The 55,067-nt window shown below is 66.9% G+C and carries 55 protein-coding genes, 1 tRNA gene and 1 pseudogene (2 of these 57 cut by a window edge); 30 read left to right on the forward strand and 27 right to left on the reverse strand.

Features of this window, described 5'->3' with window-relative positions; all coding sequences use genetic code 11:
• On the forward strand, positions 1-18 hold the end of the coding sequence (locus ACFQRC_RS07555; RefSeq protein WP_379959604.1) for a DUF2721 domain-containing protein. The gene continues 453 nt to the left of window position 1, outside the view; only the last 18 of its 471 coding nucleotides appear in the window; its start codon lies beyond the left edge, outside the window; the stop codon is at positions 16-18.
• The gene (locus tag ACFQRC_RS07560) at positions 8-424 is read left to right on the forward strand and encodes a DUF4345 domain-containing protein (protein WP_379959606.1); all 417 of its coding nucleotides are present in this window, start codon (positions 8-10) and stop codon (positions 422-424) included. Before ACFQRC_RS07555 ends, ACFQRC_RS07560 begins: the two co-directional genes overlap by 11 nt.
• A gap of 270 nt (positions 425-694) precedes the next feature.
• Here ACFQRC_RS07560 and ACFQRC_RS07565 read toward each other — a convergent pair whose 3' ends face one another.
• The 4 genes from ACFQRC_RS07565 to ACFQRC_RS07580 all read right to left on the reverse strand — a co-directional run bounded on the left by ACFQRC_RS07565 (position 695) and on the right by ACFQRC_RS07580 (position 3,012).
• Entirely contained in the window at positions 695-1,225 is a 531-nt protein-coding gene (locus ACFQRC_RS07565) for a hypothetical protein (RefSeq protein ID WP_379959609.1), read from the reverse strand.
• 80 nt (positions 1,226-1,305) lie between these two features.
• Positions 1,306-1,905, reverse strand: a complete 600-nt coding sequence (locus tag ACFQRC_RS07570) for a hypothetical protein (RefSeq protein WP_379959611.1) — start codon at positions 1,903-1,905, stop codon at positions 1,306-1,308.
• Positions 1,906-2,116: 211 nt separating this feature from the next.
• Entirely contained in the window at positions 2,117-2,323 is a 207-nt protein-coding gene (locus ACFQRC_RS07575; RefSeq protein ID WP_379959613.1) for a cold-shock protein, read from the reverse strand.
• Positions 2,324-2,553: 230 nt separating this feature from the next.
• Positions 2,554-3,012, reverse strand: coding sequence for a PA2169 family four-helix-bundle protein (locus tag ACFQRC_RS07580; protein WP_379959616.1), 459 nt, complete (start codon positions 3,010-3,012; stop codon positions 2,554-2,556).
• Positions 3,013-3,172: 160 nt separating this feature from the next.
• Between ACFQRC_RS07580 and ACFQRC_RS07585 the strand changes: the two genes are divergently transcribed.
• Complete coding sequence (locus ACFQRC_RS07585) at positions 3,173-3,331, forward strand: hypothetical protein (protein ID WP_379959619.1); 159 nt, start codon at positions 3,173-3,175, stop codon at positions 3,329-3,331.
• A 53-nt stretch (positions 3,332-3,384) separates the two neighbouring features.
• Here ACFQRC_RS07585 and ACFQRC_RS07590 read toward each other — a convergent pair whose 3' ends face one another.
• Together ACFQRC_RS07590 and ACFQRC_RS07595 are read right to left on the reverse strand one after the other, a co-directional pair.
• A complete protein-coding gene (locus ACFQRC_RS07590; RefSeq protein WP_379959622.1) occupies positions 3,385-3,714 on the reverse strand; it encodes a UrcA family protein in 330 nt (109 codons plus the stop codon).
• Between the two features lie 234 nt (positions 3,715-3,948).
• Positions 3,949-5,484, reverse strand: coding sequence for a murein L,D-transpeptidase (locus ACFQRC_RS07595; protein ID WP_379959624.1), 1,536 nt, complete (start codon positions 5,482-5,484; stop codon positions 3,949-3,951).
• A gap of 519 nt (positions 5,485-6,003) precedes the next feature.
• Between ACFQRC_RS07595 and ACFQRC_RS07600 the strand changes: the two are divergent.
• The 3 genes and pseudogenes from ACFQRC_RS07600 to ACFQRC_RS07610 all read left to right on the forward strand — a co-directional run.
• Positions 6,004-6,396 (forward strand): annotated as a pseudogene (locus ACFQRC_RS07600) (cell wall hydrolase); the annotation flags it as partial.
• A gap of 326 nt (positions 6,397-6,722) precedes the next feature.
• The gene (locus ACFQRC_RS07605) at positions 6,723-7,430 is read left to right on the forward strand and encodes a sterol desaturase family protein (RefSeq protein ID WP_379959626.1); all 708 of its coding nucleotides are present in this window, start codon (positions 6,723-6,725) and stop codon (positions 7,428-7,430) included.
• Between the two features lie 47 nt (positions 7,431-7,477).
• A complete protein-coding gene (locus ACFQRC_RS07610) occupies positions 7,478-8,014 on the forward strand; it encodes an O-acetyl-ADP-ribose deacetylase (protein WP_379959629.1) in 537 nt (178 codons plus the stop codon).
• Positions 8,015-8,032: 18 nt separating this feature from the next.
• Here the strand turns inward: ACFQRC_RS07610 and ACFQRC_RS07615 are convergent, their stop codons facing one another.
• From ACFQRC_RS07615 to ACFQRC_RS07630, 4 genes are all read right to left on the reverse strand, one after another.
• Positions 8,033-8,413, reverse strand: a complete 381-nt coding sequence (locus tag ACFQRC_RS07615) for a PRC-barrel domain-containing protein (protein ID WP_379959631.1) — start codon at positions 8,411-8,413, stop codon at positions 8,033-8,035.
• 80 nt (positions 8,414-8,493) lie between these two features.
• Complete coding sequence (locus tag ACFQRC_RS07620; RefSeq protein WP_379959634.1) at positions 8,494-8,892, reverse strand: hypothetical protein; 399 nt, start codon at positions 8,890-8,892, stop codon at positions 8,494-8,496.
• A gap of 77 nt (positions 8,893-8,969) precedes the next feature.
• On the reverse strand, positions 8,970-9,173 hold the full coding sequence (locus ACFQRC_RS07625) for a hypothetical protein (RefSeq protein ID WP_379959637.1): 204 nt from the start codon (positions 9,171-9,173) through the stop codon (positions 8,970-8,972).
• A gap of 102 nt (positions 9,174-9,275) precedes the next feature.
• Positions 9,276-9,482 (reverse strand): cold-shock protein, encoded by a 207-nt coding sequence (locus tag ACFQRC_RS07630; RefSeq protein ID WP_379959640.1) that lies wholly within the window; start codon positions 9,480-9,482, stop codon positions 9,276-9,278.
• Between the two features lie 286 nt (positions 9,483-9,768).
• Here ACFQRC_RS07630 and ACFQRC_RS07635 point away from each other — a divergent pair, with 286 nt between their 5' ends.
• Positions 9,769-10,107: a hypothetical protein gene (locus ACFQRC_RS07635; RefSeq protein WP_379959643.1), complete on the forward strand. Its 339-nt coding sequence runs from the start codon at positions 9,769-9,771 to the stop codon at positions 10,105-10,107.
• A gap of 22 nt (positions 10,108-10,129) precedes the next feature.
• On the opposite strand, the gene ACFQRC_RS07640 is transcribed toward ACFQRC_RS07635, so the two are convergent.
• A complete protein-coding gene (locus ACFQRC_RS07640) occupies positions 10,130-10,678 on the reverse strand; it encodes a hypothetical protein (protein ID WP_379959645.1) in 549 nt (182 codons plus the stop codon).
• A 514-nt stretch (positions 10,679-11,192) separates the two neighbouring features.
• Here ACFQRC_RS07640 and ACFQRC_RS07645 point away from each other — a divergent pair.
• From ACFQRC_RS07645 to ACFQRC_RS07670, 6 genes are all read left to right on the forward strand, one after another.
• The gene (locus ACFQRC_RS07645; RefSeq protein ID WP_379959647.1) at positions 11,193-12,314 is read left to right on the forward strand and encodes a sensor histidine kinase; all 1,122 of its coding nucleotides are present in this window, start codon (positions 11,193-11,195) and stop codon (positions 12,312-12,314) included.
• Positions 12,307-13,053, forward strand: a complete 747-nt coding sequence (locus tag ACFQRC_RS07650) for a LytR/AlgR family response regulator transcription factor (protein WP_379959649.1) — start codon at positions 12,307-12,309, stop codon at positions 13,051-13,053. The genes ACFQRC_RS07645 and ACFQRC_RS07650 overlap by 8 nt, the downstream gene beginning before the upstream one ends.
• 224 nt (positions 13,054-13,277) lie before the next feature.
• Positions 13,278-15,701 carry a TonB-dependent receptor gene (locus ACFQRC_RS07655; protein WP_379959651.1) on the forward strand — a complete coding sequence of 808 codons (2,424 nt, stop codon included), beginning with the start codon at positions 13,278-13,280 and terminating at the stop codon, positions 15,699-15,701.
• A 137-nt stretch (positions 15,702-15,838) separates the two neighbouring features.
• On the forward strand, positions 15,839-16,222 hold the full coding sequence (locus tag ACFQRC_RS07660) for a DUF1622 domain-containing protein (RefSeq protein ID WP_379959653.1): 384 nt from the start codon (positions 15,839-15,841) through the stop codon (positions 16,220-16,222).
• Positions 16,223-16,822 carry a hypothetical protein gene (locus ACFQRC_RS07665; RefSeq protein WP_379959655.1) on the forward strand — a complete coding sequence of 200 codons (600 nt, stop codon included), beginning with the start codon at positions 16,223-16,225 and terminating at the stop codon, positions 16,820-16,822.
• Between the two features lie 307 nt (positions 16,823-17,129).
• The gene (locus tag ACFQRC_RS07670; protein ID WP_379959657.1) at positions 17,130-17,453 is read left to right on the forward strand and encodes a hypothetical protein; all 324 of its coding nucleotides are present in this window, start codon (positions 17,130-17,132) and stop codon (positions 17,451-17,453) included.
• 136 nt (positions 17,454-17,589) lie between these two features.
• On the opposite strand, the gene ACFQRC_RS07675 is transcribed toward ACFQRC_RS07670, so the two are convergent.
• Together ACFQRC_RS07675 and ACFQRC_RS07680 are read right to left on the reverse strand one after the other, a co-directional pair.
• Positions 17,590-18,192, reverse strand: a complete 603-nt coding sequence (locus ACFQRC_RS07675) for an SOS response-associated peptidase family protein (protein ID WP_379959660.1) — start codon at positions 18,190-18,192, stop codon at positions 17,590-17,592.
• Between the two features lie 48 nt (positions 18,193-18,240).
• Complete coding sequence (locus ACFQRC_RS07680; protein WP_379959663.1) at positions 18,241-18,579, reverse strand: VOC family protein; 339 nt, start codon at positions 18,577-18,579, stop codon at positions 18,241-18,243.
• Between the two features lie 239 nt (positions 18,580-18,818).
• Between ACFQRC_RS07680 and ACFQRC_RS07685 the strand changes: the two genes are divergently transcribed.
• The gene (locus ACFQRC_RS07685; RefSeq protein ID WP_379959666.1) at positions 18,819-20,498 is read left to right on the forward strand and encodes an AAA family ATPase; all 1,680 of its coding nucleotides are present in this window, start codon (positions 18,819-18,821) and stop codon (positions 20,496-20,498) included.
• A 287-nt stretch (positions 20,499-20,785) separates the two neighbouring features.
• On the opposite strand, the gene uvrA is transcribed toward ACFQRC_RS07685, so the two are convergent.
• Entirely contained in the window at positions 20,786-23,776 is a 2,991-nt protein-coding gene (gene uvrA / locus ACFQRC_RS07690) for an excinuclease ABC subunit UvrA (RefSeq protein WP_379959668.1), read from the reverse strand.
• A gap of 153 nt (positions 23,777-23,929) precedes the next feature.
• On the opposite strand from uvrA, the gene ACFQRC_RS07695 reads away from it, so the two are divergent.
• The 4 genes from ACFQRC_RS07695 (at position 23,930) to ACFQRC_RS07710 (ending at position 28,077) form a co-directional block, all read left to right on the forward strand.
• On the forward strand, positions 23,930-25,735 hold the full coding sequence (locus ACFQRC_RS07695) for a hypothetical protein (RefSeq protein ID WP_379959671.1): 1,806 nt from the start codon (positions 23,930-23,932) through the stop codon (positions 25,733-25,735).
• Between the two features lie 65 nt (positions 25,736-25,800).
• Positions 25,801-26,433, forward strand: a complete 633-nt coding sequence (locus ACFQRC_RS07700) for a DUF1326 domain-containing protein (RefSeq protein ID WP_379959674.1) — start codon at positions 25,801-25,803, stop codon at positions 26,431-26,433.
• Positions 26,393-27,220: a DUF2182 domain-containing protein gene (locus ACFQRC_RS07705; protein ID WP_379959677.1), complete on the forward strand. Its 828-nt coding sequence runs from the start codon at positions 26,393-26,395 to the stop codon at positions 27,218-27,220. The genes ACFQRC_RS07700 and ACFQRC_RS07705 overlap by 41 nt, the downstream gene beginning before the upstream one ends.
• Positions 27,221-27,318: 98 nt before the next feature.
• Entirely contained in the window at positions 27,319-28,077 is a 759-nt protein-coding gene (locus ACFQRC_RS07710) for a class I SAM-dependent methyltransferase (RefSeq protein WP_379959680.1), read from the forward strand.
• 7 nt (positions 28,078-28,084) lie between these two features.
• Here the strand turns inward: ACFQRC_RS07710 and ACFQRC_RS07715 are convergent, their stop codons facing one another.
• From ACFQRC_RS07715 to ACFQRC_RS07730, 4 genes are all read right to left on the reverse strand, one after another.
• Positions 28,085-28,882 (reverse strand): DODA-type extradiol aromatic ring-opening family dioxygenase, encoded by a 798-nt coding sequence (locus ACFQRC_RS07715; RefSeq protein WP_379959683.1) that lies wholly within the window; start codon positions 28,880-28,882, stop codon positions 28,085-28,087.
• 94 nt (positions 28,883-28,976) lie between these two features.
• Entirely contained in the window at positions 28,977-31,511 is a 2,535-nt protein-coding gene (locus ACFQRC_RS07720) for a hypothetical protein (RefSeq protein ID WP_379959685.1), read from the reverse strand.
• Positions 31,512-31,791: 280 nt separating this feature from the next.
• Positions 31,792-34,650, reverse strand: a complete 2,859-nt coding sequence (locus ACFQRC_RS07725; RefSeq protein ID WP_379959687.1) for a hypothetical protein — start codon at positions 34,648-34,650, stop codon at positions 31,792-31,794.
• 168 nt (positions 34,651-34,818) lie between these two features.
• Positions 34,819-34,895 (reverse strand) — tRNA-Pro (locus ACFQRC_RS07730).
• A 144-nt stretch (positions 34,896-35,039) separates the two neighbouring features.
• Between ACFQRC_RS07730 and ACFQRC_RS07735 the strand changes: the two genes are divergently transcribed.
• The 5 genes from ACFQRC_RS07735 (at position 35,040) to ACFQRC_RS07755 (ending at position 38,929) form a co-directional block, all read left to right on the forward strand.
• Positions 35,040-35,513 (forward strand): PaaI family thioesterase, encoded by a 474-nt coding sequence (locus tag ACFQRC_RS07735; RefSeq protein WP_379959689.1) that lies wholly within the window; start codon positions 35,040-35,042, stop codon positions 35,511-35,513.
• A 117-nt stretch (positions 35,514-35,630) separates the two neighbouring features.
• Positions 35,631-35,966 carry a preprotein translocase subunit YajC gene (yajC, locus tag ACFQRC_RS07740; RefSeq protein WP_379959691.1) on the forward strand — a complete coding sequence of 112 codons (336 nt, stop codon included), beginning with the start codon at positions 35,631-35,633 and terminating at the stop codon, positions 35,964-35,966.
• Positions 35,966-37,570, forward strand: a complete 1,605-nt coding sequence (gene secD / locus ACFQRC_RS07745) for a protein translocase subunit SecD (RefSeq protein WP_379959693.1) — start codon at positions 35,966-35,968, stop codon at positions 37,568-37,570. Before yajC ends, secD begins: the two co-directional genes overlap by 1 nt.
• A 10-nt stretch (positions 37,571-37,580) precedes the next feature.
• Complete coding sequence (gene secF / locus ACFQRC_RS07750; RefSeq protein WP_379959695.1) at positions 37,581-38,549, forward strand: protein translocase subunit SecF; 969 nt, start codon at positions 37,581-37,583, stop codon at positions 38,547-38,549.
• Positions 38,549-38,929: an Mth938-like domain-containing protein gene (locus ACFQRC_RS07755; protein WP_379959697.1), complete on the forward strand. Its 381-nt coding sequence runs from the start codon at positions 38,549-38,551 to the stop codon at positions 38,927-38,929. Before secF ends, ACFQRC_RS07755 begins: the two co-directional genes overlap by 1 nt.
• Before the next feature lie 2 nt (positions 38,930-38,931).
• Here the strand turns inward: ACFQRC_RS07755 and ACFQRC_RS07760 are convergent, their stop codons facing one another.
• On the reverse strand, positions 38,932-40,143 hold the full coding sequence (locus ACFQRC_RS07760) for a glycosyltransferase (protein ID WP_379959699.1): 1,212 nt from the start codon (positions 40,141-40,143) through the stop codon (positions 38,932-38,934).
• 66 nt (positions 40,144-40,209) lie between these two features.
• Here ACFQRC_RS07760 and ACFQRC_RS07765 point away from each other — a divergent pair, with 66 nt between their 5' ends.
• The 5 genes from ACFQRC_RS07765 to ligA all read left to right on the forward strand — a co-directional run bounded on the left by ACFQRC_RS07765 (position 40,210) and on the right by ligA (position 45,557).
• The gene (locus tag ACFQRC_RS07765; RefSeq protein ID WP_379959701.1) at positions 40,210-41,025 is read left to right on the forward strand and encodes an outer membrane protein assembly factor BamD; all 816 of its coding nucleotides are present in this window, start codon (positions 40,210-40,212) and stop codon (positions 41,023-41,025) included.
• 109 nt (positions 41,026-41,134) lie between these two features.
• Positions 41,135-42,796 carry a DNA repair protein RecN gene (gene recN / locus ACFQRC_RS07770; protein WP_379960413.1) on the forward strand — a complete coding sequence of 554 codons (1,662 nt, stop codon included), beginning with the start codon at positions 41,135-41,137 and terminating at the stop codon, positions 42,794-42,796.
• Positions 42,797-42,833: 37 nt separating this feature from the next.
• Entirely contained in the window at positions 42,834-43,118 is a 285-nt protein-coding gene (locus tag ACFQRC_RS07775) for a type II toxin-antitoxin system Phd/YefM family antitoxin (RefSeq protein ID WP_379959704.1), read from the forward strand.
• Positions 43,115-43,423, forward strand: coding sequence for a type II toxin-antitoxin system RelE/ParE family toxin (locus ACFQRC_RS07780; protein ID WP_379959707.1), 309 nt, complete (start codon positions 43,115-43,117; stop codon positions 43,421-43,423). The genes ACFQRC_RS07775 and ACFQRC_RS07780 overlap by 4 nt, the downstream gene beginning before the upstream one ends.
• Positions 43,410-45,557 (forward strand): NAD-dependent DNA ligase LigA, encoded by a 2,148-nt coding sequence (gene ligA / locus ACFQRC_RS07785; protein WP_379959710.1) that lies wholly within the window; start codon positions 43,410-43,412, stop codon positions 45,555-45,557. Before ACFQRC_RS07780 ends, ligA begins: the two co-directional genes overlap by 14 nt.
• A gap of 73 nt (positions 45,558-45,630) precedes the next feature.
• Here the strand turns inward: ligA and ACFQRC_RS07790 are convergent, their stop codons facing one another.
• The 4 genes from ACFQRC_RS07790 to ACFQRC_RS07805 all read right to left on the reverse strand — a co-directional run bounded on the left by ACFQRC_RS07790 (position 45,631) and on the right by ACFQRC_RS07805 (position 50,008).
• Positions 45,631-46,554 carry a 50S ribosomal protein L11 methyltransferase gene (locus ACFQRC_RS07790; protein WP_379959712.1) on the reverse strand — a complete coding sequence of 308 codons (924 nt, stop codon included), beginning with the start codon at positions 46,552-46,554 and terminating at the stop codon, positions 45,631-45,633.
• A complete protein-coding gene (locus ACFQRC_RS07795; protein WP_379959714.1) occupies positions 46,544-47,251 on the reverse strand; it encodes an SDR family NAD(P)-dependent oxidoreductase in 708 nt (235 codons plus the stop codon). The genes ACFQRC_RS07790 and ACFQRC_RS07795 overlap by 11 nt, the downstream gene beginning before the upstream one ends.
• 40 nt (positions 47,252-47,291) lie before the next feature.
• Positions 47,292-48,596, reverse strand: coding sequence for a methyl-accepting chemotaxis protein (locus ACFQRC_RS07800; protein WP_379959716.1), 1,305 nt, complete (start codon positions 48,594-48,596; stop codon positions 47,292-47,294).
• Between the two features lie 68 nt (positions 48,597-48,664).
• Complete coding sequence (locus ACFQRC_RS07805; protein ID WP_379959718.1) at positions 48,665-50,008, reverse strand: methyl-accepting chemotaxis protein; 1,344 nt, start codon at positions 50,006-50,008, stop codon at positions 48,665-48,667.
• Between the two features lie 259 nt (positions 50,009-50,267).
• Between ACFQRC_RS07805 and ssb the strand changes: the two genes are divergently transcribed.
• On the forward strand, positions 50,268-50,762 hold the full coding sequence (gene ssb, locus ACFQRC_RS07810; protein WP_379959720.1) for a single-stranded DNA-binding protein: 495 nt from the start codon (positions 50,268-50,270) through the stop codon (positions 50,760-50,762).
• A gap of 60 nt (positions 50,763-50,822) precedes the next feature.
• Here the strand turns inward: ssb and ACFQRC_RS07815 are convergent, their stop codons facing one another.
• Together ACFQRC_RS07815 and ACFQRC_RS07820 are read right to left on the reverse strand one after the other, a co-directional pair.
• Positions 50,823-51,359, reverse strand: coding sequence for a YceD family protein (locus ACFQRC_RS07815; RefSeq protein WP_379959722.1), 537 nt, complete (start codon positions 51,357-51,359; stop codon positions 50,823-50,825).
• Positions 51,356-51,874 carry a ubiquinol-cytochrome C chaperone family protein gene (locus ACFQRC_RS07820; protein WP_379959724.1) on the reverse strand — a complete coding sequence of 173 codons (519 nt, stop codon included), beginning with the start codon at positions 51,872-51,874 and terminating at the stop codon, positions 51,356-51,358. The genes ACFQRC_RS07815 and ACFQRC_RS07820 overlap by 4 nt, the downstream gene beginning before the upstream one ends.
• Positions 51,875-52,009: 135 nt before the next feature.
• On the opposite strand from ACFQRC_RS07820, the gene ACFQRC_RS07825 reads away from it, so the two are divergent.
• Complete coding sequence (locus ACFQRC_RS07825; RefSeq protein WP_379959726.1) at positions 52,010-52,489, forward strand: outer membrane protein assembly factor BamE; 480 nt, start codon at positions 52,010-52,012, stop codon at positions 52,487-52,489.
• Between the two features lie 7 nt (positions 52,490-52,496).
• Here the strand turns inward: ACFQRC_RS07825 and ACFQRC_RS07830 are convergent, their stop codons facing one another.
• Together ACFQRC_RS07830 and ACFQRC_RS07835 are read right to left on the reverse strand one after the other, a co-directional pair.
• Positions 52,497-54,761, reverse strand: coding sequence for an NADP-dependent malic enzyme (locus tag ACFQRC_RS07830; RefSeq protein WP_379959728.1), 2,265 nt, complete (start codon positions 54,759-54,761; stop codon positions 52,497-52,499).
• 60 nt (positions 54,762-54,821) lie between these two features.
• Positions 54,822-55,067: the 3' end of a PD-(D/E)XK nuclease family protein gene (locus ACFQRC_RS07835; RefSeq protein WP_379959730.1), read on the reverse strand. The gene runs 906 nt beyond the window's last position; only the last 246 of its 1,152 coding nucleotides appear in the window; its start codon lies off the right edge, out of view; it ends in the stop codon at positions 54,822-54,824.

The following is a 55,067-nucleotide window of genomic DNA, read 5'->3' on the forward strand; positions in this document are numbered from 1 at the left end:
GCGGCCCGTGACCGCTGAGGCCGAGCGCCGCCTGCTCCAGACCGCGGTCGCCTTTGCCGCCCTGGTGCCGCTGTCGATGGGGCTGCTCAGCGTCGTTCAGGGGCCGGCGGTCCTGCACGGCGTCGCGGCGCCGGCGCCGGACGATCTCGACAGCCACTTCCGCTATCTTTCGGGGCTGCTGCTCGGCATCGGCATCGTCTTCGCCGCCTGCATTCCCGCCATCGAACGGAAGGGTCCGCTTTTCCGGGCGCTCGGCGCGATCGTCATTATCGGGGGCCTGTCGCGGTTGGTGTCGCTGGCGGACGTCGGCGCTCCCGGGTCCGGTCATCTCTTCGGCCTGGCGATGGAGCTCGGAATCGTGCCCCTCATCCTCTTGTGGCAGGCGCGGGTGGCGCGGCGGTTCGATCGGCCCCAAAACAGTTGAAGGGCCGCCGCGCCCAGCGCGACGACCCTCCGAACATGGTCAGCGGCCGGAAGCTCCAGCCCGGGAAGACCTTGGAAAGGCTTAGCCTTTCATCCCCCGAACGAACAGAACCGACCCCTCTGCTGAACCATGAGACATCGGATCACCTCCTTTCGCTGTTGAACACAAGGCGACTATGAGTCGCGCCGACTCGCCAATCAAGACTTGTATTCAACTATTTTGACGATAAGATTCCATGCTTCGCGCCGGGCTCCGGCGATCCTCCCCGCATCAGCTCCTGCAATCCTCGATCACCCGCGCCGGTTCCGGCCAGGCGGGAATGACAAGCATCGGCGCGCCGACCAGTTCGACGGTGAAGCGGCCGCGGCTGAAAACCATTGAATCGAGGAAGCGGTCGCTCGCCGGAACCGGCGTCGAGACGTGGGGCAGAGGCGCCGTCTCGGCCGTGACCGGGAAGGCGCGCGCGCCGAAGGACGTGCGGATCGTCATTGCCCGGGCATCGCTTCGGCCGGGGCGCGACAGCAGGATCTGCCGGCGGGCGCGGTCGCAGCGGACGGTGAAATGGGCCTCGCCGCTGGCCGGTCCGAACAGAGCCCGCGAGCCGCCGCTGTCGCCGCGATAGACCCAGTCGCCGGGCGTGAGCGGGACATCGCGCCAGTCGGCGGCGGGCGGCGGCGGCGCGGGCGGCGGGGGCGCCGGCGCGGGCGCTGGCGGCGGCGGCGGTGGGGTTTCCGCCCTCGGGACGCAGGCGGCGACCGCGGCCAGTCCGCCGATCAGCAAATACAGACGCACTGACTTCATTCGATCCGCTCCGCTCTTATTCCCTCGCTCAACCGCGCTGGGCGGCATTTCGATCCATCCCCCGGCGGCCGGCCGATGCTTCAGGGCGTTTCGGGCTCCGCGGCGTTCCCGGCATCGGCCGCGCTGCTATTGCTCTCAGCGGCGCCCGCGGGCTCTTCCCCGCCGGCGCAGGTCGCGATGAACGCGTCGATCATCGGGCTGGGCGGAAGCACCAGCGGCGGACCGTCGCCGACGATCAATTGGATCGGTCCGTCATGTCCGCGCAGACCCGCCAGCAGGGGATCGTTCGCCGGCACGGCCGCGCGCAGCATCGGCAGCGGTCCCTGCACCGGGTTCACCGCGAGCCGGCGCGAGGCCGTGCCCAGTGTAACGGTCATCATCTCGGCCGCGCCGGTCGGGACGGTCCCGTGCCGGTGCAGCAGGATGCCCTCGCGGTCGTCGCAGCGGATGCTGAACAACGGCTCGGTATTGGCGGGGCCGAACTGCAATACCGGCCGCTCGTCCTGCAAAGAGCGCACCCAATCGCCGATCGCCGGCGTCGCCTCCTCCCCCACGACCGCCGTCACCGGATCGATGAGGTTGTATTCGCCCTCGTCCTCGGCCGGCTGGATGTCCGGCGGCTCGCTGTCGGCGCAGGCGGCGAGGCCCAGCAAGGCGGCGGTGAGGAGCAGGCGGTGCATGAATACCCTCCTTGGGAATCTGGCCGGGGCATCCCGGCGATGTGGACCGCCCCGCCTCTGATCTTCGGGCCGGCGGCGCTCCGACCCGCCTTCGCCGCTGGAAAAGGCCGCGTCAATGGTGGCACGTGGGACAGCCGGCAGAGACCGTTCGCCGGCCGAACGAAAAAGGGCGCCGCGTTGCCGGGGCGCCCTTTCTCGTGAATGTGCGTTTTTACGCGGACTGCAGGTTGCAGGCGCTGGTCTTGCCGCGATTGTCGGTTTCGAGCTCGTAGCTGACGCGCTGGTCCTTATCGAGCGTGCGCATGCCGGCCTTTTCGACCGCGCTGATGTGCACGAAGGCATCGCCCCCGCCGCCTTCCGGCTCGATGAAGCCATAGCCCTTGTCGATATTGAAGAATTTCACGGTGCCGATCGGCATAGTCTTTTCCTTTAGTTCAGTATCGGCGAGGCCGGAGCGGCCGCGCCTTGCGTGAGAAAAGTGTAGAGAGGGAAAAGGAGCCTTTAGGCATCAAAGTCCGTCGCTTGCGACTTTTGCATGTTTACCCTGCACTATTTCACGACGCATGGCAAATTCGGCGGCTCCGCGCGCGATCCGGACGCGGCTTCTTCGTCCTGTCGTAGGGGAGGCCGAAGCCTCCCCTCTCCGCCTCAGCTCGCGGCTTCCATCGAATGCTTGAGAGCGCTCATCTGGTCGTGGCCCTGCTTCACCGAGGTGAAGCATTGCTGCACCACGGCCTTGACCTGCGGCGACAGTTCGTCGTCGGCGAGGGCGGATTCGAACTTAGACTTGATATGATCCTCGCCGCGCTCGACCTCGTTGATGACAGCCTGGTCATCCTTGCCGGTGACGGCCGATTTCAGGTTGACGAAGCCGCGATGGGCGGCGGCGGCGGTGGTGCCGTCATCCTCGGGATTCCCGCCCAGCCTGCCGACCTCGGCCTGCAAGGTGGTCAGCACCTGGCGGCGCTCGGCGGCGCGATCGTTGAACATCGAGGCGAAGCGGCTGCTGTCCGCATCCTTGGCGGATTCGGAATAGCCGTCGATGCTGTCGATGACGGTGGCGATCAGGGAATTGAGGGTGCGGATATCGTGGCTGGTATCGGCCATGTCGATGGTTCCTCCTTTGCGTTGGGGTGAACCGGGATAACGCGCCGGATGCCCGCGCGGGTCCATGCGATCACCCCCATGCAACGGGAACAGCAAGCGGGTCGGCGCATTTTCAGCTTACGAACGGGAACATCGCCGGCGGGCCAATGGGAGACATGACATGCGCGACAATAGCGGCAAGGGCGACGCCACCAACAACCTCCACGATCCGACGTTGAAGGAAAAGGAGCGCGACAGGGGTGTCAGCGGAGAGGCGATCCAGGGTGAGAAGAAGGTGAAGGCCAAGCCCAGCCGGAAATCGACCACCGGCATATCATGAAAAAGGCGGCGGAGCCTGGCTCCGCCGCCTTCGGCGATAAATTCCGCGCGGCCTCAGCGGCTGGCGGCAAGCGAAACGCTGCCCGTGCCGCGCATCGCCAGCGCCTGGCTGATCTGCGACTGAGCCGAGCCAAGCACATCCTCGCGGCAGCCATGGACCCGGGTCATTTCGACGAGACCGGGAGCCTGCTCGACGCCGCAGAGACGATTGGCGACGGCCTTGAGGCGGTTGTCCAGAGTGCGGGCACCGGCCGCGCTGGCGAGGTTGAGGTCGCCATAGGGCACGGAGACGACATAGGTGTCGGCATCGGCTTCGGGTTGGGCCAAAGCGGGCATGGCCGGCAGCAAAGCGGCGGCGACGGCGAGGGTGATGAGCTTCTTCATGGGTAGGTCCTTCCTGTGTCTTTTGCGATGGTACGACAGGAAGCCACTCCGGCTGGGGGGCATCGGCCGGAACGATTCCCTGTCGTTGCAGCCCCTCTAGGAAAGCCGCTGCCGCCACGCTTTCGCGCTTCGACCGTCGCCGGATATTCTTCTGCGAAACCGCCCCGGCCTCGACGAACGACCCGCGTCGTTCGACAAGCCGCGTCATTCCGCTAACACACCAGCCGCGTGGGGTCAGGGCCCGGGCAGGCTGACATGGGTCGGCGCGCCGCGCCGCTCGCGCACCTCGAGCCCGAGTATGCGGGCGAGATCCTCGTCCCAGCCATAAGGGTCGGCGCGGAAGGCGATCGAGCCGCCCTCATCGACGAAGGCGGTGTGATAGAGGAGTCGCACCGGTATCTGCCGCGGCAATGGGACGAAGCTCTCCTCGCCGCTCGCCATCGCCTGGTCGAACTCGGCGCCCACGCCGTTCTGCCCCGCCAGCATCCGCGCGAAGGCGACCGCGTCATCGACCCGGACACAGCCATGGCTGGCGTGGCGCTCATTCTGATCGAACAGGGATTTCGCCGGCGTGTCGTGCAGGTAGATGGCGTGCGGATTCTCCATGTCGAACTTGACGAGGCCGAGCGAGGATTCAGGCCCGGGCCGCTGGACGATCCAGCCGTCCTTCCACACCATGTTGTTCGCCCGCATATAGGCCGCGCCCTTGGGGATGATCTCCTCCTCGGCGATCGATTTGGGCACCGTCCAGTTGGGATTGGCGACGAGGCGGACGATGGGAGAGCCGAGCTGCGGCGTTTCCCAGCCCGGCTGGCCGACCACGACCCGCGCCCGGTGCGCATGCGCGCCGTCATGCCAGTAATCGAGCATCGCGGCGGCGGTATTGACGTCGATACGCGTCGCCGACGGCTTGCGCTCCAGCCAGCGATGGCGCTCGAGGTTGATGGCGAGGCTCCGCGCCCGGTCGTCGGCGCCGGTGTTGAGCGCCGCCAGCGTATCCGCGCCGACGACCCCATCGACCTTCAGCCCACTCTCCTGCTGCAACCGGGACACCGCTTCCGCCAGCGCGGGCGTGAAGAGATCGGGGCTGGCGCCGGCGGGCTGGCCGGTCAGATAGCCGTTGGCCCGGAGCGAGGCGGCGATGGCGGGGATGCGAGGGTCGCTGTCGCCCGGATGGATCGTCTCCCCTGCCGGAATCGGTTGCGCGCCCTCCTGCGCGGCCTGCCGGGAATAGCGAAGAAATGCCTCGGAGAGCGCTTTATATTCCGCATCCTGCGGAGCGAGGCCGGCGAGCCAGGGCCCGAGCTGTCCCGCCTCCAGCGCCGAAGCCAGTCCGGCGACCACATCCACCTTCGGCCGGGGCACCGAATAGATTTCGCGGATCTCGCCCGGATCGGCGAGACCGTCGGCGAGCGCGTCGGCATAAGTAAGGGCGGCGAAGGTCAAAGCCGCCTCGCGTTCGACCGGAGTCGCGGCGGCGGCCGCATCCTTGCGGAACGCCGCATCGCTGAGACCATGGCGCGGCGCATCCTGCAGCGCGGCAATCAGCGCCGCCGCCTGCTCCTCGGTCCATGCGGGGCTCCAGGCCCTCGCCTCGTAGAAGCGCTTGACCCGCTCGTCGGAGACGGCGGCCCGCAGCGCCTCCGCCGACACCTCGTCCGGCGCCACGGCCAGCTCGGAAGCCTGGGCCTCGGCCGATCCGGCCCCGTCGCCGCAGCCCGTGGCGGCGGCCAGCGCCGCCAGCGATACGCAGAACAATTTGAAACGCATGAATACTCCTGAACCGATAAGCGACCATGTTTGTAAGGGAACGTCCCCGGCCGCCGATCCGATCCGCCGGCGCCGCCGTTAATCGCCTCCGGACGCGCCGTGCCACTTCGGGACAGGCCGAAAACAGCCAAGGATTCCAGCCACAAATGGCGATATGTCGCGCTTGTCCGGCCTGATCGGACGCTAGCGGATCGCGACGCGACCATGCGGAAACACCAGGGACAAACGACGCCGCAGCCGGCCGGTAAAAGGCACAAGCGGGAGCTGCTCGCTCTGGCCTTGCTGGTACCGGCGGCGTCCTGCGTTCCCGAGGGCCGAGCGATCCAGTCGCCTGGTTCGATGGCGGTCCTCACGGTGGATCTGCCGCCGCCGATCGCCGCCCCGACCGACGCCCGGGCGTTGCCCGCGGCCAATGCGGAAGCGGCGACCGCCGCCAACGCCGCCCTTCCCTTCTCGGGCGCGCTCAATCCGGCCGCCGCCCCCACGATCTTCCACACGCGCAGCGCGGTCGATCGGATGCGCGCGCTCGATTGCCTGGCCGAGGCCATATATTATGAGGCGCGATCGGAGAGCGAAGGCGGCCAGCGCGCGGTCGCGCAGGTCGTGCTCAACCGGGTCCGCCATCCGGCTTATCCGGGGAGCGTGTGCGGCGTCGTCTATCAGGGACCGATGAAGGCCGGCGGCGGCTGCCAATTCTCCTTCACCTGCGACGGCGCGCTTGCCCGCCGGCCGGTCGAGCCCGGCTGGAGCCGCGCCCGCGGCATCGCCGCCGAAGCACTGGGCGGCGCGGTCTATCGCCCCGTCGGCCTTTCGACCCATTATCATGCCTCCAGCGTGCTGCCGCACTGGGCACCTTCGCTCGCCAAGACCGCAATGATCGGCTCGCACATTTTCTATCGCTGGTCCGGCGGGGCCGGCGCTCCCGCCGCCTTCGCTCAATCCTATGCCGGCCGCGAGCCGGGACGCGTCTTCCAGGCGGCCGCCGCGCCGGCGCCGGCGCCCAGCCAGGCCTCTGCGCCGGCGCGGCTCGCTTATGCGGCGCTGGACCCGCTGCCGTCCGCCCGGCCGGTCGACAATCTCCCCGAATCGACCATCCGGCCCGAATATCGCAACACCGGCGCCCCGATCGGCGAGACGCGCTGACGCCGCCCCGACGCCAATTTCAACGCTGATTCAAACGTACCCGCCAACGCCCCTCGCCTAGAGCCCCGCCGACATTCACATGCGGGGAGGCAATCATGCTCGGCACCTATCATTATATCGCGCTCGGCCTGTTCGGGGCGTTCTGCGCCATCGACCTGGCCGCCCGCGCGAGGGCGTTTCCTTATATCCGATTCTGGCGGTTGAAAGGGATCGATTTCGCGGTCGCCACCTTCGCGCCCTTGCTGTGGGACGGATTGCTCGGCGAGAACCGGCTGTTCGATGCGAGCGGGCTGCCACTGGCGGCGCAGGTCGCCGGCGGGGTGCTGGCGATCGAGCTTGGCGTCTATGCCTGGCACCGGACGATGCACGCGACGCCGTTCCTGTGGCGCTGGTTCCACCAGATGCACCACAGCGCCGAGCGGGTCGATATCTGGGGCGCCTTTTACTTCAGCCCGCTCGACATGGTCGGCTGGTCCCTGCTCGGCAGCCTCTGCCTGGTCGGCGGCTTCGGCATCGGCGCCGAGGCGGCGATCGCGGTCGGCGTGTTCATCACCTTCCTGTCGATGTTCCAGCATTCCAACATCCGGACGCCGCACTGGCTCGGCTATCTGGTGGTCCGGCCGGAAAGCCACACGCTCCATCATCAGCGCGGAGTCCACCGCTACAATTATTGCGACCTGCCGTTATGGGACATGGTCTTCGGCACCTTTCGCAACCCGCGCGCGTGGATGGGACAAGCGGGCTTTTACGACGGCGCGTCGGGCCGGATGGGCGACATGCTGCTGGGCAGGGACATCGCCTGACGCGGCTTGGCGTCGCCGCCTTTCCCGACTCATGCTATGGCGTCCGCATGACCCGCTGGCGCGCGCTCCAGGCCGATATCACCACGCTCGCCGTCGACGCGATCGTCAACGCCGCCAATTCGTCCTTGCTCGGCGGCGGCGGCGTGGACGGGGCGATCCACCGCGCGGCCGGGCCGGGCCTGCTCGAGGAATGCCGTGCGCTCGGTGGTTGCCCGACAGGCGAGGCGCGGCTCACGCGCGGGTATGCCCTCCCCGCGCGATTCGTCATTCACACCGTCGGGCCGGTCTGGCGGGGAGGATCCAAAAGCGAGGCCGAAAAGCTCGCCGCCTGCTATAGAAGCAGCCTCGGCGTAGCGGAGGCGCATGGGCTGCGCAGCATCGCCTTTCCCGCCATCTCGACCGGAGTCTATGGCTATCCGGTGGACGAAGCGGCCGCTGTCGCCTCTCGCGCGGTTGCCGGCGTGATCCGCGACAATCCCGAAGTCTTCGCGGAAATCCTGTTCGTCTGCTTCAACCCCGCCGACCGCGCCACCTACGCCGCCGCGATCGAGGCGTGCGCTTCCGCCTCGGCGGGCCGGAGGTGAGCCGGAGCGGACGACCCGCTACAGGCCCCACCACGGCATCGTGCCGTAATAGCCCGAGACTTCCTCGTCATAGTCGCGGTCGCGGGGTCGGTCGGCCTCGTCGAGCCGCATGGTCGGCGCATTCTCAAGCTGTTCGCGGGTGAGGTCGATGACATAGGCGTCCATATCGACATCGTAGGTGAGCTTCTCCCACGGCACCGGATGGACATGCTCCTTCATGCCGAGGAAGCCGCCGAACGACAGCACCGCGTAAGCGACCTTGCCGCTCCTCTTCTCGATCATCACCGCATGGATGGACCCGAGCCTTTCGTCCTTGCGGTTGTAGACCGGCGTTCCCTCGACCCGCCGCGACGAGATCAGCTCGTGCGCATAGTCGACGACCATATTCTGGTCGGTCATGGTCTGTCTCCTTTCCGAGACTCCAGAGGACCGACCATAGCATTTTTCGGGCGCGAACGCACGTCGCGCCGTTCGCTGGCCTATCGGCAGCGCGCCTCGCCGCGATCGACGGCGGTGCCGATCGCCGCGCCGGCGCCGGCGCCGAGGATCGTGCCGAGCACTTCCGACCCGCCGGGCGCGATGATGTTGCCGAGCACGCCGCCGGCGAGGCCGCCGACGATCAGGCCGGTGGTGCCGTCGTCGCGGCGGCAATAATAACGGCCGTCGCGGCCGCGATAGATGCGGTCGTTGCGCGACAGGCGGCGCTCTTGATAGCGGCGGTCATCGCGATAATATTGGTCGGCATAATAGCCGCCGTAGCGCGGATCGGGCCGGTTATAATCATAACCGCCATAATCGTCGTAATAGCCGTCGCGGCCGTAGGTGGAGCAGCCGGCGACCATCGCCGCGCATGAAAGTGCCAGTATCGCGCTACGCATGACTTGTTCCTTCCGGAAAGAAGTGATGGGAGCGTAATGGTCGGCGGCGGGATTGGTTGCAGAGGGTCGCGGTCAGGCTATTCCGCGGCGAGCACGGCCGCCTGTTTCTCGGCCTCGGCCTGAGCGCGCATCTTCTCGCCGCGCTGGGCGCGGGCGGCCATCGCCGACCAGGCCGCTTCGGCGCGGCGGCACCGGTCGCGGACATTGTCCAGCGTCGCGGCATCGGCGTCGCGCTGCGCCTCGGCGGCGCGGGCAAGGTAGAAATCGAGCTGCTGGGACATGTGTGTCTCTGATCTGGAGGCCTGGGGGAAGCAACGGCCGGCCGCGGCTTCGACAGAAAAATCCCTCCCCGCGGCCGATGCCGGCGGGGAGGGAGAAAGCGCTTACGCGCTCTGGAGATTGACCGCGCTGGTCTTGCCGCGCTGGTCGGTCTCGAGCTCGTAGCTGACGCGCTGGTCCTTATCGAGAGTGCGCATGCCGGCCTTTTCGACGGCGGTGATGTGGACGAAGGCGTCCTGACCGCTGCCCTCGGGCTGGATGAAACCATAGCCCTTGTCGGCGTTGAAGAATTTCACGGTGCCAATCGGCATAGTCTTTTCCTTATAGTCACGGAGTCGGCGAGGCCACAGCGGCGATCACCATGCAGGAGTAGCTTAGAGAGAGGGAAAAGGAGCCTAGTGACGCCAAAACTCCGTCGCATGCGACTTCAGCCCGGATATTATGGGCTTGTTGGCCGGACAAAGCAAATATGAGGCTTTTCCAGCAGATAAGCGACGCATTTCCCGAAGAGGGCGTCGCGCGACTATGCGGGCGCAAAAGACGAGTCGCGCAACGGAACGCCGGTACGCTCCGCCGGTTGAACGGAAAGGAGCTTCGATGACCGGTCCATCCCACTCGGCCTCCGTCGGGCGCGCCCCAGTGGCCTTTCTGTGCTTCGCGCTCGCGGCCTGCGCCGAGCCGTTCGAAGGGGAAGTCGCGTCGCGGCTCGCGGAGGCAGGGCTTTCCAGGCCCATGGCCGATTGCATGGCGGGCCGCTGGGTCGATCGGCTGAGCGTGCTTCAGCTCCGCAAGATCTCAAGCCTCGCCGACGATCTGAAGCGCGACGGCGACACGCTCACCCCCGTCGGCTTCGTGTCCCGCATAAGAGAGCTGGACGATCCGGAAATCGTCGAGGTGGTGACCCGATCGAGCCTGGCCTGCGCGTTGTCGGCCTGAGCCGTGCTTCGTTCGCCGGTCGTCAGCCGGCGACGGTCAGGTCGACCTTCTCGACCCATTCGGGATAGAAAGCGGGCTCGCGGTTCGACCAGCCGGGCGCGGTCGCCGCCGCCTCGCTGATCGACTGGAGCAGCAGGCGCCTTTTCTCCGGATGCAGGTGAGGCAGCGCCGCCGCGGCACAGAAGGCGCCGGGCAGCCACGGCCGCACCGCCGCCCCGATCAGCCGCTCGTAGAGGAAGCGATAGGAAGCGAAGTCGCCGAGCCGGTCCTGGCCCAGGTCGAAGGCGGTCATGGTGACGAGCGGCGCCATCAGGGGCTCCATCACGTCGAGGCCGCTATCGTCCGGCACGTAATTGCGGATGTGGTCGAGCCGCTGGTAGATGCGGGCCTGGGCGCGGATGCTCGCCGCCTCGCCGACGTCGCGCGACCAGCGCTTCATCGCGTCGCGGCGGCCGAGGCCCACATCAAGCGAGCGCCGGATATAACGCTGCGTGCCCTTCGAGAAGCCCGCGAATTCCTTCATTTCGGCCAGAGTCAGCGCGCCGTCGGCGGGCCTGGTCTGCGTACCCATGATCCCACTCCTTTTGCCCCTGGGGGGATCATGCGCCCAAACGGGTTACGCGACGCTTAATCAATTCCCCGGCTCCCGTTAAGGATTGAATCAGAGACGGTTGCGCGCCGCAATGTTTAAATTCCATCGGCGGTGTCGCGGCCTCCTTACTGTCACATCGCCGCAACATGTGCCGGGACGAAGGGCGGGAAATCCGCGCCCGCCCGCCAGGCGGACCAGTTTTCCACATTTTTCTGACGGCGCCGGCGCGGCGCCGATATTTCGGCAGCGCCGGATCGTTCACGCCGCCGCTGTACCGGCGACCAAAGCTGCTATAAGCATCGTCGGACCGTGGGGATGGGCAATGGCGGACCGAATCGACGACACCGCGAACATCGGATTTTCGCCTTCGGACGGGGAGCCGTCCGGCGCAGTGGACGCGCTTTCGCCCTATTTTTCGACCAAGGACGGTTCGCCTTCTGCGAACGACGCGATCGGAAACGGCTTTTCCCTGAATAGTGCGTTAACAGACGACATGGATTTGCAGCCACGGAATTTCATCGCGCGCCGGCTTCCGGACCTGGGGATCGCCCTCAAGTCCATCGCCGGATTCTGGGCGCTCTATCTCGGGCTGATCACGCTGCGCGCCGTCGTGCTCGATTTCCCCGATTTCTGGGCGATGCTCGCGCGCCGCGGCTCGGTCGTCCTCGTCGGCACCTTCCTGACATTTCTCGTCTATCTGGCGCTGCGCCCGCTGGCGTCGGCGAGCCTCGCCAAGAAGGCCACCGTCGCCAGTATATTATGCCTCCCCGCATCGACCTGCTTCGCCGCCTTCAATTATTACATCTTCTACATCTTCGCGCCGCTCGACGCGGCCAAGATGGACGAATCCATGAAGGACATGACGCCCTTCCAGATGGCGCTCCAGTCCATCGTCGAAGGCGCGCTCAGCTGGTATTTCATCTTCGCCGCATGGGCCGCGCTCTACGTCGCGATGAGCGTCGCCAAGCAGCTGCGCGCCGCCGACCGCCGCACCGCCGTCTTCGCGCGCGAAGCGCAGGAGGCCCAGCTCCGGGCGCTTCGATACCAGATCAACCCGCATTTCCTGTTCAACACGCTCAATTCGCTGTCCTCGCTGATCCTCTCGCAGCGGATCGACGTCGCCGAGCGGATGATCATGAACCTGTCGCATTTCTTCCGCACGACCCTGTCGGCCGATCCCACCGCCGACATCGCGCTGGAGGAGGAGATCAAGCTCCAGCGGCTCTATCTCGACATCGAGCAGATCCGCTTTCCCGAACGCCTGAGGGTGGAGATCGACGTGCCCGAGCATCTCGCGTCGGCCCGCGTGCCGGTGCTGATCCTCCAGCCGATCGTCGAGAATGCCATCAAATATGGCGTGGCGCGCTCGCGCGGGGCGGTCACGGTGCGCATCTCGGCCTATGAGGAAGCGGGGAGGCTGCATCTCAAGGTCAAGGACAATGGCGAGGTGCCGCCTCCGCAGGATTGCGAGGATTGCGGCACCGGAGTCGGTCTCAAGAATGTCTGCGAGAGATTGATCGCCCGTTACGGCGTCCAGGCCGGATGCTTCCACGGGCCCGATCCTGAAGGGGGATTCACCGTCCATGTCATCCTGCCCGTCATCCGTCATGGCTGAAGCGACGTCCCTGCGCGTCCTCGTCGTCGACGACGAGCCGCTCGCCGTCGAGCGGCTGCAATTGCTCCTCGCCCGCTGCGAAGGTGTCACCCTGGTCGGCACCGCGTCCGACGGCGAGGCGGCGCTTCGCATCGCCGAGGCGGTGAAACCGGATCTGCTGCTGCTCGACATCGCCATGCCGGGCATGGACGGAATCGAGGTCGCCCGCGCGCTCGCCGGCTCGGCGCTCGATCCGGCCGTGATCTTCGTCACCGCCTTCGACAATTTCGCGGTCGCCGCCTTCGACGTGGCGGCCGTCGACTATCTGATGAAACCGGTCGATCCGGAACGCCTTGCCCGCGCCCTCGACCGCGCCCGCGAGGCCATCGCCAAGGGCGGCAGCCCGCGCCCGCAGCAGACCTCGCGCTATGTCGAGGAGTTCTGGGTGCCCGACCAGAACGGCCTGGTCCGCATCGCCACCCGCGACGTCGACCGCATCACCGCCGAGCGCGACTATATGCGGCTCCATGTCGGCAAGCGCAGCTGGCTCATCTACCGCACCATCGCCAAGCTCGAGGAGGAGCTCGACCCGGCCCTGTTCATCCGGGTCCACCGGTCGGCGATCCTGCGCCGCGACACGATAGCGGGCCTCACCCGCGACAATATCGGCCATTGGGCGGCGCGGCTCGCCGACGGCAGCGAGCAGCGCATCGGGCGCAGCCATATCGGCGAAGTGAAGAAGCTGGCGGGGAGAGCATAAGAGCCAACCCCGTGTTTACTTGACCGTGCCGTCCGCTTCACCTGTGGAAATGCGCATATGAGACAATGCCTTGCCGGCGTAGGCCGGTAGCGCGGCCATTTCGACGCCTGTAACCTAACTACAACAGGGGCAAAAGCTTCGTGACCATGGCGCGGAGAGCCGCTTGTTTCTTTAGCGAACGTCTGACTAGTCTCGCATCTCAAGGGGGAGTGGGAGGTCTCGTGATGGCGCGCGTGAATCATACCAAGGGCGGCGCGATAAGCGCATTTCGGGCTGGGACATCGCTTCTGGCATTCGTGGTTCTGGGCTCTGCCGCCTTCGCGCAGACCGGCCCGGGCGAGGATAGCGAAGACGACGAGACGATCATCGTCACCGCGACCAAGCGCGCCTCGACCGTGCAGGACGTGCCCTTTTCGATCAACGCGCAGACCGAGGAGGACATCCAGCGGTCGGGCGCGGTCACGATCGAGGATTTGTCGCGCAACGTCGCCGGCCTCACCGTGCAGAATCTCGGGCCGGGCCAGAGCCAGGTCGCGGTGCGCGGCGTCTCGGCCGGCCAGATCATCCGCGACCAGCCGGGCGTCAAGGAGCAGGTCGGCGTCTATCTCGACGAATCGGTCATCTCGCTGTCGCTGTTCACCCCCGACCTCGACCTGTTCGACCTCAACCGCGTCGAGACCCTGCGCGGGCCGCAGGGCACCCTCTTTGGCTCCGGATCGGTCGGCGGCACCATCCGCTACATCACCAACCAGCCCGATCTCGACGAGGTCGAAGGCCTGGTCGAAGGCAATATCAACCTGATCGACGGCGGCGGCACCGGCGGCCACCTGAAAGGCGCGGTCAACATCCCGATCGCGCCGGGGATCGCGGCGATCCGCGTCGTCGGCTACCATACCGAATATGCCGGCTTCATCGACGCGCTGCGCGAAGGCGGCGGCATCGACGAGGACGTCAATGACGGCAGGCGCACCGGTGGACGCATCGCGCTCACCATCGAGCCGACGCCGGGCCTCAGCATCACGCCGAGGGTGGTCTATCAGGAGATCAGGGCCGGCGGCTTCAACCGCCAGGAGGTCTACAACCTCTACGCCAATCCCTATACCGACCCGACCGTGCCGGGCGGCCGCGATCCGGTCATCTTCGACGAGCGGCAGCAATTCCTGCTGCTCGACGAGAAATTCTCCGACGACACATTGCTTCTCGACAATGTGGTCGAATGGGATTTCGGCGACGCCGCTTTCACCTCGGTGACCAGCTTCATGGACCGCGAAATCCTGGTCAGCCGCGACGCCAGCGCGCTGACCGGCAGCGTCTCGGTCGACCTCGGCTTCCCGGTCGCGGGCGTGCTGCTGCCGTCGAACCTGCGCGACACGACCGACCTCCAGACCTTCACCCAGGAGGTCCGGCTCACCTCCGACACCACCGGCCCGTTCCAGTGGCTGATCGGCGGCTTCTATTCGGACGTCGAGCGCAGCTATACGCAGCGGCTGCCGACGCCGGGCTATGACGCGTTCACCGACGCCAGGCTCGGCGAAGGGACGTCGGACGCGGTCAGCAACGGTTTCGGCCCGGACTCCCCCTACAATGCCGACCTGCCCTACGACATCAAGCAGAAGGCTGTGTTCGGCGAGGCGAGCTACGACCTCACCGACCGCTTCACGGCCACCGCCGGGCTTCGCTATTACGACTTCAAGGAGGTGCGCAGCTTCACCTCCGGCGGCCTTTTCGCCAATGGCGACGACCAGACCGACGAGACCAAGTCCGACGGCTTCTCGCCGCGCCTGCTGCTGAGCTACGAGGCCAGCGACAACATCACCTTCAATGCCCAGGCGTCGAAGGGCTTCCGTCTGGGCGGCGTCAACGATCCGTTGAACGAGACTTTGTGCGGCCCGGACGACGAGGCGACCTATGGCGGCTTCGACCGCTATGACGACGAGACCTTGTGGAATTACGAGGCCGGCATGAAGTCGCAATTCGGCGGCATCACCTTCAACGCGGCCGCTTTCTACACCGACATCCGCAACCTCCAGGTTACCGCCGACGCCGGCTCCTGCTCGTCGCGCGTCGTGTTCAACGCCGACGCCCATACGATGGGACTGGAATTCGAGCTCGCCGCAGAGCCGGTGGAAGGGCTCGATCTTTCGCTCGCCGGCAGCCTGATCGAGGCGGAATTCGACGAGACGCGGCTGAAGGCGAACGGCGACATCCTGGAAGGGATCGAGGAAGGAAACCGCCTCCCCTCGGTGCCCAATTTCCAGATCGCGGCCACCGCTTTCTACAATTTCCCGATCGGCGCCTCGGGGACGAACGGCTTCATCGGCGCCAGCGTCCAGCATGTCGGCAGCCGCTTCACCCAGCCGGGCGACCAGGAGAATAATCCGCGCACCTTCGTCCACGGCCTGCCCTTCGGCGGCGCACCGGGCAGCGCCTCGACGACGGTCGACCTCAAGCTGCCCGATTACCAGCTGGTCAATATCAGCGCCGGCATCGAGATGGCCAATCAGCTCGAGATCGTCGCCTACGTCAACAATCTGTTCGACGAGAACGCCTTGCTGTCGTTCGACCGCGAGCGCGGCGGCCGGGCGCGGCTTGGCTTCAGCACCAACCAGCCGCGCACCTTCGGCCTGACGGTGCGCAAGGGCTTTTGACGCTGGGCGCCGGGTCGGGGCGGAAAGCGTCCCGGCCCGGTCCGTGCCCTTCCCTCGTCTCGACCCCGCGCCACCCACCGACGGCGACAAGCCGCGCCAATTCAGGCATGGGGCGCTGACGACCGAGGAGATGCGCCATGGCCGAGGCCGAACTGATGCCGATCATCGAGGCGATCACGCTGGCGGTGGAGCTGGCCGGGATCGCGGTGATCCTGGCGGGCATATTGCTGTCGGCGCTCGCCTTCGCGCGGCAGCTGCGGGCGAGCGGCGCGGACGGGGCCTACAAGGCCCTCCGGTCCAATATCGGCCGGTCGATCCTGCTTGGGCTGGAGCTGCTGGTCGCCGCCGACATCATCAACACGGTGGCGATCGAGCCGACCCTGGAGAGCCTGGCCGTGCTCGCCGGCATCGTCGCCATCCGCACCTTCCTGAGCTTCAGCCTGGAGGTGGAGATAGAGGGGCGCTGGCCCTGGCAGAAGCGCGCCCGGGAGACCACGGCTTCCCGGCGCGAGGGGGCGTAGGTGCCGCGCGCGCTCCGCGTCTATCGTCTGCCGATCGGCTTTCATGACGCCTATGTCGCGGCGCCGACGCAGAAGGCGGCGATCGAGGCGTGGGGGTCGGACAAGGACGTGTTCCAGCGCGGGCAGGCGGAGCTGGTCACCGATGCCGAGCTGACGAAGGAGCCGCTCGAGAATCCCGGCAAGGTCATCAAGCGCCTGCGCGGCACGGCGGCCGAGCAGATCGCGGCTTTGGCGGAGACGCCCGCGCCCGCATCGAAGCGCTCTGCTCCCCGGCGAAAGCCGGGCGGCAGGACCGGACCCCAGCGTTCGCCGGGGAACGATAATGAGAAGCCGGCGCGCCCAGCCAGGGCGAAGGCGCCGCCCAAGCCCAAGCCGCGCCCCAGCCGGGCCAATCTCGATGAGGCCGAGCAGGCGCGGGCGGAGGCCGAGGCGCGGAACGAGGCGGCGGTGAAGGACTTGCGCGAACGCGAGGCCGCGCTGGCCCGCGAGCGCAAGGCGCTGGAAAAGGAGCAGGATAAGGAGCGCGAGCGGCTGGAGGCGCGGCGGGAAAAGGCCCAGGCGGCGTACGAGGCGGCGCTGCGGCGGTGGCGCGAGAGCTGATTGCGGAGCACGGAACAGGTCCGGCAGATCCGGTGGAGGTGCGGTCGCGGGACGACCGGGGATAGCGGGGCCGTCGGGCGAATGTTCCCAATGTTCGCACTGGCCATGGTCTCTTCGAGACGGAGCCCTTCGTCTTCGCTCAGGACAGGCTTTGGCATGGCTCGGCCCCTCCTCGGATGAACGGAAAGGGGCCGGACGAGAGCGGTGGATGAGGCGTCGTTCGAAAAGGCGCGGTGCGTTTCCATCCGACAGGGTAGATCACCGGATATCCTATTTTTCAAGCATGTTGTTCTCTATACGTTCCGCAATGGACGAGTCGGAAGCGCCCCGCATCACCAGCATCTTCGAGGCCGCGCGGCTGGGGTGGAATGTGAAATTGACCTGTTGGAAGTGCGGCCATGTCCGCATTCTCCACGCCGCCTCTTTATGGCTGAAGCTGTCGCTGAAGGGCGCGACGGACGATCTCAGGGAGGTGTCGCGCTACGGCAAATGCGTGGCATGCCTCACCGAGCGCAATATGAAAATCGGCGGGCCGAAACTGGAACTGGTCCGCGATGCGCCGACCGGCGAGCAGATGGCACTGCCAACCGGGCGACAAGGGAAGGAGGGGCTCAGGGGGCGGCGGCGGTGAATGAGGTATTATGTCCCCTGAAAGAGGCGGGGAAAGGGTGTCTCACGCAAAGACGCAAAGGCGCGAAGGAAGAAGGGGGCGGCGCGGCCTCTTTGCGCCTTCGCGTCGTTGCGTGAGATCATCTTATCAATTTGCTTCAGGAGACCTTGGTCACGGCGAGGCTTCCGGCCGGGAGGGGCTGGCAGATTTCGGCGGCGGGGACGGAGGGGTCGAGCCAGCGGCCCCAGTCGGCGCGGTCGACGATGACGATCTGGCGGCTGTGATAGGGGGCGATGTCGGGGCCGGGCGGGCAGGTCAGCATGGTGAAGGCCTCGCCGACCTCCGCCGTGACGCGCCACAGGCCGGCGATGCAGATCACCTCCTCGTCCGGGACGGTGAACAGCCACTTGTCCTTGCGCTTGGGCTTCGGCGCGCCGGGGGCGACGACGGGCGTGGTGAACTCGTAGAAGCCGTCGGCGACGATCAGGCACCGCCCGCGGCCGAACTCCCGCCCGTCCGAGCGGTAATTGTAGACCGGCTTGCCGCCCGGCCCGGGCCAGGACCAGCGGCGCACGACGAGCTCGGCCGAGCCGGGCTCCTGCTCCGACGCGCGGACGATCGCCCCTGGATCGGTGATGCGGATCGATTCCAGCGGCGCGAGGTTGGGCAGCCCTTCCGGGAACAGCAAGGGAATGCGCGTCTGGCTCCACTGCTCGCGGATGGTGTGCATCGGCGGCGTGCGGCGATAGTCGTTGCACATGGAGCGGCTTGTAGCGGCGGCGCCAGACGGGTGCCAGCCGACGGCGCCTTACATCGAATTGATGTGGAGGATGTTGCCGTCCGGATCCTTGAACCAGGCGAGCCTCGCTCCGTCCGCCACATGCACATTGCCTTCGAGGCGGCCGAAGTCGGGATAATGTTCGAAGGCGACGCCCTTGGCCTCCAGCGCGGCGACGATCGCGTCCAGCTCGTGGCCGACGTCCCACACCACGGCATTGGCGCGATTGGTGCCGGCATAGTCGGAAGTATAGACGATCAGGCGGGTAGCGCCCGTGCGGAAGGCGAGCACGCCCTCCATGCTGTCGTCCTCAAGCTCCAGCCCCAGCACGTCGCCGTAAAAGGCGCGCGCGCGGGCGATGTCCCGCATCGCCATGATCGCGGAGGAGGAATGGTCCTTCAGCATAAGAGGGGGAACGGGTGGTGGCAGGGGTGGTTCCGATGGGGGCGACGCGGAAACTAGTGCACTATCACCGTAATCCAGTTTGGAAGCCGAGAGGGGAATTAGGTGTAGTGTCCCCGGAATTGTAGCTGTCACCTGTCACCGTAATCCCGCCGTTATTGACTGCGATCCAGAGCCTCCTAGACTACCTCAAAAGGAGGCGGGCCATGAAAATAGAGCGAATCAGAATTCGCGATTTCAAGACCATCGATGACATCACGCTTGAGTTGGATAACGCGAATTTGCTGATTGGAGGCAATAACGCAGGCAAGAGTTCCGTAATTCAAGGAATTCATTTTGCTATCAGCGCACTAAGATCCGCCCGGCTCCACGGAAAGGGCGTCAATCAACCTGCAACAACTCTGGGCTTAAATCAGTTTTCGTTTCTCCCAACTAACGAAGTAATGAAGATTAATTATCGAACATCAATGACCCAGGATTATGGACCTGATTTCGAGTTCACATATCTAGACGAAGAAGGAAATGAAGAATCCTTTAGCCTATTCCTCTATAGGGGAAAGAATGCAAATATAAGTCTGCGGTACAACAAGATTTCTAAGTTTTTCAGCAAGGCTTCCGACTTAAGCAGTCCGTTCTCCGTTTTCGTCCCCGGCCTCGCGGGCCTTCCGTTGATCGAGGAGCGTCGCGCTAATTCTATCGTTCAGACTGGGATCGCTCAGGGCGATGCAAATTTATTCCTGCGAAACGTACTTCTTAGACTATCAACAAACGCGGAAAAGCTTCGGGCCTTTCATGAACTGATGCAGGGGATTTTCCCCGGCTTTAAAACCAGAACCACGTTTAACGAGAATATTAATCAATATATCAATTCAGAGGTGTGTCTCAATGGATTCTGGGCTCCTCTGGAAATGGCGGGCACCGGATGCTTGCAGGCTCTTCAAGTGGCCGCATATGTGATTCTTTATGAGCCAAAACTCCTGCTTTTAGATGAGCCAGATGCGCACCTTCATCCAGGAAATCAGAAACTCTTGGTCGATCTACTTTTTACTCTCTCTGAAAGCACCGGAACCCAAATAATTCTTGCGTCCCATTCAAGACATGTTTTTGATTCGGTTTCCAACAATGCGCTTGGCGCAATCCACTGGTTGGAAGATGGCGACGTAATCGAGGACGATCGTGCCGACGTCGCTCTTCTCATGGATCTAGGTGCCCTAGACAATTTTTCGAAGCTTGTGTCGGAAGATTCGAAAGTTCTAGTTTTTGCGGAGGACGAAAAGACGAAGAAGCTTAGGATCATTCTCGAGGCAAACGGATGGGCACTCGATAATATCGAGTTCGTGTCATTTAACGGTGTAGATAATTTGGACGCGACCAAGGTTGTCGTTGAGTATTTCTTGGGGCTTGGAGAAGATCGCAAAGCCCTAATCTATCGGGACGGCGATTGCATGACTGATGATGAGAAAACGTGGCTGCGGGAGAAATATACCAACGAGCTTCCGGAGAATGCGACGCTGTACATTTCCCCCTACACAGATGTCGAACATTTCTTTTGTGTTCCGGGACACGTTGCGCACGTGGCACAAATGCCAGAAGAGGAAGCGTTTGCGATAGTTAGCGAGGTGGTAGGAGAGAACCAGGCTATACTTGGAGCAAAATTAGCAAGGAAAAGAAATGACCTTAAGTTTAAGTCTCTTAGGAACTGTCCAAATCGCGCATCAACTGACGACTTGGTCGAGGATGGGATAGGATTCGATATGTCGCTGGGTAAATTGTTGTCCCCTAAAATTATGGCCAAGCTTCACGAGAACGGATATCCCGTTGGCGAGCTGACTGTGCCGTCAGCCGCCCTTGAAAGCGACATACTAAAGCAATTCATTGAGCAGTGATCGGGACCGATTTCTATCACCATAGGCAATTTCCTCAAAACCTCACTATACCTGTAGACTCTCTCTCTCACACATTGAGGCCGGGGGCACCCCGCTTTTTCTTCGGGGCGGGTTTGGCTTCCGTGCGCGCTCCCTGAAGCAGCATTTTGAGATAGGCTCCCGGTGTACGAGCGAGGCTCCTCCGAAACTTGCTCCGGCGTACCTTCGGCGACAATTCCGCCTCCTTCGACTGCGCGTCTCGGCTTCGCTCGACGCTTCGCTCAGGACACGCTTGTCGCCGCAGCCGCCTATTCGGCGGCCTCTCGCTGACGCATCGAGGTGGAACCCCGCTTTTTCCTGGCCGGCGAGGCTACGGCTTCGGCGCGTGGACCTTGGAGCAGTGGCTTGAGATAGTGACCGGTGTAGGAGCGGGGTGCCTCGGCGACTTGCTCGGGCGTGCCTTCGGCGACGACTTCGCCTCCCTTGTCGCCGCCTTCCGGGCCTAGGTCGATGACCCAGTCCGCTGTCTTGATGACTTCGAGGTTATGCTCGATCACGACCACCGTGTTGCCTTGCTCGACGAGGGCGTGGAGGACTTCGAGCAATTTCCTCACGTCCTCGAAGTGGAGGCCGGTGGTGGGTTCGTCGAGGATGTAGAGGGTCTGGCCCGTCGCCCGGCGCGACAGTTCCTTGGCGAGCTTGACGCGCTGGGCTTCGCCGCCGCTCAAGGTGGTCGCCTGCTGGCCGACCTTGACGTAGCCGAGGCCGACCTCCTCCAGCATCGCCATCTTGTCGCGGATCGGGGGGACGGCCTTGAAGAAGACGTGCGCGTCCTCGACCGTCATGTCGAGCACGTCGGCGATCGACTTGCCCTTGAACTTCACCTCCAGCGTCTCGCGATTGTAGCGGGCGCCGTGGCAGACGTCGCAGGTGACGTAGACGTCGGGGAGGAAGTGCATCTCGATCTTGAGGACGCCGTCTCCCTTGCACGCCTCGCAGCGGCCGCCCTTGACGTTGAAGCTGAAGCGGCCGGGCTTGTAGCCGCGCGCGCCGCTCTCCGGCAGCCCGGCGAACCAGTCGCGGATGCAGGTGAAGGCGCCGGTGTAGGTCGCAGGGTTGCTGCGGGGCGTGCGGCCGATCGGCGACTGATCGATGTCGATCACCTTGTCGAGATATTGCAGGCCGGTGAGCTTTTCGTGGCGGCCGGCGAGCATGCGGGCGCCGTTCAGCTGGCGCGCGGCGGAGGCGTAGAGGGTGTCGATGGTGAAGCTCGACTTGCCCGAGCCCGAGACGCCGGTGATGCAGGTGAAGGTGCCCAAGGGGATGGACGCGGTGACGTCCTTCAGATTGTTGGCGGTGGCGCCGTGGACGGTGAGCTTCCTGCCGTTGCCCTTGCGACGGGTGGCGGGGATCGGCACGCTGCGGCGGCCGGTGAGGTAATCGGCGGTCAGCGACTTCTCGTTGGCCAGCACTTCCTCAAGCGACCCTTGCGCGACGACCTCGCCGCCATGGACGCCCGCGCCCGGCCCCATGTCAATGACGTGGTCGGCGGTGCGGATGGCGTCCTCGTCATGCTCGACGACGAGCACGGTGTTGCCGAGATCGCGCAGGCGGCGGAGGGTGACGAGCAGGCGGTCGTTGTCGCGCTGGTGGAGGCCGATCGAGGGCTCGTCGAGGACGTAGAGGACGCCCGACAGGCCCGAGCCGATCTGCGACGCGAGGCGGATGCGCTGGGACTCGCCGCCGGACAGGGTGCCGGAGGTGCGGTCGAGGTTGAGGTAATCGAGGCCGACATTGTTGAGGAAGCCGAGGCGCTCGTTGATCTCCTTCAAGATGGCGCGGGCGATTTCCTGCTGCTGCGGGGCGAGCTTTTCCTCCAGGGTCGAGAACCAGGCGAGCGCCTGGACGACGGAGCGGCGGGTGGAGATGGAGATGTCCTCGCCGGCGATCTTGACCGCGAGCGGCTCCGGGCGGAGGCGGGCGCCGCCGCACGTCTCGCACGGGGCGGCGCTTTGGTATTTGGAAAGCTCCTCGCGCATCCAGGCGCTCTCGGTCTGGAGCATCCGGCGGTTCAGATTGCCGATCACGCCCTCGAACGGCTTCTTGACCTCGTAGGATTTGCGGCCGTCGACGAAGCGGAGGGTGACGGGCTTGCCGCGGGTGCCGTGGAGGATGATGGAATGCACCTCCTCGGGGAGCTCGTTCCAGGGCGTTTCGAGGCTGAAATCATATTCGCGGGCGAGGGAGCCGAGGACCTGCATGTAGTACGGGCTGGGCGGGTTCGACTTGGCCCAGGGCACGACGGCGCCCTTCTTGATGCTGAGATTCTGGTTGGGGACGACCAATTCGGGATCGAAATGGAGCTTCTCGCCCAAGCCGTCGCAGCCGGGGCAGGCGCCCTGGGGGGCGTTGAAGCTGAACAAACGCGGCTCGATCTCGGCGATGGTGAAGCCAGAGACGGGGCAGGCGAATTTCTCGGAGAAGGTGATGCGGCTGGGGGGGGCGTTGTCGCCTAACACGGCGCGGGTCTCGGGGCCCCCTCCACCAGGCTGCGCCTGGTCCCCCTCCCCGTCCCGGGGAGGATCTGCCGGGTCGAGATAGACGAGGCCTTCGGCGAGCTTGAGCGCGGTTTCAAGCGAATCCGCGAGACGCGTCTCGATGCCCTCGCGGACGACGAGGCGATCGACGACCACTTCGATGTCATGCTTGTATTTCTTGTCGAGGGCGGGGGCGTCCTCGATATCGTAAAAGGCGCCATCGATGCGGACGCGGGTGAAGCCCTCTTTCTGCCACTGGGCGAGCTCCTTCCTATACTCGCCCTTGCGGCCGCGGACGACCGGGGCGAGCAAATAGAGGCGGGTGCCTTCGGGGAGGGCCATGACGCGGTCGACCATCTGGCTGACCGTCTGAGCGGAGATGGGAAGGCCGGTGGCGGGGCTGTAGGGCACGCCGACGCGGGCCCAGAGCAGGCGCATGTAATCGTAGATTTCGGTGACGGTGGCGACGGTGGAGCGCGGGTTCCTCGACGTCGTCTTCTGCTCGATCGAGATGGCGGGCGACAGGCCCTCGATATGGTCGACGTCGGGCTTCTGCATCATCTCCAGGAACTGGCGCGCATAGGCGCTGAGCGACTCGACATAGCGCCGCTGCCCCTCGGCATAGATGGTGTCGAAGGCGAGGCTCGACTTGCCCGAGCCCGACAGGCCGGTGATCACGGTCAGCGTCTCGCGCGGGATATCGATATCCACGCCCTTCAGATTATGCTCGCGCGCACCGCGGACGGAAATGTGAGTCAGCATAAAGGCCGGTGTTCCAGATTTGTTCTGTCGTGGCAAGGGGACGCGTCGTCGAAACGCGACCGGCGCGAGATGGGGGCGATAGCCGCGCGCTTCAATGGCCTTGGCAGGCGGACCCCGGGACGATAGGGAGGGTGGGACTGAGGGGGTAACCAAATGAGAAACAAAGGCTTTGTGTCGATCGTCGCGCTGGCGTCCCTGGCGCCCGCGGCGGCCGCGCAAGACGTGGCCGGCGCGGATTCCGCCGCCGCCGAGGCCGCGTTCGACGTGCACGACCTCGAGGTGGCGGGTGTGCCTTTCGTGGCGCAGCCGATCGACCTCGCGCAGAAGAGCGACCCGATCTGGTTCACCGGCGACCAGCCCAAGGCGAACATGATCGCCAAAGTGACGCTGGCGCCGCTCGGCGCGGTCGTGGTCGACAAGGATTTCGGGCAGGGGGCGGGCAAGAAGCTGGTCCTGTCGCTCGCGGTCACCGGCGATCCGTCCCGCTACGCCACGACCGCCGACGTCGTCGCCGAGACCGCGAAGCGGCTCTATTGCGCGAACGGGAGCGGCCCCGGCCATGCCGGGCGCGTGCTCTGCCTGCTCGACAAGGATCGCGACGGGCGGTTCGAGGCCAAGGCGCTCGGCCTCGGCGAGAAAGGCGGGGCGGCCGAGCAATTGTCGATTCTCGGCGCGCCGATGCCGCTGCCCGAGCCGGTCGCCTATCGGCAGGCGCGCGCCGACGAGATGCCGGTGATCGCCGTCAGCTACAGTAATTGCGGCAAGGACCATGACCGGCCGCGTTATGCCTTCTCCACCCAGACGGACGGCAAGCCGGGGATCAGCCTAACCGAGCTGACCGGCATGACTCCCGGAGCGATGGAGGCCTTCGACAAGATGAAGCCCGAACAGCGGGCGCAGCTGGTCGCGGCGCTGGCGCGGGTGGGGAGCGGCGCCCCCTGCGGCGAAGCCCGGCCGATGGCGCCGGGGGACCCGGATTATCCGGCGAATCTCGCCAAGGACGCGGCGGCGGTCCGGATGGGTGACCTGATCGTCGAGGTCGGCCCCAAGAGCGCCGGCGCGCCGGTCCGGCTGATCGCCCAGGCCGCGCCCGACCGGTTGTACCGGCTGAACGGCATGGCGGTCGAGCCGATGGCCCAGACCGTCACCGCCCGCCAGAACCAGCTCGCCATCCGGCAGAAGTTCGACAAGCCGGTCATCATGACCACCGGCGGCGCGGAGGTGGCCGAAGGCGAAGCCAAGGCCGGCGACATCGTCCTGAAGCAAGGCATCACCCACGGCTATATGGGCGTGCTGACCCAGGACACCGTCATCCGCACGCTCTTTTCCAAACGGTCGCTGCCCAAGGGAACGTTGCTCTACGGCATGCCGATGGCGAGCCGCACGGTGATGACGCGCTACGGCGTCCCGCAAGGCAATGTCGGCGGCCGCGCGCCGTCGGTGGAGAATACGCGGCTCGTCTGGTGCGTGCCGGTGCAGGACGAGGAGGAATGGTCGGCGACCTGCCTGCCCGAGGAAGGCGGCCAGCGCTACACTTTGCTCAAGGGCCAGAAGCCGGCCTTCGAGGTGACCGGCCTCTCCTACGCGGTCGGAACGAGCAGCAATGAAGGACCGGTGCCGGTGACGCCGCAAGCGGGGGATTTCGGCAAGCCGCTCGCTTACTGGCTGCGGATCAAGGAGATCGGCCCGGACGCGATCGTCTTGACCCAGGAGACGCGGTTCGGCGACGAACTGGTCCACAGCCGCGAGCATCGCGTGCCGCGTATCGCGGGCGAGACGAGCGGCCTTTCCTGGGCGGGAGGGGCGTTGCTCTTCGGCGCGGTGGAAGGCGCCGCCGACCGGATCGCGATCGGCCGCAAGGGCGCGTTCGCCGCCGGCGTCGCTCCCGATGTGAAGTTCGGCCTGGTGCGCGAGCCCGGGGCCGGTGCCGACGGATCGGCCGCGGCCGGCGACAATTAGCCGCGCGCTTGGGAAGAACCCGTGTCGATGCTATAGGCGACTCCTTCCCGCGGTGGAGGACGACCATGGCCTATGTCGACTGGCGGATGCGCGGCGCGGAGATCACCAGCTGCAATTGCGACTGGGGATGTCCCTGCCAGTTCAATGCCCTTCCCACCCATGGCGATTGCCGGGCGGTGGTGGCGATGCGGATCGACGAGGGGCATTTCGGCGACGTGCCGCTCTCCGGCCTCAAATGGGCGGCGACATTCGCCTGGCCCGAGGCGATCCATCTCGGCCATGGCGAAGCCTTCATCGTCATCGACGCCAGCGCCGACGAGGCGCAGCGGGCCGCGCTTCTCACCATATTGTCCGGCCAGGAGACCGAGCCGGGCGCGACCGTCTTCAGCGTGTTCGCGACCACCCTGGAGACGGTGCACGAGCCGGCCTTCCTGCCGATCGACTTCGCCGTCGACATGGAGGGCAGGACCGGCCGGATCGCGGTCGACGGCATGATCGACAGCCGGATCGAGCCGATCCGCAACCCCGTCACCGGTGGCGAGCACCGCGTCCGCGTCAGCCTGCCCGGCGGCTTCGAATATCGGGAGGCGGAATATGCGAGCGGCGAGACGCGAGCCTCGGGGCCGATCGCGCTGACGTTCGGGCCGAGCCATGCCCATGTGGCGAACGTCGATTTTTCGACCAGCGGCGTCGCCTGACCCGCCCTCCCCGGCCGAGCGGCGGCCGATCGAGCGGATCCTCGCGCGCGAGCGTCTGATCGTCCTCGGCTGCCTCGTCGCGGTCGCGGCCTTGTCGTGGTTCTGGCTGCTGGGTGGCGCGGCCGGTGGCGGCGAGATGGCGGAAATGGCGGGAATGGCCGCGCCGGAGCCTTGGTCGGCCGGTTATCTGCTGCCCGCCTTCCTCATGTGGGCTCTGATGATGGTGGCGATGATGCTGCCTTCCGCCGCGCCGATGATCCTGCTCCACGCGCGCTTCACCCGCCGCTCGGGAGAGGCGCATGTGCTGGCGCAAACGGCCCTGTTCATGCTCGCCTACCTCGATTTGTGGCTGCTCTTCTCGGCGGCGGCGACCCTGCTCCAGGCGGCGCTGGTGGCAAGCGGGGCGGTTTCGGCGGCGGGGCTGGCGCTCGGCGGCGGCTGGCCGGCGGGCGGGCTGCTGGCGCTGGCGGGACTCTACCAATTGAGCCCTCTCAAGCGCGCCTGCCTCGGCCAATGCCGCTCGCCCCTGGGCTTCGTCATGCGCGGTTGGCGGCCGGGCGCGGCGGGGGCGCTGCGGCTGGGGCTGGCGCACGGGACCTATTGCCTCGGCTGCTGCTGGGCGCTGATGCTGTTGCTGTTCGTCGGCGGAGTGATGAATATCGGCTGGATCGGCGGGCTCGCGCTGCTGGTGCTCGCCGAGAAGCTGGCGCCGCCGCGATGGCCGGTGCGGGAGACGAGCGGGGCCGTCCTGCTCGTGGCCGGCCTTGTTCTCGCGCTCGGAGGTTGAAGAACGCTCGCCGAAGGAAGTCGCCGCTTGGTCGAATTTCCGCTGCCGCCGCCTTCTCTATCGCCGAGGAGCGGACCACTGAACGAGGGAGGCTCCGCATGAAGATGAAGGCTCTGGTACTGGCCCTGCTGCTCGCCGCGCCGATGACCGCTGCTCACGCGGCGCCGGCCGATGTCGCCGCCGCGGTGGCGACGGCCGGACGCCCGGCCGAGGCGACCAAGCTGGACGAGAGCCGCAAGCCGGCCGAAGTCCTGGCTTTCCTCGGGCTCGAACAGGGCGACAGGGTGCTCGATCTGTTCACCGGCGGCGGCTACTATGCCGAGATCATGGCCAAAGCGGTCGGCCCGCAGGGGGCGGTGGTCGCGTGGGAGCCGGCCAATTTCATCGACGAGGCCGGCACCCGGAATTTCGAAGCGCTCCAGGGACGAGCGCCGAACGTCGATTTGCTCGTCAGCCCGGCCGACGCGCTGTCGCTTCCCGAGCGGAGTTTCGACTTCGTGCTGATGCACATGATCTATCACGACCTTTATTGGGAGAGCGAGGAGTACAGATTTCCCCGCGTCGACCCGGACGCGGCGCTGACGGAGGTGTTCGCGGCGGTGAAGCCGGGCGGGACCGTCGGCGTGGTCGATCATGTCGCGGCGCCCGGAGGCGACACGCGCGAGGTGGTGGCCAAGCTGCACCGGATCGACCCCGCCGTGGTGCGCGCCGATTTCGAGCGCGCCGGATTCCTGTTCGACGGCGAGAGCGCGCTGCTGCGCAACCCGGCCGACGATCACGCGAAGCTCGTCTTCGATCCCGCCGTGCGGGGCAAGACCGACCGGATCGTCTATCGCTTCCGCAAGCCCGAAGCCTGAGCCGGGTTCAACCGAAGCGGTAGCCGGAGACGGTCCAGCCGATCACGCGGTCGCGGAAGATGTGGGCGCCCGGATCGTCCGAGGCCGCGCCGGCGGCGACCATCAGCGGCAGCAGATGTTCCTCGCGCGGATGGGCGAGGCGCGCGTGGGGAAGCTTTTCCCATGCCGCGAGGCTGGCATCGCGCGCGGCCGGATCGGGATCGGTGACGGCGGCGGTGAGCGCGGCGTCGAACGCGTCCGCGGCCTCCTGAACGCTGCCGTCGCGCAGGCGCATATTGTGGAAGCTCATGCCCGAGCCGACGATCAGCACGCCTTCGTCGCGAAGCGGCGCGAGGGCGCGGCCGGCGGCGATATGGGCGGCGGGATCGAGATCGCGGCGGAGCGAGAGCTGGACGGTGGGAATATCGGCCTCCGGCACCGCCACCTTCATCGGGATGAAGACGCCGTGATCCCAGCCGCGATCTCCCTCGGTTGCCGTCGGAAAGCCGGCGGCCTCCAGCAACGCCGCCGCGCGGTGAGCGAGGGCGGGTGCGCCGGGCGCGTCCCAGCGCAGGGCGTAAGTATGGTCCGGAAAGCCGCCATAATCGTAGAGCAGCTCTGGCCGTTCGCCGTTATGAACGGTGAAATGCGGCTCCTCCCAATGACCGGAGACGATCAGGATCGCCTTTGGCCGCTCGGGGAGGTCGGCGATCACGCGGGCGAGGAAATCGCCCATCGGGCGCCATTCGGGCGGCACGGGGCCGTCCTCGTCGAGGAAGAAGCAGGGGCCGCCGCCATGCGGCAGGAAGAGAGTGGGCTGTTTCATCGACCGGAAATGGCGTGACTCCCGCCCGGCTTGAAGGGGCGTGGCCCGAAACCCGCCATTGCGCTCCCGGCAACGCCCAGCCGGCCGACATCCCTTACACGACGAAGTCGGCGGCATCGACGACGTGCATGCCGTCGAGGCGGATCATGAAGTCGGCGACGCCGTCGCCATTGGTGTCGCCCTCGATATAGGTGTTGCCCTGCGCGTGGGCGTAACGCAGCTCGCCGGCCGCGCCCGAGAAAGCGGCGTCGCCGACGAAGGTGAAATTCTGGTCGCCGCCGACATCGGCGTTGGCGTCCACCTGCCTCAGGTTGATCCGGTCGCCCTCCGCCCGGCTGAAATCGGTGACGATGTCGGCGCCGTTGCGAGTGGCGGCGGTGTCGCCGTCGTCGAACACGAATTGGTCGGCGTCGGCGCCGCCCGTCATCGTGTCGCGCTGGATGCCTCCATTCAAGGCGTCGCCGCCAGCTCCGCCGTTGAGCTTGTCCGCGCCGCCCATTCCGAACAGCCGGTCGTCGCCCGCGCCGCCGAGCAGCGTGTCGATTCCCGCTTCACCGTTCAACCGGTCGGCGCCCGCGTCGCCGAACAGGCGGTCGTTGCCGAGCGCGCCATAGAGGATGTCGGCATCGTCGCCGCCACGGAGCGTATCGACGCCGCTCTGACCGCGCAAAGTGTCGTTGCCGCCAAGCCCCGACAGGATATTGGCGATGCTCGACCCGAGGATGGCGTTGCCTAGATCGTTGCCGGTGCCGTTGGCCGCCGCTCCGAACAGCCGCAGCTCCTCGATATTGTCGGCCAGCACATGATCGACGAACGCCCTGACCCGATCGTGGCCTCGGTCGGCACCCTCGATCGTCTTGTCGCCGGCATCGTGGACAATATAATGATCGTTGCCGGCGGCGCCGCGCATCGTGTCGATTTCGACCCCGCCGTTGAGAAGGTCGTCGCCGCCGCCTCCGCCCAGCGTGTCGCGGCCGAAAGAGCCATAGAGCCTGTCGTGGCCGAGGCCGCCAGCGAGAATGTCGTTGCCGCCGAGGCCGTTCAGCACGTCGTCGAAATCGCCGCCCCGGATCGTCTGGCCGGCGGCCGAGCCGGTGCGGGTGACGGCTGTGGTCGGTGCGCGGCCGAAGATGATATAGCCTTCGCCGGGCCCATCCGCGGTGATCGCGATATCGTCGAAGCCGTCGCCATTGACGTCGCCGGCGCCGGAAACCGCGGACCCGGCCCCGTCATAGGGATCGGTGCCGTCGAAGCGGAAGCCGTTCGAGCCGTCGAGCGTGCCGGGATCGAACGTGGCCCCGAACCCTCCCGCCCGGCCGAAGACGACGTAGGCGCTCCCGGTATAATCGCCGAACGGATATTCCGCGCCCACCGGCCCGGCATTGGGCGCGCCGACGACGATGTCGTCGAACCCGTCGCCGTTGATGTCGCCCGCCGCGGCGACCGAGGCGCCGAGGCGGTCGTTGCGGTCCTGCGCATCGATCCGGAAACCGCTTTCGCCGTCGAGGGCGGCGAGATCGATGGTCGCGGCGAAGCCGCCGGCGGCGCCGAACACGACATAGGCCGCGCCCATGCTGTAATAAGGACTATCATTATTGGCATTGGGCGCGCCGATCAGCAGGTCGGCGAAGCCGTCGCCATTGACGTCGCCCGCCGAAGCGACCGCCGCGCCGCTGCCGTCCCCGGTCGAGACGCCGACGATGCGAAAACCGTTCGTCCCGTCGAGGTCGGCGAGGTCGCTGCTCGCCGCGAAGGGATCGCGCGATCCGAAGACGACATAGGTCTCGCCGGCATTGTCGTTGGGAAACGGCGCGCGATCTCCTCCGCTGGCGCCGATGACGATGTCGGCGATGCCGTCGCCGTCGATGTCGCCGGTCGCGACGAAGATTCCGCTCCTGTCATTGGGATCGATCCCATCGATGCGGAAGCCGTTCGCGCCGTTCAGCGAGCCCAGGTCGACAGTAGCCGCGAACGGATCGTCCGAGCCGAACAGTATATAGGTCGAGCCCGAATAATGGTCTCCATCGGCGTCGGCGAGGGGCGCGCCGAGGATGAGATCGGCGAAGCCGTCGCCATTGACGTCGCCGCCCGCGACCGCCAGCCCGAGGCCGTCGCCGGCCATGGCGCCGTCGATCCGGAAGCCGTTCGATCCGTCGAGGCCGGCGAGGCTGAAGCCGGTTTGCGGCAAGGTGGCCGACCCGAACACCACATAGGATTGCGTAAGTCCTGCGTCGTAGCCGACGCCGATGACGATGTCGTCGAAGCCATCGCCATTGACGTCGCCCGCCCAGGCGATCGATCGGCCGGCCTGGTCGTAGGCGTCGACGCCGTCGATGCGAAAGCCGGCCAAGGCCGGCGGATCCGCTTCCGCTTCGGCCGCCATTCGGCCGTCAGGCGGGGGCGGGGGCGGGGGATCGTAATCGGAGAGCGTGATATCGAATTTGAACTCTACTTTCGCCCCGATGATGATGTAGATCGATCCCGCATCCTTCTCGGGACCGATGGGCACCGAAAAGAGAATGTCCTTGATGCCATCCTTGTCGAAATCCCCGTTGGCCAGCATTTTGGCGGAACCGTCGGCGATGCCGGAAATGAGGGTATAGCCGAAGCTCTCCGGACCAAGCTGCAAGTCTCTCCTTGTCAGCCGTGGCGTAAAATCAGGCATGACCCTTCCTTCCTCGCGTCGTCCGCGGTGGAGGCATCGTCCGCGCCTTGAGGCGTCGGAAGATCGTTTATGGTCGGATCATCGGCCATCGGCTTGCCCCTCCGGGCACGATTGTCGCTCGAACGCCACATAGCGGCCGGGACTCGTCCCGCTTTCCGCTGCCGGACTTGATACGCGCGATTTCGGATTCACGCGAATCGGCCGGGCCGCGAGCTTCGAATTCTCCGGGACGCCGGTCGAAGGTCTACACGACGAAGTCGGCGGCATCGACGACGTGCATGCCGTCGAGGCGGATCATGAAGTTGGCGACGCCGTCGCCATTGGTGTCGCCCTCGATATAGGTGTTGCCCTGCGCGTGGGCGTAGCGCAGCTCGCCCGCCGCGCCCGAGAAGACCGCGTCGCCGATGAAGGAGAAGCTCTGGTCGCCTCCGGTCGTGGTATCGGCGTCCACTTGCCTCAGGTTGATCCGGTCGCCTTCCGCCTGGCTGAAATCGGTGATGATGTCGGCGCCGCTGCGGGTGGCGGCGGTGTCGCCGTCGTCGAACACGAACTGATCGGCGCCCGAATTGCCCGTCATCGTGTCGCGCTGCGTGCCGCCATTGAGCGCGTCCTCGCCGATCCCGCCGCTGAGAATGTCCGCGCCCGCCTCGCCGAACAGCCGATCGTTGCCGGCACCGCCGCCCAGCGTATCGACTCCGTCCTCGCCGTTCAGCCGGTCGGCGCCGGCGTCGCCGAACAGGCTGTCATTGCCGAGCGCGCCGTAAAGGATGTCGGCATCGTCGCCGCCATGGAGCATGTCGATGCCGCTCTGGCCGCGCAGCGTGTCGTCGCCGCCAAGCCCCGACAGGATATTGGCGCCGCCATTGCCGACGATCAAATTGTCGAGCCCGTTGCCGGTGCCGACGTTCGCGGTCCCGAACAGGCGCAGGTCTTCGACATGGGCGGCGAGCGCGTGGTCGACATAAGCATTGACCTGGTCGCGACCCGCGCCCGCGCCCTCGATCGCCTTGTCGCCGGCATCGTGGACGAGGAACAGGTCGTCGCCCAGCCCGCCGCGCATCGTGTCGGTCTCGGTGCCGCCATGGAGAATGTCGTCGCCGTTGCCGCCGACCAGCATATCGCGGCCGGACAGGCCGTAGAGCCGGTCGTTGCCAGCCCCACCGTCGAGCCGGTTGGCGCCGGCCTTGCCGCGCAGGATGTCGGCGAAGGCGGAGCCGATCGCATTCTCGATGCTGACGAATCTGTCGATCCCCGCGCCGCTATTCTGATTCCCGGTCGCGCCCAGGTTGAGCCGGATACCGCTGGCTGCGAACGAGAAGCTCGCCGTGTCGGAGCCGGCGCCGCCGTTCAGCCGATCGCGGCCGAGGCCGCCGTCGAGCAGGTCGTTGCCGCCGAGGCCATTCAGAATATCGTCGAAATCGCCGCCCCGGATCGTCTGGTCGGCGGCCGATCCGGTGCGGGTGACGGCCGTGGTCGGCGCGCGGCCGAAGACGATATAGGCCTCGTCGGTGCCGCGCGCGCTGATAGCGAGATCGTCGAAGCCGTCGCCGTTGATATCGCCCGCCGACGAGACGGAGCTGCCCAGATAATCCTGGGTGGCGGTCCCGTTGACGCGGAAGCCATTGGCGCCGTCGAGGGTCGTCAGGTCGAAATCGGCCGCGAACGGCGCCGCCGATCCGAACAGGATGAAGGCGGCGCCGGCGGAATAGCGCCCTGGGCCGGAATCGGCGCGCAGCGCGCCGATGACGAGATCATCGAACCCGTCGCCATTGACGTCCCCGGCTGAGGCCACCGAATAGCCGGCCTGGGCGGTGCCGTCCTCGACGGCGCCGCGGAGACGGAAGCCGTCGGCGCCGGCCAGGGTGGCGAGGTCGAGGCTCGGATCGAACGGCGCGCCCGACCCGAATACCAGATAGGCCGCGCCCTGATAGGACTGTCCCTCCCCCCGGTCGCCGTCGACGTCGACATTATAGGCGCCAACGATGAGGTCGCCGAAGCCGTCGCCATTGACATCGCCGGCCGAGGCGACCGACTGGCCACTGCGGTCGCCCATGGCGGCGCCGTCGATGCGAAAGCCGTTGGCGCCGTCGAGGGCGGCGACATCGAAGCTCGCGTCGAACGGCGCGTCCGATCCGAACAGGACATAGGATTCGCCGGCGTTGGAACGGCCGCTCGGATCGCCCCCGCGCGCGCCAACGATAAGATCGGCGAAGCCATCGCCGTTGACATCGCCGGCGCCGGCGACCGAATATCCCGCCCCGTCGTTGGCGTCGAGGCCGTCGATGCGGAAGCCGCTGGCGCCGTCGAGGTCGGCCAGGTCCATGCTGGCGGCGAACGGATCGCCCGACCCGAACACGACATAGCTGGCGCCGGCGAAATAGTCACCGCCGGGCGCGGCGCGATTCGCGCCAATCAGCATGTCGTCAAAGCCGTCGCCGTTGAAATCCCCGATCCCGTCGACCGACCAGCCGCTGGTGTCGCCGGCCGCCACGCCATCGATGCGGAAGCCGTTGCCGCCATCGAGCCCGGCGAAACCGGTCCCCGCCCCGGCCGCGTCGGCCGATCCGAACACGACATAGGTGACACCGGCCGCCGGCAGCACCGGCATATCCTCATTTCCGTCGGGATCGGCGCGCGGGGCGGAGATCATGAAATCGGCGAAGCCGTCGCCGTTGACGTCGCCGGCGGCCGCCGCCTCGAAGCCGGTAATGTCATATTTGTCGATCCCCGCGACGATGCCGCTGATCTCCGGCTGTTCAGCTTCGGCGAGAGTTTCGGACCGCTCAGAAGAACCGCCGGTGCTGAACGTGCCGACCACCGAAGGGAAGCTGGCGGGCTGACCGAAAAGATTCTGCCCGGCGATGAATTGCACCGCGCCGACTTCTTCCACCGGCCTGCCCGCGAAATCCGTGCCGAACCGGAACGCGGTGATCACCAGATTGTCGGTGGGATGGGGGAAGAAGCCGGGGGGCACAAGCCCGCCGGGGATGCTGCCCCCGATATGCCTGACCTCGATGCCCCCGGTCCCGTCCGGCGCGAGAATTCGGAAGCCGTTGGTTCCGTTGAGCGTTTCCGCATCCAGCACGACGGGAAAATCGGCCATTGCTCCCTCCGTCCGCGATTGTCGCCTTGCACGCCATGCAACAAACGGTCGGATGGGAGGCGACTCGCCCCGTTTTTCCGCTGTCCGCCTTCATACGCCCGATCAGGGACGCGCGCGAATCGATGGAGAGGCGCGCTGGCGATCGCGGCAGGCGCGCGGCGGAAAATTTGGTCGGGGCGAGAGGATTCGAACCTCCGACCCCCACACCCCCAGTGTGATGCGCTACCAGGCTGCGCTACGCCCCGACCGAGGGACCGCACCGAAGCCATGCTTCAATGGGGAGCCCAGAGCGGCGCACTTAAGCCCGGCACGGTGGGATGGCAAGCCGCGCCGCTTGATTCGGCGGTTCGGCCAGTCTAGTTTTGAAATGCAACTGGATGGGGCGCAACATGGCCGAGCGGGAATATGGGATCGCGGACGCGGAACGGGTCGCCGGGCTTTCCGGGCTTGAGCTGCTCCAGGCGATGATCGCGGGCCGCCTGCCGGCGCCGGCCATGGGAAAGACGCTCGGCTTCCGGCTCGTCGAGGTCGGACCCGGCACGGCGATATTCGAAGGCGAGCCGGGGCCGCATCTGCTCAATCCGCTGGGCATCGTCCATGGCGGCTGGGCGCTGACCCTGATCGACAGCGCCGCGGGCTGCGCCGTCCATGCGACGCTCCCCGCCGGCATCGGCTACACCACCATCGAGACCAAGGTGAACATGACCCGCGCCATCCGCGCCGACGCCGGCACCGTCCGCGCGGAGGGACGAGTCGTCGCCCAGGGCCGCCAGATCGCCACCGCCGAGGCGAGGCTCCTGTCGGCGGACGGCGCGATCCTGGCGCACGGCACCTCGACCCTGATGATCCTGCATCCGCGCTGAGCCGCGTCGCGGGCGCCGCGCCACCGGCCTTGCTTGCGCACCGGCCCATCCCCATGATAGTCGCGCGCCCTTCCGGACGAGCCCGTGACGGGCCGCTTCACATCAGGTACTATTCCCATGTTCGCATCACCCGCTTTCGCCGCGACCGGCGCCGCATCCACGGGAGGAGCCGCGGGGTTCTTCGTGTCGGTCTTCCCGCTGATCCTCATCTTCGTCATCTTCTACTTCCTGCTCATCCGCCCGCAGCAGCGCCGGATGAAGCAGCACCAGGCGATGATCGGAGCGGTGAAGAAGAACGATATTGTCGTCACCGGCGGCGGCATCGTCGGCAAGGTGACCAAGGTCGATGAAACCGAGGTCGAGATCGAGATCGCGCAAGGCGTCCGCGTCAAGGCGCTCAAGGCCACGCTGAGCGACATCCGGCCGCACGGCGCCAAGCCCGCGAACGACTGATGCTGGATTTCCCGCGCTGGAAGGTCTGGTGGGTCAGCCTGCTGCTGGTCGTCGGCGTCGCCTTCGCCATCCCCAGCTTCTTCCCCGAGCAGCAGGTCGCCCAATGGCCGGGCTTCCTGCCCAAGGCGCGGATCAACCTCGGCCTGGACCTCGCCGGCGGCAGCCACTTGCTGCTGGAGGCCGACACCAGCGATGTCGCCCAGCAGCGCCTGGCGCTGATGGAGGAGACGGTGCGCACCGAAATGCGGCGCGCCTCGCCCCGGATCGAGATCGGCGAAATCTCGACGGCGGGCAACCGCGTCACCTTCATGCTGCGCGATCCCACCCGGGTCGACGCCGCGGTCGAGATTTTGCGCGCGCTTACCCAGCCGGTGGGCCTCGGCGGCCAGCGCGACTGGAACGTCAACGTCGTCGATTCGAGCCGCATCGTCCTGACGCCGACCCAGTCGGGCCTCGCCGCGTCGCTCGACAGCGCGATGGATGTCGCCCGCGAGGTCGTCTATAATCGCGTCGATCCGGACGGCACACGCGAAGTCACGGTCGTCCGCCAGGGTGGCGACCGCATCCTCGTCCAGGTGCCGGGGCTCGAGGATCCCGAGGGGCTGAAGGATCTGCTCGGCAAGACCGCGCGGCTCGACTTCAAGCTCGTCGATTTCGACGCCGATCCCTCGCTGCTAGCCCAGGGCCGCGCGCCGGTCGGAAGCCAGGTCCTTCCCTATCCGTCCAACCCCAGCGGCGTCCCCTATATCGCGGTCGAGCGGCGCGCGATGGTGACCGGCGACCAATTGATCGACGCGACCCAGGTGTTCGATCCGACCACCAACGAGCCGGCCGTCAGCATCCGTTTCGACGGCGCCGGAGGCCGCCGCTTCGCCCGCGTCACCCAGGACAATGTCGGCAAGCCCTTCGCCATCATCCTCGACGACGTCGTCATCTCGGCGCCCAACATCAACGAGCCGATCCTGGGCGGCCAGGCGCAGATTTCGGGAAGCTTCACGGTCGAGACCGCCAACGATCTCGCCATCCAGCTACGCTCGGGCAAATTGCCGGTCGAGCTCCAGGTGGTCGAGGAGCGGACGGTCGGCCCCGATCTCGGCGCCGATTCGATCCGCCTCGGCGTCGTCGCCGGCGTCGTCGGCACCGTGGCGGTGCTGATCTTCATGCTGGTGACCTACGGCCGCTTCGGCTTCTACGCCGATATCGCGCTCATCCTCAACGTGATCATCATCCTCGGTATCATGGCGATCTTCAACGCGACCCTCACCCTGCCGGGCATCGCCGGCTTCGTGCTGACCATCGGCGCCGCGGTCGACGCCAACGTCATCATCAACGAGCGCATCCGCGAGGAATATCGACGAGGCCGCTCCATCATATCGGCGATCGAACATGGCTATAGCGAGGCACAGACCGCGATCTTCGACGCCAACATCACCAACGTCATCGCCGGGATGCTGCTCTTCTACTTCGGCTCGGGTCCCGTGCGCGGCTTCGCGGTGGTGATGATGATCGGCATCGTCACGTCCGTCTTCACCGCCGTCACCGTCACCCGCATGTTCGTGTCGCTATGGCTCCGCCGCAAGCGGCCGACGGCGCTCAGGATTTAGGGAACGCGACATGAAACTCCTGAAACTCGTTCCCGACGACACCAATATCGACTTCCTGCGCTGGCGCGGCGTGGCGATCGGACTGTCGATCCTGCTGCTCGCCGCCTCGATCGCGCTGATCGCGGTCAAGGGCCTCAATTTCGGCGTCGATTTCGCCGGCGGGCAGATGATCCGGGTGACGTTCAGCCAGCCGGTATCGCTCGACGAATTGCGCGACCAGGTCTCGGGACTGGGCCTCGGCGATCCCAGCATCCAGGAATTCGGATCCCCGCGCGAAGTGTCGATCCGGCTGCCGCTGCCCGAGGGCGGCGAGGAAGGCGCCAACGCCGCCGCCTCCAAGGTGCGCGCCGCGCTCGAGGCCGAGCATCCGGGCGTCCGCATCGACGCGGTAGAGACGGTGTCGGGCAAGGTCTCGGGCGAGCTCGTCCGCGACGGCGCGCTGGCCCTGCTGCTCGCGATGATCGGAATCGCGATCTATATCTGGATCCGCTTCGAATGGCAGTTCGGCGTCGGCGGCCTGTTCTCATTGTTCCACGACGTGACGCTGACCCTGGGCTTCTTCGCGCTGACCCAGATGGAGTTCGATTTGAACGTCATCGCGGCGTTGCTGACCTTGATCGGCTATTCGCTGAACGACACGATCGTCATCTACGACCGCGTCCGCGAGAATCTGCGCAAATACCGCAAGATGGACATTACCTCGCTGCTCAACCTGTCGATGAACGAGACGCTGGCGCGCACCATCGCCACCAACCTCGCCATGCTTCTGGCGCTCGGCTCGCTGATGCTCCTGGGGCCGGACGTCATCCAGAGCTTCACCGTCGCCTTGCTGTTCAGCGTCATCGTCGGCACTTATTCGACCGTCTATATCGCCTCGCCCTTCCTCATCTGGCTGAAGGTCGATTCGGACAGCTTCGTGCCCAAGGCGCCCGCCCCCGGGCAAGGCGAGCGGGTGACGACGCACAACGAAGGCTATTGATGCCGCGGTTCGACCGCGATCCCTCCGCCAGCGGCCCCGTCGTCCAGGGTTTCGCCGCCGGCGGTTTCGTGGTCGACGGCGGCGTTTACGAGGCGCTGCTGCTGACTCCGAACCGCGCCGACGGCTGGCCGGCGCCGCCGCCGCTCGCCGAGCTGACGATGGACGATCTGGCCCCCTTGCTCGCGCTCGATCCGCCGCCGGAATTCCTGATCCTCGGCACCGGCGCGACCATGGCCTTCGCGCCGCGCGCGCTGGTCGCGGCGCTGGAAACGCGCGGCATCGGCGTCGAATCGATGGACAGCCGCGCGGCCGCCCGCGCCTGGGGGATGCTGCGCGGCGAGGGGAGATGGATCGCGGCGGCGATCATGCCGCTCGGCTGAGATCAGGCGAGGGCGCGCAGATGCGCCTCGAGCTCGCGCGCATTCCTCTCCCAGCTGAAGCGCTCGGCGGCGGCGCGCACCTTCTCGGGAGTCGGCGGATCGGCGAGCAATAGGCGCACCGCGGCGGCGATGGCCGCCGGATCACGCGCCACCAGCCGCCCGGCCTCGGGTCGGTCGATGGCCTCGCGCGCGCCGCCGACATCGCAGGTGACCACCGGGGTGCCGGATGCCAGCGCCTCGACCCAGACGTTGGCGAGGCCTTCGGAGGCCGAGGGCAGGACCATCACGTCGGCCGCCGCCATCAGCTCCGGCAGCTCCGCATGGGGCCGATTGCCGAGGATCCGCACCCGCCCGGAAAGTACCTCGGCGCGCACGATACGTTCCAGCCGCCTCCTGTCCGGCCCCTCCCCGACCAGGATCAAACTAGCGTCCGGAATGTCGCCGAGCGCGGCGAGGACGAGCCTTTGGCCCTTGCGCTCCATCAGCGTGCCGGCGGTGACGATCAGCGGTCCTGCCACGCCAAGGCGCGCCTTGGCCTCGGCCCGGCCGATCCGCCCGAACAGGGCCGTATCCACGCCGGTATAATGGACCGCTATCCTGTCCTCCGGGATGCCGAGCGCGGCCATGTCTGCGCGGAGCGCGGCGCTGACGGCGAGCAGGCCATTCGCGGCGCGCGCGGCGGCGAGTATCCGCGCCGCGATGTCCGGCCGGCCCGCCCAATAATGGATGTCGGATCCCCGCGCCTTGATCGAGAAGGGCACGCCCAGCGCCCGGGAAAGGTGCATCGCCGCGGGGCCGTCCGGCCAGAAGAATTCGGCGTCGATCACGTCGACGGGAAAACGCTCCCTGAGCGTCCTCAGCGACGGAAGCAGGGCCTTGGCCATCGCTTCCGCCGAGCGGGCATCGCCGATGCGGGGCAGCACCCGGAAGCGCGGGCGATGCACGCTCAGACCCTTCCACGCCTCGTGCAGCGGCAGCCGGGCGCGTGGCCGGTAATGCGGGTGGAGCGACAAGGGCCAGGGCGGCAGTCCGACCGGCGAGACGACCTCCACCGCGACATCCTCCAGCGCCGCCAGCCCGAGCGTCTGGCGCTCGACGAACACGCCCAGCGTCGGCCGCGCGCGATTGGGGAACAGGGTCGAAAGGGTCAGCACCCGCAGCATCGCCCAGCGCATAGCAGGCGGGGCTTGCCGGCGCATTAAAGCCGGGTTCATGCGACCTGGCCTCTTTCCTCCCTATCCCGCTTGGCCTTGCCCCAACCCTTCGCTAAGAAGCCCGTCATGCCGCTTCACATTCCCCGCCCGCTTACCGCCCTCCTGCTCATGGCAGCGGTCCTTCCGCTCGCCGCCTGCGCGGGGAATGGCGACCGCGACCGCACCGACGCCTCCTATGTCGCGCGCGACGTCAACACGCTCTACACGGCGGCCAAGGAGCGGCTCGACCGGGGCCAATATACGACCGCCGCCGCCTTGTTCGACGAGGTCGAGCGCCAGCATCCTTATTCGGTCTGGGCGCGGCGCGCGCAGCTGATGAGCGCGTTCAGCTATTATCTCGCCCAGGACCATACCAAGTCGATCGAATCGGCGCGGCGGTTCCTCGCCATCCATCCCGGCAACAAGGACGCGCCCTACGCGCTCTACCTCATCTCGCTCAATTATTACGAGCAGATCGAGGATGTGAACCGCGACCAGAGCATCTCCAAGCAGGCGCTCGATTCGCTGGGCGAGCTGGTCCGCCGCTATCCCGAGACCGATTTCGCGGCCGACGCGCGGCTGAAGATCGACCTGGTGCGCGACCATCTCGCCGGCAAGGAGATGGAGATCGGCCGCTTCTACCAGCGCCGCCAGCAATGGCTCGCCTCGGTGCTCCGTTTCAGGAACGTGGTCGACGAATATGAGACGACCACCCACGCCCCCGAAGCGCTGATGCGGCTCACCGAATCCTACATGGCGCTCGGCATTCCGGAAGAGGCGCGCAAAGCCGCGGCCGTGCTCGGCGCCAACTACCCCGGCAGCAAATGGTATGAGCGGGCCTATGAACTGGTCCAGCGCAACGCGGCGCCGGCCACCGAGACGGCGGCGACGCCCGGCGCTTGATGCGGCAGCCAGTCATGCTGAACTTGTTTCAGCATCCAGCCGTCCGCCGCCCGGAAGGTGGAGAATTGGACCCTGAAACAAGTTCAGGGTGACGAAGGGGGAGGCGCGCCTGTTAACTTCTCTCTCCATTCGCGACGTCGTCCTCATCGAGACGCTCGACCTCGAATTCGGCCCCGGCCTCGGCGTCCTCACCGGCGAAACGGGGGCGGGCAAGTCCATCCTGCTCGACGCGCTCGGCCTCGCGCTCGGCGCGCGCGCCGACAGCGGCCTTGTCCGCGACGGTCAGGCGCAGGCGGTGGTGAGCGTCGGGTTCGAGGTGCCGCCCGATCATCCGGCTTTGCGCCTGCTCGACGAGAACGGACTGGGGGCGGAGCCGGGGGAGCCGCTGGTCATCCGCCGCCTGGTCAAGTCGGACGGCGGCAGCCGCGCATTCGTCAACGACCAGTCCGCCTCGGTCGGCCTGCTGCGGGATCTCGGCGCGCTGCTGGTCGAGATACACGGGCAGCATGACGATCGCGGCCTTTTGAACCCGCGCGGCCACCGCGCCTTGCTCGACAGCTACGGCCGGATCGGGACGGACGCGTGCGAAGACGCCTATCGCGCCTGGCGCGCGGCGGAGGCGAGGCTCGCGGCGACCCGCGATGAGATCGCCCTCGCCGCGCGCGACCGCGACTATCTCGAGCACGCAGTGGCGGAGCTCGCGAAGCTGGCGCCGCAGCCCGGCGAGGAGGAGGAGCTGGCCGCCCTCCGCGCCAACATGCAGAAGGGCGCGCGGCTGGCCGAGGATATCGCGGTCGCCGGGCAATTGCTCCAAGGGTCGGAGGGCGGCCTCTCGCTGCTGCGCCAGGCGGCGAGGCGGCTGGAACGGATCGCCGGCGAGCATGACAAACTGGCCGAGGCGCTGGCGGCGATCGACCGCGCGGTAATCGAGGCAGCCGATGCCGAGGACCGGCTCGCCGAGGCGGCGGAAGCACTGGCCTATGATCCGGCGCGGCTGGACGAGGCCGAGGCGCGGCTGTTCGAAATCCGGGCGTTGGCCCGCAAGCATCGGGTCGAGCCCGACGCTCTCCCGGCGCTGGCGGAGGAGATGGCCGCGAAGCTGCGCGCGATCGAGGCGGGCGACGAAAGCCTCGCCGCGCTGGAGGCGGCGGTCCGCGACAGCCGCGCCGCCTATGAAGCGGCGGCTACGATTCTCGGGAATCTCCGCGCCGCGGCCGCCGCCCGGCTCGATGCCGCGGTGGCGCGGGAGCTGGCGCCGCTGAAGCTCGACACGGCCAGGTTCAAGACCGTGCTCGAGCCGCTGGACGAGGCGCAATGGTCGGCCGCCGGACGCGACCGAGTGGAGTTCGAGATTTCGACCAATCCCGGCGCGCCGTTCGCGCCCCTCATCAAGATCGCCAGCGGCGGCGAATTGTCGCGCTTCATCCTGGCGCTCAAGGTCGCGCTGGCCGAGGAAGGCGGCGCCACGACGATGATCTTCGACGAGATCGACAGGGGCGTCGGCGGCGCTGTGGCGAGCGCGATCGGCGAACGCCTCCACCGGCTGGCGGAAGGCGCCCAGCTTCTCGTCGTCACGCACAGCCCGCAGGTCGCCGCGCGCGGCAACCGCCACTTCCTCATCGAGAAGAGCCACGAAGGCCTCGTCACCCGCACCAGCGTCCACAGCCTCGACGAGACCAAGCGGCGCGAGGAGATCGCGCGCATGCTTTCGGGCGCCGAGGTCACCGACGAAGCGCGGGCGCAGGCGACACGCCTGTTGGAGGCAGCCTGACGTTGACGAGACCTGTTGGAAGTATCATATTCAGGTCATGAATGCGCCTTTTCAAAGCGAAGTCGTCACGCCCATTCTTGCCGGTGCTTGTGTCGGCATCAGCGAGCTCAAGAAAAACCCCGCTGCCGTGATAGCGGCCGCGCGCGAACAGCAGGTGGCGATCCTCAATCGCAACAAGCCGGTCGCCTACATGATCTCGCCCGAGGTCTGGGACTATCTGTGCGAGCTGGTGAGCGACCAGAAGCTCGTGGAGATGGCGCGCGAGGCTCTCGATAGCGGCGAGGAAGGCGTGCCGGTCACGATGGACGAGCTGCTCGATTGAGCCGCTACGGACTGGAATTCCTGCCGCGCGCCCGCAAGGCGTGGAGCAAGCTCGATCATGAGACGAAGCGCCGGCTGGCGCGAAGGCTGGCGGAGCGGCGGGATCGGCCCCGAATAGCGTCGGCTGCGTTGAGCGGCATGCCGAACTGCTACAAGATCAAGCTCAAATCGCCCGGTATAAGGCTGGTCTACCGGGTCGAGGACGATCGGCTCGTGATTCTCGTGCTCGCCGTCGGCCGGCGAGAACGGGGCGAGGCCTATGTGGAAGCGAACCGCGAACTCCGGAAACTCCATGACCGAGACTGAAGCCGCCGCCGAACTGGAGCGACTCGCCGCCGAGATCGCGCGGCATAACCGACTCTACCACGCCGAGGATGCGCCGGAGATTTCGGACTCGGAATATGACGCGCTCATCCGCCGCAATGCCGAGTTGGAGGCGGCTTTCCCTCACCTGGCGCGCGAGGACAGTCCGTCGCTTGCAGTCGGCGCGGCGCCAGCGGGGCCGCTCGCCAAGGTGCGGCACGCGGCGCCGATGCTCAGCCTCGACAATGCCTTTTCCGAAGGCGAGGTCGCGGATTTCGTCGGCCGCATCCGGCGCTATCTCAGCCTGTCCGAAGGAGAGACCGTCGCGCTCACCGCCGAACCGAAGATCGACGGCCTGTCCTGCTCACTCCGCTACGAGAATGGCGTCCTCGTCCTCGCCGCGACGCGGGGCGACGGCACGACGGGCGAGGACGTCACCCCCAACGCCCGCACCATCGCCGACATTCCCGCCACCCTGTTCCCCGGCGAAAGCCGGGGCCCAGAATCCGGTGCGACTGGACCCCGGCTTTCGCCGGGGAAGATCCCCGCCGTCTTCGAGGTGCGCGGCGAGGTCTATATGTCCAAAGCGGACTTCGCCGCGCTCAACGAGCGCCAAGCGCAGGCCGGGGGAAAGATCTTCGCCAATCCGCGCAACGCCGCAGCCGGATCGCTGCGGCAGAAGGATGCCGCCATCACCGCCGCGCGCCCTTTGCGCTTCCTCGCCCATGGCTGGGGCGAAGCGTCGGCGCTTCCGGCCGACACGCAATGCGGCATGATGCGCGCTATCAGCGCATGGGGCCTGCCGGTGTCGGAGGATTTCCTGCGCTTCGTCGATCTGGAGACGCTGCTCGCCCATTACCGCGCGATCGAGGCGAAGCGGGCCGACCTGCCGTTTGACATAGACGGCGTCGTCTACAAGGTCGACCGTCTCGACTGGCAGAAGCGCCTCGGCCAGGTCGCCCGCGCCCCGCGCTGGGCGATCGCGCACAAATTCCCGGCCGAGAAGGCGCAGACCACCTTGAACGCCATCGACATCCAGGTCGGCCGCACCGGCAAGCTGACGCCGGTGGCGCGGCTGGAGCCGGTGACGGTGGGCGGCGTCACCGTCACCAACGCCACCCTCCACAATGCCGACGAGATCGGACGGCTGGGGGTGCGGATCGGCGACCGGGTGGTGATCCAGCGCGCCGGCGACGTCATCCCGCAAGTGCTGGAGAATTTGACGCCCGACGAAGCGCGCCCTGCCTATGTCTTCCCCACCTTATGCCCCGAATGCGGGTCGGACGCGGTGCGCGAGGAAGGCGAGGTCGACATACGCTGCACCGGCGGCCTGATCTGCCCGGCCCAGCGCGTTGAGCGCCTCCGCCACTTCGTCAGTCGCCACGCGCTCGACATAGAGGGGCTGGGGCTGGTCCACATCGAGAGCTTCTTCCGCGACGGGCTGGTGCGCTCGCCGGCCGACATCTTCCGCCTGACCAAGGATGCCCTGCTCGAACGCGAGCGTTGGGCGGAGCTGTCGGCGGCCAATCTGGTCGCCGCCATCGACGCGCGGCGAACGCCGCCGCTCGACCGGTTCCTGTTCGCGCTCGGCATCCGCCATATCGGCGAGGTGACGGCGCGCGATCTCGCCCGCCGTTATAAATCCTGGGCGGGTTTCCGGGCGACGATCGACGATGCGCTGGCGGTGCGTGCAGGCACCCAGCCCACTCCGGCCGAACCGGATCGCAAGTTCCTGCTGCGCCGGAACAAGGCGGTGGTGGCCGCGATCGATACCGCGGGCGTCGGTCCCGAAGTCGCCAACGCCCTGCTCGATTTCTTCGAGGAGCCGCACAATCGCGAGGTGGTGGACGATATCCTGGCCGCGGGGGTGAAGCCGCAGGACGTGGTCCACGAGACGCGTGCGTCGCCGGTCAGCGGCAAGACACTGGTCTTCACCGGCAGCCTGGAGACTTTGTCCCGAGACGAGGCCAAGGCGCAGGCCGACGCCCTTGGCGCGAAAGTGGCCGCGTCGGTATCGGCCAAGACCGACCTGGTGATCGCCGGGCCAGGCGCGGGGTCGAAGCTCAAAAAGGCTGAGGAGCTGGGGATCGAAGTGATCGACGAGGCGGCATGGGCGAAGATCGTGGCGGGAGCCTGACCGTCGCCCCAGCGAGATCGAGCGCCATCGCTATTTTCGTCCTGGGATCCCAGCCTGCGCTGGGATGACGCCTCTATTGCCAGCCCAGCGACCGTCGCTTGCGCATCACCAGGGTCGGCCACTCGCCGCGATCGATGCGGAAGCTCAGCATCAGCCCTTGCCGGCGATAGGCGGAGGCGACCTTGTCGGCCTGATGATCGAGCAGACCGGCGAGGATCAGGCGGCCGCCGGGCGCGACCGCCCTGGCGACCGAGGGCGCGAGATCGATCAGCGGCCCCGCCAGGATGTTGGCGATGAGAAGATCGTAGGGCGCGCGGGCCTTCAGGCGGCCATGCTCCATCCCCGGCGCCACGGCCAATTCCACCTGCCCCCGCGCGCGGCCGAGAGCGATGTCGTTAATGCCCGCATTCTCCTGCGTCACCTCGATCGAGACGGGGTCGATGTCGGACGCGGCCACCTTCGCCGCCGGCCATAGCTTAAGCGCCGAGAAGGCGAGGAGGCCGGTGCCGGTACCGAGATCGAGGATATCGGCGAAATTGATCCCCCCGCTTTTCAGCCTGTCGAGCGCCATCAGGCAGCCGGTGGTGGTCTCATGCTGGCCAGTGCCGAAGGCGCGGCCGGCGTCGATCTCCAGCGCTATTGCATCAGCCGGTATCGTGTCGCGATGCGCGGGCGTGTGGACGAAGAAGCGGCCGGCGCGGATCGGCTCCAGCCCCTGCTGACTGAGCGTCACCCAATCCTCCTCGACGAGCTTCTCGACTGTCGGCGCCACGTCGCCCGCGCTGGGGGCGAGCGCCTTCAGGGCGGAGAGGGTGGCGGCGGTCGGCGCCACGTCGAAATAGGCTTCGAGCAGCCATTCGTCCGGCCGCGCCGGATCGGGCTCGCGGGTCATCAGCACCGGCGGCGTCTCCAGGAACACGAGCTGCGAGATGTCCGCCGCGATCGCCTCCGCTTCCGCCTTGATGCAGGGCAGGCTTGCTTTCCAACTATCGGACAAAGCTGGCCCCATTGACGTCGATCACCGCGCCGGTCGCCGATGCGGGCGCATCCACGGCGAGCCAGCGCACCGTCTCCGCCACCTCGCCGGCCGAGGCGACACGACCCAAGGGGATGTCTGCGAGCAATTTGGCGCCGCCGCGGCTCTCGACATAATCCTCGGCCATGCCGGTCATGGTGAAGCCGGGGCAGACGGCGAAGGCGAGGATGTTCTCGCCGGCATAGCCTCGGGCGATCGTCTTGGTCATGCCGATCATGCCGGCCTTGGACGCGGCATAGTGCCAGTGCTGCGGCGAATCGCCGCGATAGGCGGCGCGGCTCGCCACGTTGACGAGGCGGCCGCCGCCCTGCTCGCGGAAGTGCAGCACGGCAAGACGGCACAGTTCGGCCGAGGCGGTGAGGTTGATCCGCATCGTCCGCTCCCAGGCCGCGACCCAGTTTTCATGGTCCTGCTCGACGGGCGCCGCCTCGAAAATCCCGGCATTGTTGACCAATGCATCGATGCGGCCACCAAGCCGCTCCAGCGCCTCCGCCCAAAGCCGCCCGGCCGCGCCCAGCTGCGAGAGATCGGCGGCGATGCGGCGTTCGTCGCCGTCGCGGGTGGAATGGCCAACGACATTGTGTGCGCCGAGCGCCGAGACGATGGACTGGCCGATACCCCGGCTGGTGCCGGTGACGAGGATGTTGAGCTTATTCATGCCGCGCTCGATAGGCCGCGGCGGCACGGAGGGAAAGGGCTCAGGCCGCGAAGCTGTTGACGAATTCGGACGTGGTGGCGCGGAAACGGGTGAGCTGGTCGCTGACCCGGACGAAGCCGCCCTCGACCTCGTCGATCTCGGTCGCGACCCTGTCCGTATCGGCGCGGATGGCGGCGATGGTTGAGGACATGGAATCGGCGGCGAGCGCGGTCTCATCGACGGCGGCGGTAATCATGGTGACGGTCTGCGCCTGGACCTCCATCGCCTGGCGGATGCGGTCGGCCGAGGACTGGACCTCCACCACCGTCTGCTGAATGGAGCCGTTGGCTTCCACCGTCTGACGGGTCGCAGCCGTGATGGCGGTGATCTTGGCGGTGATGTCGTCCGTGGCGCGAGCCGTCTGGCTGGCGAGCGACTTCACCTCCTGCGCGACCACCGCGAAGCCGCGTCCCGCATCGCCCGCGCGCGCCGCCTCGATAGTGGCGTTCAAGGCCAGCAGGTTGGTCTGGCCGGCGATATCGCGGATCAGGCCGAGGATCGATTCGATCGCCTCGACATGGGCGGAGAGCGCGTGGCTGACCTTGACCGCTTCGGACGCCTGCCCGCCGGCGCGGGTGGCAACGCCGGCCGCGACCTCGACTTCGTTGCGCGCATCCTCGATCGCCTGGATGAGGCCGGCCGCGGTCTGCGCCGCCTCGCGCATCGCCACCGCCGACTGCTCCGCCGCCGCCGCGACCTCCGATGTCTTGCCCAGCATCCCGCGCGCGGCGCTGGCCGTCGCCGCGGTGCGATCACGCAGCCCCGCCGATTCCTTCGCGGTCGCGGCGACGAGCTGCGCCACCGTCCGCTCGAACGTGTCGCTCTGCCGTCCCCGCGCCGCCGCCGCCTCGTCGGCTTCGAGAAGGCCGATCTGGGCGAGGATGATGTCGGTTTCATAAGCGCGGAGCCGCATCAGCGTCTCCATGGCGCCGGCCAAAGCGGCCTCGTCGTCCATGTTCCGGCGGAGCGCCTCGGCCAGCTTCGCCGTCAGCCGCGCGCGCCGGTCGATGACTTCGGGTACGGACCGGCGGCGGCTGTGGAGCTCGATGCCGTAGCCGGCGATGGCGTGGACCCAGTCGCTGTCGACAGGGCTGGTGCAGCGCTCGCGGAACTGGCGGACGATATCGTCGCCCGCATGGTCGCGAACGACCGGCTCCAATATCCCGCTCGCGTCGCGCCAGAGCGCGTGCAGATCGGCCTCGAACGCGCCGTGGGGATTATAGGCGGCGAGTCGCGCCTCCACCTGTTGGGCGGTGAGTTTCTGCAATCTGGAACCATCCTCGTGAACATGAAAATCGGCCGCCATGGCGCACATCCCGGAGCTTACGGAGTCAGCGCCGACCCTTATCGCGGCCGGGTAAAGGAGTGCTTAGCTCAGGCGGCGTAATTCTCGACGAAGCGGCTGGTGGCCGCTTTGAACGTCGTCATCTGCGCGTCCACCTGGCCGAAATTGCGCTCGACTTCGCCGATCTCGCTGACCACCGTCTCGGTATCCGAGCGGATGGCGGCGATCGTGGAGGACATGGAATCGGCGGCGAGCGCGGTCTCATCGACGGCGGCTGTAATCATGGTGACAGTCTGGGCCTGCACCTCCATCGCCTGGCGGATGCGGTCGGCCGAGGACTGGACCTCGACCACCGTCTGCTGGATGGAGCCGTTCGCCTCGACCGTCTGCTTCGTGGCTTGCTGAATGGCCGCAATTTTCGTTGTTATGTCGTCCGTGGCGCGGGCCGTCTGGCTGGCGAGCGACTTCACCTCCTGCGCCACCACCGCGAAGCCGCGCCCCGCGTCGCCCGCGCGCGCCGCCTCGATAGTGGCGTTCAAGGCCAGCAAATTGGTCTGCCCGGCAATGTCGCGGATGAGGCCGAGGATCGATTCGATCGCCTCGACATGGGCCGACAAGGCCTGGCTGACCTTGACCGCTTCGGACGCCTGCCCGCCGGCGCGGGTGGCGACGCCGGCGGCGACCTCCACTTCGTTCCTCGCATCCTCGATCGCCTGGATAAGCCCGGCCGCGGTCTGCGCGGCTTCCCGCATCGCCACCGCCGACTGCTCCGCCGCCGCCGCGACCTCCGATGTCTTGCCCAGCATCCCGCGCGCCGCGCTGGACGCGTCGGCCGCCTGGCCGCGCAGCGACCGGCTCTCGGTCGCCGTCCGCTCGACCACGGTCATGATCTCGTCGTTGAATTCGGCCCCGCGCGCGATCCGGCCCCGCCGCTCCTCCTGCTTGCGAAGCGCGTCGAACTGGGCGGCGAAGACGTCCACCTCGAGCAGGCTTCCCTCCAGCACCGTTCGGGTCAGCCGCGCCAGACGCTCCGGGTCGTCGCGCAAAGTCTCGGTCAATATCCGCTGGACCTCAGCGGCGGCCGCGGTGGCGCCGGCGAACAAGGTGGTGAGGGGGACGTGGGCGGCCGCCGCGGTCGCGACATAGTCGCGGGCGATATCGACCCATTTCTGGCTGCCGACATCCTCGAACTTGAGCCGGAGATAGGGAATGATCCGCTGAGTCAGCTTCCCGATCTTGTCGCCGCCGATTTCGTGATCGAGGTCGGGCGACTGCGCGTAGCGGGTCCAGAAGGCGCGGGCGACGCTCTCGACCTGGGGTTCGACCAGGTTCCAGACTTCGCGCGCCTGCTCGCGGAGCGTCCCCTGGCTATCGAACATGCCGATCCGCTCGTCGATGGTCACTCCCGCTTGCGCCGCTGTCGTTCCGCCCATGGCCGCTTGCTTTCCGTTCGTCAGAAATTGAAGCGTCCAGTTAGGAAGCCACCGGTTAAGATGGCGTTAGTCATGGCCCGGGTCCGGACAGAGCCCCGCGCGTTTCAAAATCAGCTCGCGATAGTCCGCGGCGCGTGACGTAGGGACATGACGACTCTATATCTCGACGGCGCTGCGGTCCGCGCTCTTCCGATTCAGATCGTCGGGCGGGATTCCAACGGGCTAAGGCGTTGAAATGCTTCAATGAAGGGAATGAACAGTGGCTGGTTCCGTGAACAAGGTGATTCTGGTCGGCAATCTCGGTGACGATCCGGAAGCCCGTTCGCTGAACAATGGCGGCGAGGTCGTGAACCTGCGCGTCGCGACCTCGGAGAATTGGAAGGACAAGGACGGCAACCGCCAGGAGCGGACCGAATGGCACCGCGTCGTCATCTTCAACGAGAATCTCGGGCGGGTCGCCAAATCCTACCTGCGCAAGGGCTCCAAGGTCTATCTGGAGGGTCAGCTTCAGACCCGCAAATGGACTGACAATTCGGGCCAGGACAAATATTCGACCGAGGTCGTGCTGCAGCGCTTCCGCGGTGAGCTCGTACTGCTCGACAGCAAGGGCGGCGGCGGCGGCGGCGGCTATGGCGATCAGGGCGGCGGCTATGAAAGCGGCGGTGGCGGCTTCGGCGGCGGCGGCGGCTCGCGTCCCCAGTCCCGCCCGCAGCCGGCCTTCGACAGTGACCTGGACGACGACGTTCCGTTCTAGTGACGTGCGGTCCCCGGGCCAGCTTGCGAGCTACCCGATGACGCTGTCGCGCCTCCGCGCTCAGGGCTTGCGCAGGGTCGCGAACGGACTGCGCGCGGCCTTGGCTCGCTCCTCCTCGGCCCTCGCCTCCTCCTCGCTCCTGATGCCGGCGGCGCGGAGCGCGGCGTCGGCGTCGGCGGAGCGCGGCCAGGGGTCGAGGGTGAGCGACAATGTCTCGGCGGCGGCTTCGCCGGCATCGATCGTCGCGCCGTCGTAGAAAACCACGTCCAGCTCGCTTTCGCCCAGTTCGATCTCGTCATCGGCCCCGCCTGCCGGCTGGGGGCGGAAGAGGATAGTGAAGGTCTCCTCGATACGGGCCGGCACCGGCGCATCGGTCGCGACGCAGCTCTGGATGACCTCGGCCCGCAGCGTGCCGGCGGCGGTGACGGCATCGCCGTCCCGGCTCAGCCTCATATCCGCCGACAGCGCATCGATCGCCACCAGGCCGAACCGCCGCGCCAGCGTCGCCCGCTCCTCCTCGCCCGCCTCGATCGCCAGCGCGCGCGGCGAGCCGCCGAGCGTGTCGATCCTGACCGGGCGGCTGAATTCCGGAGTCACGGCGCCGGGACCTCGCCCGCGAGGATGCGCGCCGCGGGCCACGCCGCCAGCGTGTCGCGAAAGCGGCCGAGCCGGGCGCTCACGAATAAGAGCGTTTCGGCCGAAGGCGGCGAATCGTGGAAGATGTTGCGGCGAACCGGCGCGTCGAGCGAGCCGCCCCCCGCGTCGCGGAAGGCGGTGAGGCGGCCGCCCAGCGCGCCCATCATCCTGCCGAGATGTTTGCCGACCATCAGGTCGCCAATCCCCATCTGCCGGATGCTGCCGTCCATGTCGGCGATGAACAATTCGGTCAGCAGCACCGAATCGTCCTTCGCCGCCGCCGCTTCGCGTTCCAGTCGGAGCAAAGCCAGCGACAGCAAGGCGGCGACCATGTCGAAACGGCCGTCGAGCGTGTCGGGCACGCCGCCCTCGCGATACCAGGCGGGCGCGCGCGCCGCCGCGACTAGCGCGTCGTAGAGGGGGCGGAGCCGCTCCGGATCCCTTTTCTCGCCGAAAATGCGCGACAGGAAGGTCAAACTATCCCCTTGAGTCTGCGGCGCGCTCTTGCGCCGATGGGCCGATCTTGCATATTGGGGGCTGACAGGGCGACCCGCAAGGCGCGCGCCGGCCGCGGAGTATGCGCCGGCCGGTTTTCAGGAGACTTTTCGGAAATGACCCTCCCCTACGGACGAACCGCCGGCCTGGCGATGGCATTGGGGCTCGGCCTCGTCCTTTCCGGCTGCTCGCCGATCCGCGATCGCCAGGGCTATTTCGTCGATGAGGCACTGATCTCGTCGGTGCAGCCCGGAGTCGACAATCGCGAGTCGGTGGCGGGGACTCTCGGCCGGCCGACCTTCGTCGGCCAGTTCACCGAACGCGACTGGTATTACGTCTCCCGCCAGACCCGGCAGCTCGCCTTCAATCATCCCAAGCCCGTCGAGCAGACCGTGCTCCACGTCCGCTTCGACGAGGCCGGCAACGTGGCGTCGGTCGAGCGGTCGGGCCTCGAGAAGGTCGTCGCGATCGATCCGATGGATGACAAGACGCCGACCCTCGGCCGCGAGCGTGGCTTCTTCCAGGAGCTGTTCGGCAGCATCGGCCAGGTCGGCACCGCCGGCGTCGGCGGGCAGACCGCCGACAACCCGCAATAAGGGTCGATCAGCGCACGATTCCCCCGGCGGCGAGCACCGCCAGGGTCACCAGGTCGGAGGCGGTCGCGGTCATCGCCGCTACCTGCACCGGCTGCGCCATCCCGACCAGCATCGGCCCGATCACCGAATCGCCGCCCAGCTCCTTCAGGAGCTTGGCCGAAAGGTTGGCGGACTGAAGGCCGGGCATGACCAGCACGTTGGCCGGGCCGGTGAGACGGCTGAACGGATAGAAGCGCGCCATCGCCGGGTTGAGCGCGACGTCGGGCGCCATCTCGCCTTCATATTCGAAATCGACCCCGCGCTGATCGAGCAGCCGCACCGCGCCGCGGATATTCTCCAGCCACGTGCCCTCGGGGTTGCCGAAGGTCGAATAAGACAGGAAGGCGACGCGCGGATCGTGGCCCATGCGCCGCGCCACCGCCGCCGTCTGGATCGCGATCTCGGCGAGCTGCTCTGAATTCGGCCGCTCGGTCACGGTGGTGTCGGCCATGAAGGTGGTGTGGCTCTGGCCGACCAGCACATGGATGCCGAACGGCGTGCAATTCGCCTTGGGATCGAGCACGCGGCGCAGCTGGCGTATGGTCTGGCCATAAGGGCGGGTGACGCCGCTGATCATCACGTCCGCCTCGCCCAGGGCCAGCAGAAGCGCGGCGAAGGTGTTGCGGTCCTGGTTGACCATCCGCTCGACCTCGCGGTGCAGATAGCCACGCCGCTGCAGGCGGGCGTAGAGATAGTCGACCATTTCCGGCACGCGCGCATAGGTGCGGCTGTTGACCAGCTCGAAGCTCTCGGGATCCTCGATGCCCAGCGCCCGCAGCCGGTCGGGCACGTCGTCGCGGCCGACCAGAACGGGGATGCCGTAGCCGCCGTCGCGGAAGGCGATGGCGGCGCGCAGCACGACTTCCTCCTCTCCCTCGGCGAACAATACGCGCTTGGGATTGGCCCGCGCCGCCTCGTAGGCGAGGCTCAGCACCGACGTGGTCGGGTTGAGGCGCGATTTGAGCGCCGTCCGATACGCGGCCATGTCCGGGATCGGGAATTGGGCGACGCCGCTGTCCATCGCCGCCTGGGCGACCGCGGCGGGGACGATCTCCATCAGTCGCGGGTCGAACGGCGCGGGAATGATGTAATCGGCGCCGAAGCTGTGCGCCTGGCCGCCATAGGCAGCGGCGACCTCCTCGGGCACCTGCTGGCGGGCGAGCGCGGCCAGAGCCTCGGCGGCGGCGATCTTCATCGCGTCGTTGATCGTCGTCGCCCTGACGTCCAGCGCGCCCCGGAAGATGAAGGGGAAGCCGAGCACGTTGTTGACCTGGTTGGGATAATCGGAGCGGCCGGTGGCGATGATCGCGTCCGGGCGCGCGGCCTTGGCCTCGGGCGGGGTGATTTCGGGATCGGGGTTGGCCATGGCGAAGATGATCGGCTCCTTCGCCATCTCCATCACCATTTCGGGCTTGAGCGCACCGGCGGCGGAGAGGCCGAGGAAGATGTCGGCGCCCTTCAGGGCTTGCTCCAGCGTGCGCGCCTCGGTGTCCGCCGCATGGGCGGATTTCCACTGGTCCATCCCCTCGACGCGGCCGCGGTAGATGACGCCCTTGCGGTCGCACATGATAACATGGTCCGGGCGCACGCCCATCGCCTTGATGAGCTCGGTGCAGGCGATGGCGGCGGCCCCGGCGCCGTTCACCACCACCTTCACGTCCTTGAGGTCGCGGCCGGTCAGGTGGCAGGCATTGATGAGGCCGGCGGCGGTGATGATCGCGGTGCCGTGCTGGTCGTCGTGGAAGACCGGGATGTTCATCCGCTCGCGCAAGGTCTGCTCGATGATGAAGCAGGCCGGCGCGCCGATATCCTCCAGATTGATGCCGCCGAAGCTCGGCTCCATCAGTTCGACCGCGTCGATGAAGCGGTCGACATCCTCGGTGGCGAGCTCGATGTCGATCGAATCCACGTCGGCGAAGCGCTTGAACAATACCGCCTTGCCCTCCATCACCGGCTTCGACGCCAGCGCGCCTAGATTGCCGAGGCCGAGGATGGCGGTGCCGTTGGAGATGACCGCGACGAGATTGCCCTTGGCGGTATAATCATAGGCCTTGGCCGGGTCCGCGGCGATGGCGCGGACCGGCACGGCGACGCCGGGCGAGTAAGCGAGGCTGAGGTCGCGCTGCGTCGCCATCGGCTTGGAGGCGATGATCTCGATCTTGCCGGGCCGACCCTGCGCATGGAAATCGAGCGCTTCCTGTTCGGAAAATTTGACGCTGCTGCCTTCGCTCATCTTTGCTCCTTCCGGCTCGCCGCTCCTTGCGATACCGGCAAGCGGCACATGAGCGGACGACTAGGCCTGCCTTAGTCCGCTCATCACTTGCTCGGCAATGCTCACCAGCCTCGGCCTGAGCGTATCGAACGGCAACGCCCAAAGCCGATCCGGCTCTTCTCCCATTTCAGCCGAATCTAGATAGCGCCACCACCGAAAGTTTGGGTCGATCCAAGGCTGTTCCGGCAACGCCTCGGTGCAGATGTCCTTCGCATCCTTCTCCAGGATACCGACCCACGCTTCGCATCCCGCCTTGCCGAAAAGCGC

The sequence above is a fragment of the Enterovirga sp. GCM10030262 genome (genome assembly GCF_042666435.1).
Lineage (GTDB): Bacteria > Pseudomonadota > Alphaproteobacteria > Sphingomonadales > Sphingomonadaceae > Allosphingosinicella.

Coding starts and splice junctions, on each gene's coding strand:
- ACFQRC_RS07565 (WP_379959609.1), bottom strand. CDS start 1,225: ATGAAGTCAGTGCGTCTGTATTTGCTGATCGGCGGACTGGCCGCGGTC.
- ACFQRC_RS07570 (WP_379959611.1), bottom strand. CDS start 1,905: ATGCACCGCCTGCTCCTCACCGCCGCCTTGCTGGGCCTCGCCGCCTGC.
- ACFQRC_RS07575 (WP_379959613.1), bottom strand. CDS start 2,323: ATGCCGATCGGCACCGTGAAATTCTTCAATATCGACAAGGGCTATGGC.
- ACFQRC_RS07580 (WP_379959616.1), bottom strand. CDS start 3,012: ATGGCCGATACCAGCCACGATATCCGCACCCTCAATTCCCTGATCGCC.
- ACFQRC_RS07585 (WP_379959619.1), top strand. CDS start 3,173: ATGCGCGACAATAGCGGCAAGGGCGACGCCACCAACAACCTCCACGAT.
- ACFQRC_RS07590 (WP_379959622.1), bottom strand. CDS start 3,714: ATGAAGAAGCTCATCACCCTCGCCGTCGCCGCCGCTTTGCTGCCGGCC.
- ACFQRC_RS07595 (WP_379959624.1), bottom strand. CDS start 5,484: ATGCGTTTCAAATTGTTCTGCGTATCGCTGGCGGCGCTGGCCGCCGCC.
- ACFQRC_RS07605 (WP_379959626.1), top strand. CDS start 6,723: ATGCTCGGCACCTATCATTATATCGCGCTCGGCCTGTTCGGGGCGTTC.
- ACFQRC_RS07610 (WP_379959629.1), top strand. CDS start 7,478: ATGACCCGCTGGCGCGCGCTCCAGGCCGATATCACCACGCTCGCCGTC.
- ACFQRC_RS07615 (WP_379959631.1), bottom strand. CDS start 8,413: ATGACCGACCAGAATATGGTCGTCGACTATGCGCACGAGCTGATCTCG.
- ACFQRC_RS07620 (WP_379959634.1), bottom strand. CDS start 8,892: ATGCGTAGCGCGATACTGGCACTTTCATGCGCGGCGATGGTCGCCGGC.
- ACFQRC_RS07625 (WP_379959637.1), bottom strand. CDS start 9,173: ATGTCCCAGCAGCTCGATTTCTACCTTGCCCGCGCCGCCGAGGCGCAG.
- ACFQRC_RS07630 (WP_379959640.1), bottom strand. CDS start 9,482: ATGCCGATTGGCACCGTGAAATTCTTCAACGCCGACAAGGGCTATGGT.
- ACFQRC_RS07635 (WP_379959643.1), top strand. CDS start 9,769: ATGACCGGTCCATCCCACTCGGCCTCCGTCGGGCGCGCCCCAGTGGCC.
- ACFQRC_RS07640 (WP_379959645.1), bottom strand. CDS start 10,678: ATGGGTACGCAGACCAGGCCCGCCGACGGCGCGCTGACTCTGGCCGAA.
- ACFQRC_RS07645 (WP_379959647.1), top strand. CDS start 11,193: ATGGATTTGCAGCCACGGAATTTCATCGCGCGCCGGCTTCCGGACCTG.
- ACFQRC_RS07650 (WP_379959649.1), top strand. CDS start 12,307: ATGGCTGAAGCGACGTCCCTGCGCGTCCTCGTCGTCGACGACGAGCCG.
- ACFQRC_RS07655 (WP_379959651.1), top strand. CDS start 13,278: ATGGCGCGCGTGAATCATACCAAGGGCGGCGCGATAAGCGCATTTCGG.
- ACFQRC_RS07660 (WP_379959653.1), top strand. CDS start 15,839: ATGGCCGAGGCCGAACTGATGCCGATCATCGAGGCGATCACGCTGGCG.
- ACFQRC_RS07670 (WP_379959657.1), top strand. CDS start 17,130: ATGGACGAGTCGGAAGCGCCCCGCATCACCAGCATCTTCGAGGCCGCG.
- ACFQRC_RS07675 (WP_379959660.1), bottom strand. CDS start 18,192: ATGTGCAACGACTATCGCCGCACGCCGCCGATGCACACCATCCGCGAG.
- ACFQRC_RS07680 (WP_379959663.1), bottom strand. CDS start 18,579: ATGCGGGACATCGCCCGCGCGCGCGCCTTTTACGGCGACGTGCTGGGG.
- ACFQRC_RS07685 (WP_379959666.1), top strand. CDS start 18,819: ATGAAAATAGAGCGAATCAGAATTCGCGATTTCAAGACCATCGATGAC.
- uvrA (WP_379959668.1), bottom strand. CDS start 23,776: ATGCTGACTCACATTTCCGTCCGCGGTGCGCGCGAGCATAATCTGAAG.
- ACFQRC_RS07695 (WP_379959671.1), top strand. CDS start 23,930: ATGAGAAACAAAGGCTTTGTGTCGATCGTCGCGCTGGCGTCCCTGGCG.
- ACFQRC_RS07700 (WP_379959674.1), top strand. CDS start 25,801: ATGGCCTATGTCGACTGGCGGATGCGCGGCGCGGAGATCACCAGCTGC.
- ACFQRC_RS07705 (WP_379959677.1), top strand. CDS start 26,393: ATGTGGCGAACGTCGATTTTTCGACCAGCGGCGTCGCCTGACCCGCCC.
- ACFQRC_RS07710 (WP_379959680.1), top strand. CDS start 27,319: ATGAAGATGAAGGCTCTGGTACTGGCCCTGCTGCTCGCCGCGCCGATG.
- ACFQRC_RS07715 (WP_379959683.1), bottom strand. CDS start 28,882: ATGAAACAGCCCACTCTCTTCCTGCCGCATGGCGGCGGCCCCTGCTTC.
- ACFQRC_RS07725 (WP_379959687.1), bottom strand. CDS start 34,650: ATGGCCGATTTTCCCGTCGTGCTGGATGCGGAAACGCTCAACGGAACC.
- ACFQRC_RS07735 (WP_379959689.1), top strand. CDS start 35,040: ATGGCCGAGCGGGAATATGGGATCGCGGACGCGGAACGGGTCGCCGGG.
- yajC (WP_379959691.1), top strand. CDS start 35,631: ATGTTCGCATCACCCGCTTTCGCCGCGACCGGCGCCGCATCCACGGGA.
- secD (WP_379959693.1), top strand. CDS start 35,966: ATGCTGGATTTCCCGCGCTGGAAGGTCTGGTGGGTCAGCCTGCTGCTG.
- secF (WP_379959695.1), top strand. CDS start 37,581: ATGAAACTCCTGAAACTCGTTCCCGACGACACCAATATCGACTTCCTG.
- ACFQRC_RS07755 (WP_379959697.1), top strand. CDS start 38,549: ATGCCGCGGTTCGACCGCGATCCCTCCGCCAGCGGCCCCGTCGTCCAG.
- ACFQRC_RS07760 (WP_379959699.1), bottom strand. CDS start 40,143: ATGAACCCGGCTTTAATGCGCCGGCAAGCCCCGCCTGCTATGCGCTGG.
- ACFQRC_RS07765 (WP_379959701.1), top strand. CDS start 40,210: ATGCCGCTTCACATTCCCCGCCCGCTTACCGCCCTCCTGCTCATGGCA.
- ACFQRC_RS07775 (WP_379959704.1), top strand. CDS start 42,834: ATGAATGCGCCTTTTCAAAGCGAAGTCGTCACGCCCATTCTTGCCGGT.
- ligA (WP_379959710.1), top strand. CDS start 43,410: ATGACCGAGACTGAAGCCGCCGCCGAACTGGAGCGACTCGCCGCCGAG.
- ACFQRC_RS07795 (WP_379959714.1), bottom strand. CDS start 47,251: ATGAATAAGCTCAACATCCTCGTCACCGGCACCAGCCGGGGTATCGGC.
- ACFQRC_RS07800 (WP_379959716.1), bottom strand. CDS start 48,596: ATGGCGGCCGATTTTCATGTTCACGAGGATGGTTCCAGATTGCAGAAA.
- ACFQRC_RS07805 (WP_379959718.1), bottom strand. CDS start 50,008: ATGGGCGGAACGACAGCGGCGCAAGCGGGAGTGACCATCGACGAGCGG.
- ACFQRC_RS07825 (WP_379959726.1), top strand. CDS start 52,010: ATGACCCTCCCCTACGGACGAACCGCCGGCCTGGCGATGGCATTGGGG.
- ACFQRC_RS07830 (WP_379959728.1), bottom strand. CDS start 54,761: ATGAGCGAAGGCAGCAGCGTCAAATTTTCCGAACAGGAAGCGCTCGAT.